This is a genomic window from Rhodococcus sp. NPDC060090 (genome assembly GCF_042729855.1).
Lineage (GTDB): Bacteria > Actinomycetota > Actinomycetes > Mycobacteriales > Mycobacteriaceae > Rhodococcus.
Genome location: NZ_JBHWXB010000019.1, coordinates 57019 through 102924 on the forward strand (window position 1 = coordinate 57019; position 45906 = coordinate 102924).

Genomic DNA, 45906 nt, shown 5'->3' on the forward strand with positions numbered 1-45906 from the left:
GGCCTGGCGACCGGATACCTCAACGATCCGGACCGTACCGCGAAGCGATTCGTCCACGCGCGAGGGCGTCGCTGGTACCGCACCGGAGATGTGGTCCGTTATGTCGAGAACGACATGGTCGAATTCCTCGGACGCGTGGACAGCCAGGTGAAGATCAACGGCTTCCGGATCGAACTGGGTGAGATCGAGGCGGTCCTGAACCAGGATCCGGACATCATCTCGGCCGCAGCGGCTCTCGATACCGCCGGAGTGCCGACCCTGGTTGCGGCCGCAGTCCTGGACGATAATGTCGACGCATCGGTCGAGACCGTGCTCCGACGACTGGAAAGTCGCCTCCCGGTCCATATGATTCCGGATCGGATAGTTGTCACCGACGCGTTGCCCGTGACGATCAACGGCAAGATCGACCGCGATGCAATCGTGGCCGGTGCACGCGAATTGTCGGATTCACAGCGCTACAGTGCTCATGTCTCGCCCCGGACCTCCCTGGAGGCGACCATCGCGGATGTGTGGAAGACGGTGCTGGGTGCCGACCGAGTCGGGGTGACCGACACTCTGTTCGCTCTCGGTGGAGACTCCGTGCTTGCCACCACGATCGTTGCGCGATTGCGGCAGCGCCTGAACACCGACGCCGTGACGGTGCGAATGGTATTCGCCGAACCCACTGTGGGCGGACTCGCCGCGCGCATCGAGGCGTTGGGGGAAACGCAGGAAAAATCGTCGACAACCTCCTCGCACGCACCCCTGATCACGCTCACCGACGCCGAACATGAGTCACTCTCCGCGAGCTTCGGCGGTATCGACGAAGTGTGGCCGCTGGCGCCGTTGCAACGCGGACTGCTCTACCAGGTCCGTCTCGATCCAGCTGCGACGCTGCTCTACACAGTGCAGAACGTCGCCGCACTCGACCGGCATCTGGATGAGGAACGGTTGCGCGAGGTCGTTGCCACCGTGGTCGAGGAAAACCCCACATTGCGTGCGGTATTCACATTCACCGACACCGGCGAACCCGTACAGGCCATCCTGCGGTCGGTCGAGGTACCGGTGCGAGTGGTCGACCTGTCCGAGCATCCGGATGCGGAGCAGCAGATGATGCTCGAACTCGCAGCCGACCGCGCGGCAGGTTACGACATCGAGAAGCCGCCCCTGTTCCGGGTAGTGGTCCTGAATCTGCCCGGGAACGAAGCTCGGATGGTGGTCAACTACTGGTTCGGTGCATTCGACGGTACGTCGTCGTGGCTGCTGGCCGACCGCATACTCGACCTGTACGACGACACCGGAGCACCTGCTCCTACGGCGAGCTACCGAGATCACCTTGCCTGGCTGGCGCAACGCGACCAGCAGGAGTCCGCCACCGTGTGGCGGGATCTGTTTGCGGACTTCGATTCTCCGACCCTTCTCACCGAACGAGAGGGTGACCAGGAGAGGTCGCCGATGCCGCAGCGTCTCGAGCGGCCGTTGTCCGGCACGACGTCTTCGCGTCTCGTCGATATTGCCCGCGAAGCTCAGGTCACTCCGTTCGCGTTGCTCGCAGCCACGTGGGGCGCAGTGTTGACGAGCGTCACCGGACGACAGGATGTCGTGTTCGGAACCGCGTTGTCCGGTCGCCCCATCGACGTTGCAGGTAGCGACCGGACCATCGGTGCGTTCATCGACACGGTGCCGGTCCGCGCATCGGCCCGAGGATCCGACACGGTGACGACACTCGCCGTGCGGATCCAGGGCCAGCGACTCGATCTGATACCCCACGATCACATCGGTCTCGGTGCGATACAGAAGTCCGTCGGCCTCGGCGCACTGTTCGACACCCTGCTCGTACTGCGCAACGCCGCGGTGCCCGACTCGGGGGCGGTGCCGAGGATGCAACATGTGTCGACCGTCGATGGTTCCGAGTTCCCGATCTCGGTCGCGATCGACCCTGGTGATCGCCTGAATCTGAGTATCACCTACCTGCCCAGTTCGGTCGACGAGTCCCGAGCACGCGATCTCCTGGGCAGGTTCTACGACGCTCTCGAGACGATCGCCTCGGACTCCGCTCGTCCGCTCGCCAGGTGGGCGAACGATGCTGTACCGAATCTTGCGGAGCTCACCGGGACACCGGATGTCACGATTGCCGAGATGCTCTCGGACCGAGCACGGGAGATACCGGATGCGACCGCGGTCGTGCTGGGTGCTGAGTCACTGACCTTCGGGGAACTCGATTCGCGCATCGACATGTTCGCCGCGGCGCTTGTACGCCGTGGAGTTGGGCCCGAGCGCATCGTCGCGCTGGCGCTGCCGCGCACGGTCGAGATGGTGGTGGCGTTGTTCGCGGTGTTGCGAGCCGGGGCAGCGTATCTGCCGCTCGAACTCGATCACCCCACGGACCGGCTCAATGTGATGCTTGCGGATGCAGGTCCCGACATTCTGGTGACGAATTCCATTGTGGCCCAGCGCCCGTTCGTCACCGATGCAGAAGTGTTGATCGTCGACGACCCCGACACGGTGACCGAACTCCGTTCCGGTCGGCGATTCACGACAGCCGCCTCGCGATCGTTCGCGCCGGGTGTTCCGGGTCGCCTGAACCACCCGGCGTACGTCATCTACACGTCAGGCTCGACGGGGACACCGAAGGGTGTGGTGACGCCCTATCTGGGGCTGACCAATATGCTGCTCAACCACCGCAGCAAGATCTTCGGTCCGACGATCGCCGCTGCCGGCGACAGGGTTCTCCGTATTGCGCACACGGTCTCGTTCTCCTTCGATATGTCGTGGGAAGAACTGCTGTGGCTGGTGGAAGGTCACGAGGTGCACATCTGCGACGAAGAACTTCGTCGCGATGCGCCGGGACTGGCCGCGTACTGCGCTGAGCACGCGATCGACGTTGTCAATGTCACGCCGACGTACGCTCAATTGCTGCTCGACCAGGGCATTCTCGACGGTGAGTCCCGCATGCCACTCGTGCTTCTCGGCGGTGAGGCGGTCCCGGACACACTGTGGTCCCGGCTGCGCGCCGAACCTGACGTCGAGGGTTACAACCTCTACGGACCCACTGAGTACACGATCAATGCTCTCGGTGGTGGCGCCTGCGACAGTGCGACAGCAACGATCGGCTCACCAGTGTCCGAGACACGCGCGCACGTCCTCGACGGGTGGTTGCGTCCCGTGCCGACCGGCACGATCGGGGAGCTGTATCTCGCCGGATCCGGACTTGCCAGAGGCTATCTCGGACGATCGGGGCTGACTGCCGGGCACTTCGTGGCCGACCCGTGGACGTCCGGTGGCCGGATGTATCGGACGGGCGACCTCGTGAAAGTGCGTCCTGACGGTTTGTTCGATTACTGCGGGCGGGCCGATGAGCAGGTGAAGATCCGCGGCTATCGCGTCGAACTCGGCGAAGTGGAGGCGGAGGTCACGGCATGCCCCGGAGTTGCGGCCGCAGTGGTCCGCGCAGTCACCCCACCGGGAACGAACAGTCGTCAGCTCGCCGCGTACGTGGTCTCGCCAGGCGTCGATGGGGAGGATCTGTTCACTTCGATCCGTGACCATCTCGCGACGCGCCTGCCGGACTACATGGTGCCTACCCGCTTCATCCTCATCGACCGCATCCCGATGACGGTCAACGGCAAGCTCGACACACGAGCGCTGCCGATACCCGATTCCGGAGCTGCGGGCTATCAGGCGCCTCGTACCCCGGTCGAGATCGTGTTGTGCGAGATCGTCACTCGTATCCTCGGCGTCGAACGAGTGGGTATCGACGACGACTTCTTCGGGCTGGGTGGCGACAGCATTTCATCGCTTGCGGTGGCTTCGGCCGCGAAGGCCGCGGGGATCGGGCTCACACCGCGGTCGATCATGCGGAAGCGAACGGTGCGACTGTTCGGTAGCGGGGCCGGCTTCGATGACGCTCCGCAGACCGAGCTCGTTCCCGCGACCGTGACGGATCTCAGCTCGGATGAACTCGACGAGTTCGAGAGCAGCCTGTGAACACCACATCGGGACAGTCCAAGATCCTCGAGGTCATTCCGACCACGGCGCTTCAGACCGGGATGTACCTGCAGTCCTCCTTGGTGTCGCCGGCGCAGGACCCGTATCTTTCGCAGACCGTCGTGACGTTCCGGGCGCCGATCGACGTCCCGGTTCTCACGTCGAGTGTCACTGCGATCCTCGACCGCTATCCACACCTGAAAGCTGTGCTCCGGCAACGGGCGAACGGCTCGCTCGTGTGGGTTGTGCCCCGCGCAACGGAACCGGAGATCGAGTTCGCTGATTCCGGCGCCGACGCGGAGGAGATCCGGATGCGCGACCGTGCCGCCGGATTCGAACTGTTGCGCCGCCCGCTGATCCGGTTCACGATCGTCGGTCGACGGTTGTCGGTCACGTACCACCACAGCTTGATGGACGGCTGGTCGGAAGCAGTGTTCGTGCGTGAACTCGTGCAGATCTACGACGCTGGGGGTACTGCTGGCGGTCTTCCACCCGCAGCCTCGTTCGGCAACTACCTCGGTTGGGTGGCTGCGCAAGATGTCGAGGCCGCGCGTGCGCAGTGGGCCGCCCATCTCGAGGGCCTCGCCGCGCCGACGCTGGTAGCGTCCGGGCCCAGTGAAAGTGGCGGTGCCCCGCTCCGTCTCGATGCCGAGATCCCGGACGATCTGAGTGACCGGGTCATGCGGTGCGCGAAGGGTGCCGGGGTGACCGTCAACGTCGTCATTCAACTCGCCTGGGCGCTCGTCCTGTCGGGTATGACATCACAGCGTGATGTCGTATTCGGGATGGCGGCGTCCGTCCGGCCGTACGATCTCCCCGACGCCGAGTCGATGGTCGGTCTACTTCTCAATACCGTTCCGGTGCGGGTGACAACCGACCCCACGGTCACCGTTCACGACCTGCTCGAGCAGATCCAGTCCAGTCATCTCGACCTCGAGGAACATCGACATCTGGGAATGGCCGAGATCTCGCGGACCACGCCGTATCGGACGCTGTTCGATACTGCGGTCGTCTACCAGAACTATCCCAGCGCTGTCCCTGACGGCGACGCGAGCGTCGACGAGGTTACGGTGCTCGGCGCGCCGATGAGCTTTCCCCTTGCGCTGGTTGCGGGACCGGATCCTCGGTTGTGGGCATTCGTCGTGTATCGGCCTGGAGCAATCGGCACCCAGGTCGCAGCCGTCGCCGTCGCGCGATTCGTCGAACTTCTCGATGCCTTGACCCTCGATCCGGATGCACCGGTGGCACGGGTGCTCACCTTCTCCGAGTCGACCGGTGACCGTCTCGGTGCGGGACCCGACATGATCGTCAGTGCCCTCGAACGTCAACTCGCCGATCGGTTCACCGAGTCCGCCGACGATCCTGCGATCGTGTGCGGATCCGGCACTGTCACCTACGCCGAGCTCGCGAGCCGCGTCGCGGGCCTGTCCGCACATCTGCGACGAGTCGGCGCAGGACCTGAAATGCGTGTGGCTGTGGCAGTTCCGCGTGGAGTGGACATGGTTGTCGCACTGCTCGCGGTGCTCGACGTCGGCGCAACGGTGGTGCCGATCGATATCCGGTACCCCCGCGACCGCATTTCTTTCCTACTGTCCGATTCGGATCCACAGGGGGTGATCGTGCACCCGGAGACTGCCGCGGTGCTGGACCGACTCGCACCCGGAGCTGCACGCATCACCATTACGGAAGTCGAAAACAATTGCCAGGAGCAGCCGTTCATGACTGCTCGGCACGGCGCCCTCACGGCCTACCTCATCTACACCTCGGGGTCGACGGGAACGCCGAAGGGGGTCCTGGGTACCCGTGACGGGTTGGCGAACCGGTTGCACTGGGCTGTGCATCGATGGGGCGATCCCCGCGTGAGGATTGCGAAGAGCTCGCTCAGCTTCATCGACGGGACCACCGAACTGCTGACCGGACTGCTGGCCGGTCAACAAGTGATCGTCGCCGACGACGACGAGTTCACCGACGCGCATGCTCTCGCCCGCCTGACCGCCGCTCATCGTGCCGACCAGATCACCGCAGTCGGATCACTCGCGGCCGCACTGTGCGACGTGGCCGCGAGTGACGTATCCGCGGTGGCACACTGGATTGTCAGCGGCGAGTTGCTGACCAGCAGCATCGTGGAGTCGATTGCGCAGGCCTGCCCCGCTGCCCGCCTGACCAACTCGTACGGATCGTCGGAGGTGGTCGGTGACGTCGCTACGTACGATGTCGCCGACCGCGCCGACAGTCCGGTTCCGGCGAGCGTCGTGGGCCGGGCGGTCCCCAACAGTTCTCTGCGGATTCTCGACGAGTTCCTCGTTCCCGTTGCACCGGGCGTAGTCGGGGAGGTCTACGTCGCCGGAGTTCAGTTGGCTCGCGGATATCACGGTGCGTCGTCCGCGACGGCCGCACGATTCGTGGCCGATCCGGAAAACTCCGGCGGTGAACGGATGTATCGAACCGGTGACCGCGGCCGCCAGGTGGACGGCGGTCTTCTCGACGTGATCGGACGTACCGACCGGCAGGTCAAGATCCGTGGATTTCGCATCGAGCTCGCCGAGGTCGAGGCGGCCGTTGCGGCGACCGGACTCGTGGACGATGTGGCTGTGATCGCTGTGCCGGACGATGCCGAACGCACACGGCTGACCGGGTTCGTGGTACCGCTCGCCGGCTACAGCGGAGACTCGATCGGAGTCGAGATCGCTTCCCGGCTGAGCCGGCAGTTGCCCGACTACATGATCCCGGCCGCCTGGTCGGCGCTTCCCGTTCTCCCTGTGACGCCGAACGGCAAGTTGGATCGACTCGCTCTCGGCCGGATCAGAATCCCGGTGAACATGTCGAGAGGCGTCGCGCCGCGGACCGAGACCGAACGTGTCGTGGCGTCGGTGATGGCCGACCTCGCGGGAGTCGACCCCGCTGACGTCGCCGTCGATGACGATTTCTTCGCACTCGGTGGGGACAGCATCGCGGCGATCTCGTTCGTGCACCTCGCGGCTCGACAGGGCGTCGTGTTCACCACCGTGGACGTCTTCGCCGCACGCACTGTCGAGGCCATCGCAGCGCGGGCCGACGCCGCTGCGGATGACTCTGCGGCGGACGGTGTCGTCGTTCCTGTGGACCGTGGTGTAGCTCCACTCATGGACGTCGACGAGACCGAGCGTCGGGAGCTGAGTGCCGCGGATATCGATGTGGACGACGTTCGTCCGGCAACCTCGCTCCAGCAGGGCATCGTGTTCCAGTCCGTGACTGCGGCCGTGGGCACCGACGAGATCTATGTCATCACCACGAATTTCGAGGTGACGGGCGAGCTCGACGACTCTCGATTCGAAGCAGCGTTGTGCGGGTTGCTCGTCCGGCACCCGAGCTTGACGTCGAGGTTCGTGACGCTGCAGTCGGGCCGTACGGTTGCCGTGCTGCAGCACCATCGAGACATCGAGGTTCGGCGAGTGTTCGTCGACTCTCTCGACGGACCCCATGCCCGTGCACTGGCCGCCGAGGACCGACGCACCTTCGATGTCGGAAATTCCCTCTTGATCCGGGCGACCGTACTCGACGAATCGCCGACTCGGCATCGGGTGATCCTCACCCTGCACCACCTACTGGTGGACGGTTGGTCGATGGGTATCGTCGGCACGGAGCTCTTCCGCTTGTATCGGGGTGAAACACTCGGGCCGCCTGCCTCGTTCGACAACTATCTGCGGTGGTTGTCCAGTCACGACAACGTCCGGTCCGAGACGGTGTGGAGGACGGTGCTCGGCGCCCGGTCCACAGCACAGAACCGACCCGTGCGACCATGCCTGGTTTCCGATTCGTCGGGTCGAACATCGCGTGTCGATGCCGAGGAGATCGTCGTGGACCTCACCGCGGCGGGAACTGATGCGTTGAAGGGCGCCGCAGCCGAATTCGGCGCGACTCTGAGCGAAGTGGTGCACGCCGCGTGGGCGGTGGTGCTGGCCGGAGTGACCGGACAGAGTGACGTGGTGTTCGGGTCCACTGTGTCCGGGCGCCCATCCGGTCTGGACCGCTCGGCCGATATGGTCGGACTTTTCGTCAACACGATCCCTGTGCGCGTCGACGTCCCCCCGCATGCGACGGTCGCCGAGGTTCTGGGCCTACTCCGTCAACAGACCGTGGACGTTCTCGACTACCATCACGTGGGCCTCGCCGACGTCCAGCGGATTGCCGGTGTCGGCCAATTGTTCGACACCCTCGTGGTGTTCGAGAACTTTGCTCCTGCGGATACATCCGGCATCAACTCCGCGGACTTCTCGGTCCATGTCGGTGACTTCCACACGATGACGCACTACCCGATCGCCGTGACGGTCTTTCCAGGTGATCGGCTCCGGATCGTCGTCGAGTACCGACCGGATCTGATCGATGCCGGGAGCGCCGAGACGATGAGCGCGTCTCTGCACGCGATCCTCGGTTCGATCGGTACGCCTGGTTCAGGCCGTGTGGCAGGGCTGTCCTTGGTGGATGGCGCTGCACGGCAGCGCATCCTGACAGAGTTCGTCGGTGAGGAATCGCAGTGTCCCGGTGGGACCCTGGTAGAGGTCCTGGACGCGCAGTGCGCGAACACCCCTGATGCAGTTGCGGTCACAGGACCCGACACCACACTGACCTTTGCGGAACTCAGTGCCCGGGCCAACCGCATTGCCCGCGCGTTGATTCGATCGGGCGTTGGTGCGGAAGACGTGGTCATCGTTCCCGCGACACGTTCGGCGTGCACCCTCGCGTCGATCGTCGCTGTGATGAGATCCGGTGCCGCGTACCTACCTATCGAGCCTGATGCGCCCGCCGAGCGGACCCAGCGCATCGTCGACAATGCTCGGCCGGTGGCGATCGTGGCCGGGCCGGCGGATCGGACGGTGGACAACCCCCTGTTCAACGGCGCGGTGGAACTCGGGCAGTGTCGGATCATCGACTCCTCTACGTTGGCCGATTCCGATGACGATCGTCGAGGTATCACCGATGACGAACGTCGTGATCGCGTGCACCCGGATGCGCCGGTATATCTGATCTACACGTCGGGAACGACCGGTGTACCGAAGGGCGTAGTTGTCACTCATCGGGGGCTGGCGAATCTGTATTACGGGCATCGCGCTCGCGTGCACGACCCGGCAGTGGCCCGAGCAGGCCGCGCACAACTCGACGTCGGGCATGCATGGTCGTTGGCGTTCGACGCATCGTGGCAACCGCAGTTGTGGATGTTCGGTGGTCACGCGGTACACGTCTTCGATCGTGAGTGCGTCAGTGACCCGAACACGCTGCTCAGCGAGCTGAGGCGGGTCTCGGCGGACTTCGTCGAGGTGGTGCCCTCGCTTCTCGAACACCTGATCCGCGCCGGGCTCGGGAGCGAGATCGGCACACTCGGCGTTGGTGGCGAAGCGGTGTCGCGTGAGCTCTGGGACCATGTGAGATCACTGAATTCGGTGGTGTTGCACAACTTCTACGGTCCCACCGAAGCCACTGTCGACGCGGTCCACGTCTCGACAGAGGAAACGAGCGAGCCCCACATCGGTCGGCCTGTGGCGGGACTGCGAGCGTATGTCCTCGACGATGCACTGCGCCCGGTCCCCATCGGGGTGGTGGGCGAGCTGTACATCGGCGGGCCGGGTGTGGCACGTGGCTACCGCGGTGCACCCGCACTGACGGCTCGGCACTTTCTTGCGGACTCGTTTGCTGCCGACGGCACTCGCATGTACCGCACCGGTGACCTGGTGTCGTGGACGCAGGAGGGGCTCCTCGACTACCGGGGCCGAGCGGACCATCAGGTCAAGATCCGCGGGCACCGCGTGGAGCTGGGCGAGCTCGAGCACTGTGTGCGCACGCTCGACGGAGTGGCCGATGCACGCGTAGTTACAGGTCGTGGGCCGACGGGCGCGGATCGTTTGTGCGCACATGTCATTCCTGAGCCGGGGCGCACACTCGATATTGCGGACCTGCGTTCGGGTATAGCAGAGCGATTGCCTGCCTACATGGTCCCTACCGCATACTCGATTCTCGACCGCTTCCCGCTCCTGTCCAATGGCAAGCTCGACCTCGCCGCGCTCCCGGAGGGCCAGGCTCCCCTCCTGGCGCCGAGTCCACCGGAAAATGATCTCGAACGCCGTCTGTGCGCCGAGATCGCGGATCTCCTCCACGTCTCCGACATCGGAACGGACGACGATTTCTTCGATCTCGGAGGCGACAGCATCATGTCGATGGAGCTGGCCGCGCGACTTCGTTCCAAGGGTATCGATGTATCTCCTCGCGATGTCCTGACCCGGCGCACCGTCCGCGCGCTCGCGGCCGAGGTGGCCGATCCCACCGATGGCCCGACCGAGTCGCCTCACTCGGCGGTTTCTCCGTTCGGAGAGGTCCCTCCCACACCGATCGTGACGTGGCTCGCGGAGCTCGACGGTGCGATCGAACAGATTTCGCAGGCTGTGCTGTTGCGTGTTCCCGCGGATCTGACCGAGGGTGCGATCGCCTCGATGGTCGATGCAGCGGCACGTCGCCATCCGGTACTTCGGGCGCGATTCGACGCGACCCGGCTGATCGTGCCGGAACCGGCCGACATCCCCTGCGAGTGGATCTCGACGCAGGACATCGCAGGTCTCGCGGACGATGCCGTCCGGACGGTTGTGCATACCGTGTCCCGGGCCGCGAAGGCGCGTTTGAGCCCCGCCGACGGCCGCATGATGGATCTGGTCTGGTTCCGCAGAGGGTACGGCGAACCGGGCGAACTGTTGATTACGCTGCATCACCTCGTAGTGGATGGTGTGTCGTGGCGAGTGCTGTTGCCGGACCTCGTTTCAGGTCGCGCGGACAACTCGTCGGACGCCGTTGCGCCGGAATCCAATTCGTTCAGGCGATGGGCGCACGCAGTGTACGAGCACGCTCACTCGGACGCGATCCTGGCGGACCTGGACCACTGGGTGTCGGTCGCCGCGCCTGGCGCGCAGATTCCTATGATCCGTGCGCTCGATCCTGCGATCGATGTCGGTGCCACCATGGATCGGTCCTCGTTCACTCTGTCCGAGAGTGAGACGGCGGCTCTGCTCGCCGGCGCGACCATGGTCGGTGGATCCATCGACGACATTCTGCTGGGCACATTCACTGTCGCCCTCACCTCCTGGGTGGGTGCAGGTTCCGCAGGTGACGAGCTGGAGTTCGTCCTGGACGTGGAAGGACATGGCCGCGATGAGGTCGGCACCAGCGGTGTCGACGGGGTAGGTGTCGTGGGCTGGCTGACCGACGTGCACCCGATCCGGGTCGCGACCAGGGCCGCACAGTTCGACGCTGTGGTGTCGGGCTCGGTGGATGCGGTCCGCGATCTGGTCGCGGGAGCCCGGCGCAGCAGGTCCGCGGTGCCGGGCGACGGGGCGTCGTACGGGTCGTTGCGTTACCTGAATCCTCGTGGACGTGAAGTGCTCGGAGGGTTGGGTTCTGCTTCGGTCGAATTCAACTATCTCGGACGGTTCGATCTGGGCGGTGACGACAATGACGGCGGCCGATTCGGTGCGAGCCCGTTCCGGGACAGTATGGACGACGGACTCGGTGCAACGGTGCCGTGTGCGTATCCGCTGGTGGTCGACAGTTTCGTGCACGATCATCGGCCCGTTACCGGCGACCCGATCTCCGTTCTGGGCGTGACGGTCTCGTGGCCGCGGGGGGTCGTGTCGGAGGTGTCGGGGTTGACGGATGCGTGGGTGACCGCACTGCAGTCGGTAGCTGCGATTGTGAAGGGGGCTCGGGTTTCCCAGACCTCCAAGTGAGGCAAGGATTACCTGTGTTAGCTGTGTTACCTTGTACGCGCCGTCGCTCACGCGTGGTGCGCGAGCACGTCGAATAGTCGAGAGGCATTGGAATGAAGAGCGTTTTGGGCCGAGGTTTGTCCGAAGGGCGGGGATCCTCCAGTCGGGGTCGTGCGCGCAGCGTCGTGGCTGCATTGGCTGCATGCGGTCTCGTGATCGGTCTCGCAGGCTGTAGCAGTTCGGACGACGGGGCGGACACTGCAAGTGCACCCGCCGAGTCGAATGGGGCGTTCCCCGTCCAGATCACGTCTCCTCTCGGTGTCGCGGACATCGAAGCGGCGCCCCAGCGGGTGGCGACGTGGGGCTGGTCGAATCAGGATGCCATTCTGGCGCTCGGGGTCGTCCCGGTCGCGATGCCCACCTTCGAGGGGCCCCAGTACGGGTCCGACGACGCAGGCGTCCTGAAATGGGATGCGGACGCGCTCGAAGAACTCGGCGCCGACACTCCGATTCTCTTGTCGGGCGACGGGACCGGCGAAGCGCCGATCGAACAGTTCGCGGCGGCCGACCCGGACCTGATCTTTGCCCCTTACTCGGGTCTCACCCAGCAAGAATTCGACGCGTTGTCCGAAATTGCTCCCGTCGTCGCCTACCCGGAAGATCCGTGGACTGCGTCGTGGGAAGAGCAGCTGTCCATCGCCGGCCAGGCGCTCGGAAAGCAGGCCGAGGCGACCGCGATCCTCGACTCCGTCAACACTGAGATCGCTGATGCTGCAGCGAAGTACCCGGCATTGGCCGGTAAGACGGTCACGATCGCGCTCCCGACCGGCCCGGACACTTTTGCGGTGAGCAAGTCCGCTGATGTCCGCGTCGAGTTCCTCGAGCAGCTGGGTCTGGTGAACGAGCCGACGATCCAGGAAGCCGATCCGGACAGTGATCCGACGGCAGTGTATTTCGAGTTGAGCTATGAGAAGGCTGCGCTGATCCAGTCGGATGTCTTGTTCGTGGTCGCTTACGATAAGGAATCGCTGAATTCCTTCCTCGCTTCACCCGTTGTGGCAACGCTGCCGGTTGTCAGTGAGGGGCGCACGGCCTCCACCAAGGACTTCTCCGTCGACAAGAACTTCGCGTTCGGTGGACTGACGGTCCTGACCATCCCGTACATCCTCGATGATGTTGCGTCGGTGCTGAACAGCGCTGCTGAGAACGTCAACGGATAAGGATCTCGAGTCACAGAAGGTAGAGAACGATGAGCGGCCGCGGTCTGCTTGTGGATCTGTCGCCATTGCGCGAGAGCCCACCATTTCGGAGTATCGTCATCGCGCGCACGATCGCTGTGTTCGGGATCGGCATGCTCATCGTTGCGGTACCGGTGCAGATCTTCGATCTGACCGGGTCGACCGCGCACGTCGGATTTGCCTCCACCTCGACCGGTATTGCCACACTGTTCGGTTTGCTCGCCGGCGGGGTGCTGGCCGATCGGTTCGACAGGCGACGATTGATCGTCTGGACACGTGCGATATGCGGACTGACGTTTGTCGGGCTCGCTCTCAACGCTGCATCCGCGGACCCGAGTGTGTGGGCGATCTATGTGCTCGGGGCCATCGACGGCGCGATCGGAGCCGTGAGTATTACTGCGCTGCTCGCGGTCACGCCGGCGCTGATCCCGAAGAACTCCTTCGCGGCAGCCGGTGCCATCAATGCACTCACCGTCCAACTCGGAATGATGGCGTCGCCCGCTCTCGGCGGAGTGCTGATCGCGTCGGCAGGCGTGACCTGGAACTACTGGGCGGCCGCCGCGGGCACCCTCCTCACCGTTCCACTACTGATGACACTGCCCGCACTGAAACCTGATGAGGCCGAGACGGAGTCGCCGTGGGCGTCGCTCGCGGGTGGTTTCCGGTTTGCACTGGGCCACACCACGGTGCGTTCCGTCCTGATCGTGGGGACCATCGCGTTGCTCGGCGGAGGCGTAGGGGTCCTCATCCCGGCATTCGTCGAACAGCGATTCGGTGGCGACCCGCGTGCCGCCGGGCTGCTCTATTCGGCTACCGCCGTCGGTGCTGCGTTGGGATCGGTCGGTAGCGGCTGGATCAAGGGGATGCGTCGCAAGGGATACACACTGACCGTCGCACTCACCATCAGCTTCATCGCACTTGCCGGAGTCGGGTTCGCGCCCGCTGTGTGGATAGCCCTGGTGTTACTGGCCGTGGCAGGGGCGTTCAGCGCGACCCAGGAGATCGTGGCGTACACGCTCATCCAGACCAACACGCCCGATCGTCTGTTGGGCCGGACGAACAGCCTCTGGAGTGCGCAGAACGTCTTCGGGCTCGCAGTCGGGTCCGCAGTGGCCGGGATCATCGGTTCGTTCTTCGTCGCCTCGACAGCCTTGATCGTCTATGGGGCGATCATGGTGACGCTGTCCCTGCTCGCATTGCTCACCCTCCGCTCGTTGCGCGACTACGTCGATCACACTGTCCATGCCGTAGAGGTGGACACAACGACACAGTTCGTCGGCGCCGAACCGGACGAATCCGAGGAACTACGATGATCACAGAACCTTCCGTGCAACCCGACGTCGTCCGCTTCGCGGCGGACCGTGCGCAACGGTACATCGACGCCGGGCTGTGGAAGGGCTTGTCGCTCGCAACGTGTTTCGACTCGTGGGCCGGTGCCTACGGTCCCCGCCGTGCGGTGATCGACGCCGACGGTGAGCTCACGTACAGCCAGCTCGCGAGTCGGGTACGGGCGACAGCGGCGGGGTTCGCGGACCGGGGCATCGAGCCGGGAGATCGGGTCGTGGTTCATCTGCCCAATACCGTCGGCTTTGTCGTGGTGTTGTTCGCGTTGTTCGAGTGTGGCGCTGTACCGGTGCTGACCTTGCCCGCGCACCGCACCCGCGAGATCGTTCATCTGGCCACACTGTCCGAGGCCACGGCATATGTGACCGTCGACGTCGACGGCGGTTTCGACTATCGCGATCTTGCTCGCGAGGTGCTGTCGTCCGTACCCAGCATTTCGACAGTTGTCATCGACGGAAGTCCCGCCGAATTCACGGCGCTCGACGACGTTCGGTCGGCAGAGCGAGCCTTCGATCGCGTCGATTCACGCGAAGTCGCGGTGCTGCTGGTATCGGGTGGCACGACAGGCCTTCCGAAACTGATCCCGCGTACGCACGACGACTACGAGTACAACGCCAGGGCAAGCGCAGAGGTGTGCGCACTCGACGCGGACGACGTATACCTCGGTGTCCTACCTGCGGCACACAACTTTCCCTTGGCATGTCCTGGAATTCTCGGTGCGTTGGGGACAGGCGCCACTGTGGTCCTGACCCGTGATTCGAGTCCCGACCACACATTCGGTCTGATCGAGAAGCATGGTGTCACGGTCACAGCCCTGGTACCCGCGCTCACCCAGTTGTGGTGTGAAGCAACCGAATGGGAAGTCGCGGATCTGTCGACCCTGCGGTTGCTGCAGGTCGGGGGAGCGAAACTCTCATCGGAAGTCGCCAAACTCGTGCAACCGTCTCTCGGGTGCACACTGCAGCAGGTATTCGGTATGGCCGAGGGTTTGCTGAACTACACACGACTCGATGATCCTGAGGATCTGCTCATCACCACCCAAGGTCGTCCGCTGTCGGACTTCGATGAAGTCCGCGTCGTCGACGAGACCGGTCACGACGTCGCTGCAGGCGAAACCGGTGAGCTTCTGACCCGAGGGCCGTACACCATCAACGGCTACTATCGGGCCGCAGAACAGAATCGCACCGCCTTCACCTCGGACGGGTTCTATCGCAGCGGCGACCAGGTCCGAAGGCTCGACTCCGGCCATCTGATCGTGACCGGCCGGCTCAAGGACGTCATCGTCCGCGGTGGTGAGAACGTCGCCGCGGATGCCCTCGAAGACCTGTTGTCGACACACCCGAATGTGTCCGGAGTTGCTGTGGTCGGAGTCCCGGATCGTGATCTGGGCGAGAGTGTCTGTGCTGTGGTCGTGCCTCGCGGAACTCCACCTGGACTCCCGGAGTTACGCTCATTTCTGATCAGCGCGGGAACCGCACGTAATGCATTGCCGGACCGCATCGAGCTTCGCTCGTCGTTCCCGATGACAGCAGTCGGTAAGGTCGACAAGAAGAGTTTGATCGCTGACATCGGGAGCCGATCGTGATGTCCTCCACTACCGCCGGACTCGAGGACTTCGTCGGGTCGGCCCGGTCGGCCGAGCGGGAAATGCTCGACCGTGATCTGGTCCGGGTCATCGCATTGGTCGAAACGGGACTGTTCGATGACTATGTGGTCTACGAGAACCGCGGCAAGTGGGTGTTTGCCACGGGAATCACTGGTTCGGTCGCATTGACCAGTGAGAGCGTGACTACAACGTGGGAAGGTCAGGTCAGTGTGTCGACGTGGTCGGGATCGCCGGCCACTGCCCTTCAGCGTGCGTGCGAGGCATTCTCGACCACGAGGTGGAATGCCTTCGGCTGGGTCGGTTTCGAATTCGCCGCCTACACGCATGGCGTGCGGACAGGACGATTCGACGGTGATACCACCCTTGCCTACCTGTTCGTGCCTCGTATCGAAATCACGTGGGGACACTCCGATGGCAACGACGTGGTCGTCACCGGCGGCACGGCCACCGAGCGGGCTGCGATATTCGACGCGCTGCGGACGGACAGCGTAGACGATGTGCCCTCATTCGGTGACCTGGACATCTTTGAAGACAGTGAGCGATACCGTGCTCGCACGGCAGAGGCAATCGATGAGATCTGCCGTGGCGAGTACGCGAAAGTGATTCTCTCCCGGACTATTCCGATCCCCTTCGAGGTCGATTTGCCTCGCACCTACCGTCTGGGTCGATTGGCCAATACGCCGGCCCGATCGTTCCTGCTCGACGCAGGAGGTATCGAGGCCGCTGGATTCAGCCCCGAACTGGTGGTGTCCGTCGACGATCGCCGGATGGTCTCCGCCGAACCACTCGCCGGAACAAGAGCTTTCGGTGTAGGAGCCGAAGAGGATTCCGCCGCACGGAACGACCTCGAGAAAGATCCCAAGGAAATCGCCGAACACGCCGTCTCGGTTCGCGCCGCATTTCACGAGGTGGCGTCCGTGTCGGAAGACGACTCGGCCATGGTGACAGATTTCATGAGCGTCCGTGAGCGAGGCAGCGTGCAGCATTTGGCATCGACGGTGCGTGGTCGACTGCGCGCCGGGATGTCGCCATGGGATGCGTTCGCAGCGGTGTTTCCGGCCGTCACTGCGTCGGGTATCCCCAAGCGCGAGTCGATCGATGCGATCGTGCGGCTCGAAGATTCCGAGCGTGCATTGTATTCCGGAGCAGTAGTGCGTACCTCGTCCGATGGCACCCTCGAAGCCGCGTTGGTGCTGCGGGCGGTGTACCAGCAACAGGGTCATGCGTGGTTGCGCGCCGGGGCCGGGATCGTTGCTCAGTCCACACCGGACCGCGAGTTCGATGAGACGTGTGAGAAGCTCACCAGCGTCGCGCCGTATCTTGTTTGCCGTTCGGATCCTCGCGACACCTGTGCTCGCGACTCGGAGAGGTGAGAATCAGCTGTGGCCAGATCTTATCGGAAGCAACTGGTTCATCCTGAAGTGATCCGACGGGCCACTGTTCTCGGCACTTCGGACATCACCGCAGGGATGCGCCGCATCGTCCTCGGTGGACCCGAGCTGTCGGCCTTCACGCGGGACGGCTTCGATTTCCCACCGCTTCGCAGCCCGGGATTCGACGACTTCGTGCGCTTGTTCTTCCCCACCGAGTCCGGCGAGGTGGTGTTGCCGCGTCAGCGTGAGCGGTCGGTGGAGTGGTCGCGCGACCCGAAGCCTGTCACGCGCAACTACACCGTGCGTAGGCACGACCCCGATAGCGGCGAACTTGCCATCGATTTCGTCACCCACGAGACGGGTATCGCTTCCTCGTGGGGCCGCCGGTGTCGTCCTGGTGACACGATCGACCTTCTCGGTCCGGTGCGCTCCGGTGAAGCTCCACACGACGTTGATTGGGTACTCGTCGTCGGTGACGAGACGGCCTTGCCTGCGATCGCGCGCTGGCTCGAAGAAATGCCTGCGGGCCTCGATGCTCGAGTGGTGGTGGAAGTAGCCTCCGCGGACTACAGCCTCGACCTGCCCAGTGCTGCAACGGTCTCGTTGACTCGCGTGAACCGGGGGGATCGATCGGCAGGCGACGCTACGGCGCTCGAGTCGGCGGTCAGGTCGGTGCCGTGGCGCGACGGAAAGGTATTCGCCTGGGTAGCAGGCGAATCGACATCCCTCAAGGGGATTCGTCGATACCTGCGCAACGAACGTTCCATGCCGGCGGAGATGGTCGAGATAACAGGCTATTGGCGGCGCAGTGAGGTCGTCACTCTGGCAGACGATCCGGAGGTTCCAGACCTGGCGGTTGCCCCACCGGAGCCGTTCGAGAAGTTGGCCGAGCGCGCGGAGATCGTCTCGCCGTTCGCGATCCGTGCCGCAAACACACTCCGTATTCCGCATCATGTGGCTGAGGGCGCACGTGATCTCGACGAGTTGGCCGCACGGACAGGGACCGATCCGCGGGCCCTCGCGAAGTTCGTTCGATACCTGGGCACCGTTGAGGTCCTGGCTCGCGCCCGTGACGGGTCGTTGACTCTCGGTGAAGTAGGGGAGGCGATGCTGGCAGACGAGTGGGTGTCGAACTGGCTCGACTTCGACGGAATCGAAGCGCGTGTGGAGTTGTCCATCACCGGGCTCGTAGGCACTCTGCGGTCCGGATCGGCGGCAGTCAGCGCGATCACCGGGCACACGCTCGACGAAGACCTCGAGGCACACGCGAAGCTGGCCGACAAGCATCACGGTCACATCGCAGATGAAGCGGCATTCCTCGGATCTGCGCTGGCCGCTGAGTATCCGTTCACCGGATTGTCGCGAATCCTCGTGTCGGGCACAGGTTCGGGTGTGGTGCTCGGATCGGTCCTCGGATCGCAGACGGAACTCACGGCGACGATCGTCGATATGCCGAGTGAACTCGACCGCATTCGTGGCGATATCGACCCCGCGGTATCGGGGAGAGTATCTCTCTTGCCGCAGAGCATCCTCAGCCCTGTGACGACCGGAGCGTTCGACGCGTACTTGCTCCTCGAGGCAACCGGCCGACTTCAGGACTGCGACCTGGCGATGTTGTTGCGCAACGCGATCGACTCGGTCGCACCAGGTGGCAAGCTCGTGGTGGTGGAACGATTGCTCGATGAGGGCTCCGACGGTGCGCCACTGACCGAGGACGCTGCTGAGTTCGACCTGCTGATGCTCTGCATGCACGGAACGGGTGTGCGCACCTTGCACGAATTCACCGCCGTCGCAGCAGATGCAGGTCTCGGCGTCACCGAGTCACGATTGGTCGGTTGGGGGATCGCTGTTCTGGATCTGCAGCGCCGGCCGAGCTCTGTGTCGTCGTAGTCTCCACCGTGACCGGAGATGTCCGAGTACAGCAACGCCGTCACCGACGCGGCGGCACGAAGTGAGACCTGCAGGAAACTGATTGCGTACGTCTGTCTTGGAGAAAGGCCTATCGATGGCAGGGACCGTCCGTGAGCTCGAGGTATTTCCGATCTGTATCCGAGAGGTGGACGTCCTCCGAGTCGAGGACGTCACCCCCGGCATGCGCCGGGTGACGGTCGGCGGTCCGTCGATGGACGGTCATGTTCGAGACGGTGTTCAGTTGCCTGCGGTGCGGACCAGCGGTTTCGACGACGACGTCAAGCTGTTGCCGGTCGACCCCCGGACCGGAGAACTGCCGTTCGAGGTGCCACGGAACTCCGAGAGCGGAGCCGTCGAGTGGCCGTCGGGATCGTTCCAGTACGCCCGGACCTACACGGTGCGTTCCTTCGACGAGGACACCCGCGAGATGGCAATCGATTTCGCGATGCACGAGGGTGGGTTGGCCGCCGACTGGGCGAATCGCGTGCAGCCGGGGGAGAAGGTCCTCATGGCAGGGCCGAAGCACTCGGCGGGTCTTCCCGCAGGCGTCGACTGGATGCTGATCGCCGGTGACGAGACGGCGCTGCCCGCGATTGCGCACTGCCTCGAGCAGCTCCCGTCCGATCTGCCCGCGACGGTGGTGATCGAGGTGGCCGAACCGTCGCATCGGCAGGAGCTGAAATGTGAGGCGCCCTTGGACGTGACGTGGCTGTTCCGCTCCGAGAACGACGGTGAGTCGCGGTTGGTCGAGACGGTGAAGACAGCGCAGTGGCGGCCCGGGCAGCCGTACCTGTGGGTCGCGGGCGAGACGCTGACGATCAAGCCGCTGCGGCGCTGGGCGAAGCTGGACAAGGAGATCGCCAAGCAGTTCGTGGAGATCGCCGGCTACTGGCGTCACCGTGAGGTCACGCAGGCAGACCCGGGATCACCGGTCGATGCTGCGGATGTCGAGATCGACCCCAACGAGCAACTGCACGAGATGTCGGAATTGCTGCCACCGTTGGTGATCAGGACGGCGGTCACCGTCGGGTTGTTCGAGGCGATCGAAGGCGGCGCCGACACGGCGGAAGCTGTCGCCGCCGAGTGCGGGACCCATCCCGGTGCGACGGCGAAACTGCTGCGTCATCTCGTGCTGATGGACCTGGTCTCGGTGGACGAGGGGCACTTCGCGCTCACCGAGATGGGATCGCTCCTGGCCGATCAGGACGCGTTCGCCAGTCAGGCCCTGCACTTCGAGAAGATTCATACCCGCCTCGACATGGCGTTCCTCGGGTTGCTCGAGTCGGTTCGGACCGGGGCAGCCGCGGCAGGTCACAGCTTCGCCGACAAACAGAAGGATCCCGGGTTCGTGGACGGCTTCCACGAGGAGGTCGCGTCCGGATCCGTCTACCGCGCGCCGGCCCTACCCGATGCGGTCGATCTCGACGGCGTACGTACCGTCGCGATCTACGGAGAGGGCGCAGGCGTATACGCCGACCACCTCGCCCGGGTCCTGCCGGAACTCGAGATCTCCCTGGTGGGACTGCCAGCGCAGAACACCAGGAATCTGGGCGATGTAGCGGAGTCGCGCCGGGGTGCCGTCAAACGTATCGACGGCAGCGAGTTCACTGCCCTCTCAGCGCCCGTCGACCTGGCCGTTGCGGTCGAGATGGTCGACTGCCATCCCGACGCCGACGCGCGAATGCTGATCGCGGCGCTCGGTGCGTCCGCGCGCCGGGTCGTGCTGGTGACCGATCTGCTCGATCCGAACTCCACGGACGACCACGACACCGAGGCAGACCTCCTGAAACTGTGCCTCCACGGAGCGGGGCAGCGCACCGAGGCCGAGCTGTCCGCTCTGATATCGGAATCAGGCTGTGGAACAACGCGATTCGGAACGATCGGCTGGGGCTCGACGGTCGTGGAGTTCAGCGGCACACGCTGACGCGTCACGTCCGTCGGGCGTAGCGCACCTGCGGCCTGCCGGCCCGGCCGTACTCGGTGAGCCGCACGAGCGCGCCGTCGTCGGCAAGACGTTCGAGATAGCGCCACGCCGTCACCCGCGACACCCCGATCCCCGCACCCACCTGTGCGGCGGTGCACGGCTCGTCGGCTTCACGGAGGAAGCCGACGATCCGGTCGAGTGTCGCGGGTGCGATGCCTTTCGGGCTCGACGCGCGTGAGTCCGATGTCCGCAGGGCAGCCATCGCGCGGTCGATTTCGTGCTGGCCGGCGGCTTTCCCCGCGCCGTCGAGTGCCTCGCGGTAGGACACGTAATGTTCGAGCTTGTCGCGCAGGGCAGCGAACGTGAAGGGTTTGAGCAGATACAGCACGATTCCGCGGGCGACAGCGGTGCGTACCACCTCGAGTTCGCGCGCCGAGGTCACGGCGATGATGTCGGGACTCGGGTGGAACACGCTGAGAGCGGCCGCGATATCGAGTCCGCTGGTATCGGGTAGCCCGATATCGAGGAGCACCAGCTCGACCGGATTGCCGGCGTGGGCTGCGGTGGCCACGGCGCGCAGTGCATCCTGTCCGGTATGAGCCACCCCGGCGACAGTGAAACCTGGTATACGAGCGAGGTATTCGCGATGCGCCTGCGCGATCAGAGGTTCGTCCTCGACGATCAGCACGCGAATCATGCGCCTTCTCCGGGCTCGGCGCGACCGAGCGGAATCTCTACGACCACCATCGAGCCGAGAGACGGCTCGGTGCGCAGGGCTCCCCGGTACCTGCCCACGAGTCCGTTGACGAGCGCCAGACCGAGACCGTGGTGATCCGATTTCGTGGAATAACCGCGTGTGGTCGCTCGGGCCAGTGTCTCCGCGGACATGCCCGGTCCGCTGTCGGCGACTTCGATGATCATGGTGCTTTCATCCTGCCGTATCCCCACCTCGACCCACTGTTCCTCCGACGTGCGCGCGGCATCGATCGCGTTGTCGACGAGGTTGCCCACGAGCGTCACCAGGTCGCGAGTGCTCATCGGTGGGGTGGACTCGAGCGCCGTGTCCTCGGTGATCGTCAGCTCGACGCCGCGGTCGGAAGCGTCCGCGGTCTTGCCGAGCAGCAGCGCAACGAGCGCCGGTTCGCGCACGGACGAGGTGAGACGATCGATGAGTGCCTGCGACATCGCGAGCTCGTCGGTCGCGAATGCGACCGCTTCGGTGGTTCTGCCGAGTTCGACCATCGTGATGATCGTGTGCAGACGGTTGGCGGATTCGTGGGCCTGCGCGCGCAGCGATTCGGCGAGACTTTTCACCGCGTCGAGTTCACCGAGCACCCCTCGCAATTCCGTGTGGTCCCGCAGTGTCACGACCGTCCCGAGCGTTCGCCCGTCCCACCGCACCGCATCACTGTTGACCAGGAGCACGCGGTCCACGGTCACATGGATTTCGTCCCGCACGTCGCGGCGGGTCACCGCGTCGCGGAGCGTGGCAGGCAACGCGTCGAACGGGACCGGACCCGCACGCTGCAGATCGAGTAGTCGCCGCGCCTCGTCGTTGACGACCTCGATCCGCGGTGTGGGTGACTCGGTGTCGAGCACGAGGAGCCCTTCGCCGATCGAATGCAGCACCGCGTCGTGATGCTCGTAGAGAGTGCGGAGCTGCCGCGCGTCGAGGCCCAGCGTCTGCCGCCGGAACCGCCGTGCGATGAGGTACGCCCCGGCTGCCGACACTGCAACTCCGGCCGCGACCACCCCGAGGATCGTGGGTAACCCCGTGACGAATTCTTGCCAGATGCGTGTGCGTGTCACCCCGACGGACACGAAGCCGACGAGGTCGTCCGCCTCGTCGTACACGGGTGCGACAGCCCGGATCGATGGTCCGAGCGAGCCCGTGTACGTCTCGGTGAACGTCTCACCGGCACGGGCCGGCTCTGTGTGACCTGTGTACGGTCGCCTGATCTCCTCGCGGGTGGGATGGGTCAACCGGATCTCGTCCCTGCCCATCACCACTACGAAATCGACCCCGGTCGACGTGCGCACCTTCTCGGCCCGCACCTGTAGGTCACCGTCGGCGTCGCTCGCGGCGATCCCCTGAGCGACCTCGGGAAACTGCGCGAAGGTGTCGGCGATCTCCGTCACTTCGCGTGCGGTCGCGTCGTCGGCCTCGCGGCGTTCGTCGAGTACGAACAGGATTCCCGCTACGACGGCCATCACCGTGAACACCACCAGCTGCAGGATCAGCAGCTGCCGCGCGACGCTCAGCGGACGTGCGCGATCTCGTACCGACCGCATCTCGACCTCCCGCCGCGCGAATTCTCCGAGTGTTCACGCGCACGTTCCCCGTGAACACAATGCACGCAATCTTCTGCTGACACCGCCGTTCACTCCACCATGTTCCTAGTGCGCGTGACCTCGGTCACCCGACCCGATGCCGGTGGAACCTCGATTCGAGCAGGTTCGTCGCCGACGCTGCACCACAACGTGAAGGGCACACATGAGTATCACCACGCGCGGGGCGAAACGCCGCGATCGCACCCACTGGTTGTACATCGGCGTCATCGTCGCGGTGGTCGCGGGTGTGGCCGTCGGATGGCTGGCACCCGAGGCGGGCAAGTCGCTCGGCGTACTCGGCACGATGTTCGTCGATCTCATCAAGATGATGATCAGCCCGGTGATCTTCTGCACCATCGTGCTCGGCATCGGATCAGTGCGTGCTGCTGCCAGCGTCGGACGCATCGGCGGTCTCGCCCTCGTCTACTTCATCGGGATGTCGACGGTCGCTCTCGCGATCGGTCTCGGCGTCGGCAACCTTCTCGATCCGGGTTCCGGTCTGACGCTGGACCCGGAGACCACAGGCTCGGGTGCCGCACTCGCCGAGCAGGCGCACGCCGCAGGCGGCACCGCCGATTTCATCTCCTCGATCATCCCCACATCGCTGCTGTCCGCTCTCACCGCGGGCAGCGTGCTGCAGACCTTGTTCGTGGCGTTGCTCGTCGGATTCGCGATCCAGGGCATCGGGAAGTCCGGTGAGCCGATTCTGCGCGGTATCGCGCATGTCCAGAAGCTCGTCTTCAAGATCCTCACCATGATCTTGTGGCTCGCCCCGATCGGCGCGTTCGGTGCGATCGCCAATGTCGTCGGTCAGACGGGACTGAGCGCTGTGGTGCAGTTGGGCGCCCTGATGCTCGCCTTCTACCTCACGTGCCTGGTGTTCGTGTTCGGCGTGCTCGGCTCGCTGCTCAAGGCCGTGGCAGGAGTGTCGGTGTTAAAACTCGTCCGCTATCTCGCCCGCGAATACCTGCTGATCTTCGCGACGTCGTCGTCGGAATCGGCATTGCCGCGACTGATCGCCAAGATGGAGCACCTCGGGGTCGAGCGCACCACCGTCGGTGTCGTGGTGCCCACGGGCTACTCGTTCAACCTCGACGGAACCGCGATCTACCTGACGATGGCCGCGCTGTTCGTCGCCGACGCCATGGGCAGCCCGCTCACTCTGTCGGAGCAGTTGTCGCTGCTGCTGTTCATGGTGATCGCATCGAAGGGCGCGGCCGGGGTCACCGGCGCGGGCCTGGCGACGCTCGCGGGTGGCCTCCAGAGTCACCGCCCGGATCTACTCGACGGTGTCGGGCTGATCGTGGGTGTCGACCGATTCATGTCGGAGGCGCGCGCGGTCACCAACTTCTCCGGCAACGCCGTCGCGACGCTGTTGATCGGCACGTGGACCCGCTCGGTCGACCGCGAGCGCGTCGACGAGGTGCTGTCGGGCCGGCTGCCGTTCGACGAGAACTCGCTCGGCGACGACCACGGCATGCCTGAACCGGCAGCCGAGCCGTCACGGCTGGAGAAGGTGTCGGTCTAGTACAACCGACCCGAAGGTCCGGCCGGTTCCCCGTTCCCCGGGTGGGAGGGGAACCGGCCGGACGCTGCCGTTCCGGGGTGGTGAGGGCAGGCACGCTAGCTTGGTCGTATGACCACGCCTCTGCAGAACATCGCTATCAACACCCTCTCGGGTGAGCCCACCAGCCTCGGCGCGTACGACGGCCACGCGCTGCTCGTCGTCAATGTTGCTTCCAAGTGCGGGCTGACACCGCAGTACACCGTGCTCGAGCAGCTCGCGAAGGATTACGCGGACCGGGGCCTGTTCGTCATCGGCGTCCCGTGCAACCAGTTCATGGGTCAGGAACCCGGCACCGCCGAGGAGATCCAGGAGTTCTGCTCCACCACCTACGGCGTCACGTTCCCGCTGCTCGAGAAGATCGAGGTCAACGGTGAGAACCGGCATCCGCTGTACGCCGAGCTCACGAAGCAGGCCGACGCCAGCGGTGAAGCCGGCGACATCCAGTGGAACTTCGAGAAGTTCCTGATCGCGCCCGACGGCACCGTCGTGAACCGCTTCCGTCCCCGCACCGAGCCCGACGCACCCGAAGTGATCGACGCGCTCGAAGAGATCCTTCCGGCCTGATTCCGATCGACCCTGATCCCGATCGACACAGCACGAGAACAGAGCACCAGAGACATGTTTTCCACCGACGCGCGCGACGCGCTGTACGACATCATCCGCATGCGCCGAGACGTGCGCGCCGAGTTCAGCGGGGACGTGCTCTCCGAAGACGTGCTGTGGCGCGTCCTCGGGGCCGCACACCACGCACCGAGCGTCGGCAACACTCAGCCCTGGGACTTCGTGGTTGTGCAGGACGCGCAGCGCCTCGAACAGTTCGCCGCGCATGTGGCCGGATGCCGCCGGGCTTTCGCCGACTCGTTGCCGGAGGACCGTAAGGGCACCTTCGACCCGATCAAGGTCGAGGGCATCGTCGAATCGGGCACGGGCATCGTCGTCACCTACGACCCGGAGCGCGGCGGCAAGCACATCCTCGGCCGCCACACGATCGACGAATCCGGCTTGTTCTCCGCGGTGCTGGCGATCCAGAATCTCTGGCTCGCCGCGACCGCGGAGGGACTCGGCGTGGGCTGGGTGTCGTTCTACGAAGAGCCCTTCCTCGCCGATTTCGTCGGAATCTCCGATCCGGTGCGGCCCATCGCGTGGTTGTGCGTCGGGCCGGTGACCGCGTTGCAGGAGGTTCCCGACCTCGAACGGTTCGGATGGCGCACCGGACGCCCGCTCACCGACGCCGTGCACCGCGACACGTTTGCAGGCATCGCTCTCGAACAGGACACCGCCGACGCCTGACATCCGGATGTGCAACGCTTCATGCACAACGGCCGCCGACATTTCCATGTCGGCGGCCGTTGCGTATCCGGATCTGTCAGAGTGCGGTCGCGACCTTCCACGCCGTGTGGATGGCGCCTTCGATGTAGTCGACGCTGCCTGCGTCGCCGACGATCCGCACGTCGAGGCCGGAGTCCGCGAGCTGATCGGCCAGCGGCGCCGCAGCAGAGACACCGGACGCGACGATCACCATGCGCGCCGGCGCAGACATGCTCTTGCCGTCGACGGTGAACTCCACGGTCTTCGGCGTGATGCGGTGCACGGTCGCGTTGCGGTGCACCTCGAGGCCGACCTCGCGCGCGTGCTTGACGGCGGTCCACCGGCGCGGCATCGCCATCGGAACACCGAGCTGCTGACCCTCTGCGAGCAGCGTGACGCGGCTTCCGCGTTCGGCCATGAACTCCGCGAGTTCGAGCCCGACGAGAGAGCCGCCGATCACCACGACGTCCTTCGCCATCGGAAGGAACTTCAGGTACTTGCGGCTGAGGACGCGGATCTTCTCGGGGCTCGTGGTGATGCGGGCGAGCTTGCCGAGCCGGCCGGCCACGCGCAGGAAGAGTGACTGGTCCGATACGTCGCCGGTGCCCGTCATCAGCGCGCGCATACTGTCGCCGGTGTGCACGTGGGGGAGGGTGCCACCGGGGATCGCCGGTCGTTCACGCACCGCGCCGGTGGCCACGACCACGACGTCCGGGTTCAACTCACGCACCGACGCTGCTGTCGCCTCGGTGTTCAGACGCACGTCGATGCCGAGCCTGGCGATCTCCTGGGTCTGCCACTTCAGCATGCGTTCGTTGTCGGGGGTGGTCAGGCTGGAGAACCACATCGTTCCACCGAGCCGGTCGGCCTTCTCGAGGACCGTGACCCGGTGACCGCGCTCGGTCGCGACTCGCGCCGTCTCCAGGCCGCCCGGCCCGGCTCCGATGACCACCACGTGCTTGCTCGTCGCGCCTCGCACGAACGGCACGAGGGCTTCGTTGCCCAACGCGGGGTTGACCGCACAGATCGGGGTGGCATCCCAGAAGTTCTCCTGGACGCACACGTAGCAGTTGATGCACGGGCGGACCTGCTCGGTGCGTCCCGACTCGAGCTTGTTCACCAGGTCGGCATCGGCCAGCAACTGGCGACCCATCGCCACGAAGTCGGTGCGGCCCTCGGCGATCATCTTCTCGCCGACCTCGGGCAGCATGCGTCCCACCGTGATGATCGGGACGGACACCGCACGCTTGATGGCCGACGCGTTGTCCGTGTAGAAGCCGATCTTGTCGGGAAGCGGGCCGTCGGTGAAGTTCGCGAAGGCGTTGAGCGCGGTACCGGTGACGTGGATGGCGTCGGCTCCGGCCTGCTCGAACATGACGGCCGCGGCCGTGGACTCCTCGATGGTGAGACCGTTCGACTCGCCGTATTCCTGCCCGGCGAGGCGCACGATGACGGCGAGACTGTCGCCGACCTCGGCCTTGACCGCGCGGATCACCTCGACCGTCAAACGTGCCCGATTCTCCAGCGACCCGCCGTACTCGTCGGTGCGCTGGTTCGAGTACCGGCTCAGGAAGGCGCCGAGAACGTAGTTGTGGGCGGCGTGGATCTCGACCGCATCGCAACCTGCGGCCTTCACACGACCTGCGGCCTCGGCGAACATCCGGACCAGCCACGCGAGGTCCTCCGTGTCGGCCTCGTTGTAGGTGGTCTGTTTGCCTGCCGTGATGCCGGCCATCCGCTTCAGTTCGGCGGGGGTGTTGTCGGCGAACGCGCTCATGTCGCTCGGCGGCGTGGGGATGCTCGGAACCAGCTGCGGCCGACCCTCGAGCGTGTCGATGCGCGCGACCTTGCCGTGGTGCACCATCTGCACACACAGTTTGCTTCCCGCGTCGTGCACGGCGTCCGCGAGCGCTTCGAGTCCCGGAATGAACCGGTCCTCGGACAGGCCGGGCTCCTTCGTGCTGGCGCACCCGGCCGGGTACGCGACCGCGCAGCACCCGGTGATGATCAGCCCGGTTCCACCCGCGGCGCGGGCGACGAAATGGTCGATGTCGCCCTTTTCGATCTCACCGTCCTCGCAGAGGTTCATATCCATCGCGGGCATCACGACCCGGTTGTCCAGGGCGAGGGGGCCGATGGTGCCGGGCGAGAGCAGGCTGGGGAACGTCGGATGCCGGTTCGTCACGCCCGAAAAGTAGACCCCTCGGACAGATGCGGGCTGCACCGGTCCCGGCCTTCGAGACCTCCCTCACTCACCTCCGCTGAAGTGACACAGGAACCGACGTGAACCCGCCCGCCGGATATGCGGCGTATGTCGGTGTCGCTCCCTGGACGGCATCGATGGATTCGGTGGCGGCGAGTAGCTCCTCGATCAGAACCGTCAATTCGAGCCGCGCCAGCGGTGCGCCCGGGCAGTAATGGATCCCGCGACCGTAGAGCAGGTTGTCGGCCGGAGTGCGGTCGAGACGGAACTCGTCGGGGTCACCGAAGACATCCTCGTCGCGGTTCGCCGAGGCCCACAGCACCATGACGCGTTCGTCAGCCGGGATCGTCCGGCCCGCGATCGTCACCTCCCGTGTAGTGCGACGGCGGTTTGCGATCAGCGGTGCCTGCATGCGCAGGATCTCGTCGCACGCGGCACCGATGCGATCGGGCTCCGCGCGGAGATGACGTTGAATATCCGGATTCGACGCCAGGAACGACACGAGGATGCCGACACACGACGCGATCGTGCTCAGTTCCCCGACCGTCCAGTTACGGATGAGCGAGACCAGTTCGGCATCGGACAACGGTCGTCCGTCGACCTGCTCGGCGAGGAGATCGGTCGTGACGTCGCGGGGAGCGTTCCGTCCGGCGGTGCGTCGCTCGCCGAGCTGCTCACGGATGTACCCGTCGAACTCGAGGGCGATCGCCGACATGGCCGCGCGGTCGAGTGCGCGCGTCGCCTCCCGGTTCTTGCGGGTCCAGTCCCGTAGAGGTTCGTGGAGACGGTCGGGCCAACCCATGAAGCTGCATTGGATGTGGTTCGCGAACGGTTCGGCGAGCGCCGCGACGATCTCGACCTCACCGCCGCCGAGCGCGTCGACCAGGTTCCGCGACACCTCCCGGCACGCGGGTTCGAACGCCGCCATTCTCTCGGGCGTGAAATACCGGTCGTTGATTGCTCGGAACGGGGTGTGCTCGGGCGGATCCATGCCGTTGGGAACCGACAAGTGCGACGACACGGCGTTGCTGAACGTGTCGGGGTCGTCGAGAATCCGCACGGTGTCGGAGTGCCGGAACACCGTCCAGTTGCGATACGCACTGTGCGCCACGGGGCACCGGCCGCGCATCTCGTCGTACGCCGCGACCTGGTTCGCCTGTACTGCGTCGGATCGCGGATCCCAGTCCACTCGAGGTTCGTCGGTCATGAGCTCGAGTATGCCGACCTCGGAGTGCATGTTGTGCCGATTTTCAAGCCCCCGACGGTTTCCGTTCACCCCTGTGGTGCATCGTGAAAGACATGAGCGGACAGCTGATCGTGTCGGTGTCGGGGATCCGGGACGCCACGCGCGATGTCATCGACGGTTTCGCGCGGGAGATGGACACACGCGGAGTGCCGCTGTCGTTGTTCGTGGCACCGAGACTCAAGGACCACTACCGCCTGATCAACGATCCGGAGACCCAGGAGTGGCTACTCGAACGCCGTGAAGGTGGCGACGCGATCGTGCTGCACGGATACGACCAGGCCGCCACCAAGCGACGTCGCGCCGAGTTCGCGTCACTACCCGAACACGAGGCCCGTCTGCGTCTGCTCGCAGCCGATCGTGTGCTCGAGGAGACAGGGCTGCGCACCCGCCTGTTCGCACCGCCGCGCTGGCTCGCGTCGTCCGGTGCGCTCGCCGCGCTCCCGCAGACCGGTTTCCGTCTGATGGCCGACGTCGCGGGTATTCGCGATCTGGAACGCGACACCGTCGTCAAGTCCCGCGTGTACGGGATCGGCGACGGCGCGAAGACCGAACCGTGGTGGTGTCGCGCGATGGTGATCGGAGCGGGACGCGTCGCCCGGCGCGGCGAACTGCTGCGCGTCGCGATCTCCGGTGCGCACCTCGCGAAGCCGGGGCCGCGACAGGCGATGCTCGACGCGGTCGACATCGCACTGCATCACGGTGCCGAGCCTGCCGTCTACCGTTGGCAGCGCACCGTATTCGACCGCAGCGCTGCCTGAGCTCTGCTGTGCGACATCATCGGACTCGCCTCCCGCTGGGCACTACCGGTCGGTAGGCTTTCCGTCCATGGATGCAGACGTGATCGTGGTGGGCGCGGGTCTCGCAGGGTTGGTCGCTACGGGGGAGTTGATCGACGCGGGCCGCAAGGTGCTGCTCGTCGATCAGGAGAATTCGAACAATCTCGGCGGGCAGGCCTTCTGGTCGTTCGGCGGGTTGTTCTTCATCGACAGCCCCGATCAGCGTCGCCTCGGGATCAAGGACTCGTACGAATTGGCCCTCCAGGATTGGATGGGTACCGCCGGGTTCGACCGTGACGACGAGGACCGCTGGCCCCGCCGCTGGGCGCAGGCCTACGTCGAGTTCGCGGCGGGGGAGAAGTACGCCTGGCTCCGGGAGCGGGGCCTGAAGATCTTCCCGATGGTCAATTGGGCCGAACGCGGCGGTTACGACGCCGGCGGCCACGGCAATTCCGTTCCGCGCTTCCACATCACGTGGGGGACCGGTCCGGCACTCGTCGAGATCTTCGCGCGCAAGGTGCGCGACGGTGTCGACCGCGGACTGGTCACGCTGAAGCACCGGCATCAGGTGGACGAGCTGGTGGTGACGGGTGGCGCGGTCACCGGTGTGCGCGGCACGGTCCTCGAACCGACCACGGTCGCGCGCGGAGTGAAGTCGTCGCGCACCGCGGTCGGCGACTTCGAGTTCTCGGCGGGATCCGTGATCGTCACCTCCGGCGGCATCGGGGGCAACTACGACCTCGTGAAGAAGAACTGGCCGAAGCGGCTGGGGGAGCCGCCGAAGCACATGCTCACCGGGGTGCCCGCGCACGTCGACGGCAGAATGCTCGAGATCACCGAGAACGCAGGCGGCAACGTCGTCAACCGCGACCGCATGTGGCACTACACCGAGGGCATCACCAACTACGACCCCGTATGGCCGAACCACGGCATCCGCATCCTGCCCGGACCGTCCTCGCTGTGGCTCGACGCAACCGGCAAACGGCTCCCGGTGCCGCTGTTCCCCGGGTTCGACACCCTCGGCACGCTCGAGTACATCGTGAAAACCGGCCACGACCACACGTGGTTCGTGCTCGACCAGAAGATCATCGAGAAAGAGTTCGGGCTCTCCGGTTCGGAGCAGAACCCCGACCTGACCGGGCGCGATATCGGCCTGCTTCTGCAACGCATCAAGTCCGGTGCCCCCGGACCGGTGGAGGCGTTCAAGGAGCGTGGCGTCGACTTCGTGGTGCGCGACAATCTTGCCGACCTCGTCGCAGGCATGAACGAACTCAGCCCCGATGCGCCACTGGACTACGCGACGGTGCGGTCGACGATCGAGGCCCGCGACCGCGAGATCGCCAACAAGTATACGAAGGACCTGCAGGTCGCGGCGTTGCGTGCGGCCCGAGCCTACAAACCGGACCGGATCGCGCGGATCGCGTCGCCGCACCGCATCCTCGACCCCAAGGCCGGGCCGCTCATCGCCGTCAAACTGCACCTGCTCACCCGCAAGACGCTCGGCGGGCTCGAGACCGACCTGTCGTCGCGGGTGCGCAAAGCCGACGGGTCGGTGTTCGACGGTCTGTTCGCCGCGGGTGAGGTCGCGGGCTTCGGTGGCGGCGGCGTCCACGGCTACCGGGCACTCGAAGGTACATTCCTCGGCGGCTGCATCTTCTCGGGCCGGGCGGCGGGTCGCGCCGCCCGGTGATCAGACCGCCCGGTGATCAGACCTCTTGGTCGTCCTCGTGCTTCAGCACCCGGAACTCGGTGCCCTCGGGTGCCATCTCGGAGTACCGTCCGTAGAAGATCCCGTTGGCCTGGTCGGTGATGATGCCCTGGTGGATCGGCACCGCCACCCGGGGGTTGATCGCCCGCAGATAGTCGACGGACTCCCAGATCTTCAGCCAGGGAGCAGCGGACGGCAGCGCGAGCACATCGACCTTCTCGTGCGGGATGTAGAGCGAATCGCCCGGATGAAGTAGGCGTGCCGGGTTCTCGTCGTCGCCGACGAGGTAGGCGGTGTTGTCGATCACCGGCAGCTCGGGGTGGATCACCGCGTGGCGTCCACCGGTGCCGCGGACGGTGAGGTTGCCGACGGCGAACGTGTCGCCGGGACGCACCGCCGACCAGTCGCCGTCGAGCATCGATGCCGACTGCGGGTCCGAGAACAGTGCGGCGCCCGGGTTGGCCTCGAGCAGCGCGGGGAGTCGTGCCGGGTCGGCGTGGTCGGGGTGCTGGTGGGTGACGAGGACGGCGTCGAGCCCGGTGATCCCTTCGAAGCCGTGCGAGAAGTTGCCCGGGTCGAACAGGATCGTGGTGTCGTTGTGTTCGAGCAGGATGCAGGAGTGTCCGAAGTGCGTGAGTCGCATGGGTCCGAGTATGCCGGGCTCGACCGCTGCGCGTGGGCCGGTAAACTGCAGCGTGTCCGGTATCCGTCTCCGGACACCAGCACTACTACCGAGGAGCAGCACGTGGCGCGTGTCGTCGTCGAAGTCATGCCCAAGGCCGAGATTCTCGACCCCCAGGGCCAGGCCATTGTCGGGGCGCTGTCGCGGCTGGGCTTCGCGGGCGTGACCGATGTCCGTCAGGGAAAGCGGTTCGAGCTGGAGATCGACGGCAGCGTCGAGGATGCCGAGCTCGAGAAGATCGCCGAGGGTCTCCTCGCGAACACCGTGATCGAGGACTGGACGGTCCGTCGAATCGACGGTGAGGCATGAGCGCCCGCATCGGAGTCATCACGTTCCCGGGAACGCTCGACGACGTCGATGCATCCCGCGCCGTGAAGCTCGCCGGTGGTGAGGCCGTGAGCTTGTGGCACGGCGACGCCGACCTGAAGAACGTCGACGCGGTCATTGTGCCCGGCGGATTCTCCTACGGCGACTACCTGCGCTGCGGCGCCATCGCCCGGTTCGCTCCGGTGATGGGCAAGGTCGTCGAAGCCGCGCAGGGCGGCATGCCCGTCCTCGGCATCTGCAACGGCTTCCAGGTGCTGTGCGAGGCCGGTCTGCTGCCGGGTGCACTCACCCGGAACGCCGGTCTGCACTTCATCTGCCGCGACCAGTGGTTGAAGGTAGAGGCCGGTAACACCGCGTGGACGTCGCGATACGAGTCGGGCGCCGAGATCCTCGTGCCGCTCAAGTCGGGCGAGGGTCGCTACCAGGCGTCCGAGCAGATCCTCGACGAGCTCGAAGGCGAAGGGCGCGTCGTGTTCCGCTACTCGGGCGACAATCCGAACGGTTCGCAGCGCGGCATCGCCGGTATCTCCTCGGCGAACGGCCGCGTCGTGGGTCTCATGCCGCACCCCGAGCATGCCACCGAAGCGCTCACCGGTCCGAGTGACGACGGGCTCGGCATGTTCTACAGCGTTCTCGATGCCGTTGTGAACGCCTGATTTCCTGTTCTTCCGAAGTCCCCGCCGTCCACCAGGACGGCGGGGACTTTGCGTTCGGAAACGAAACGAGGGACCCCGTCGCCGTCCCGATCGGCTATGAGGTCCCTCGTCCGTATGCACCCGGAATTCAACCCCCCGATCGATTCCCGAGCCGGCGCCTCCGTCATCCCCCTCCGGCGGCGCCGAGCACAAGTGTGCCGGACTGGGCCGATCTTGTCGTGAGTAGGAATACGCAAAAGTTTGGGTATCCACAGTTCGGGTCGCGCGGACGTACGCTGTAGCGCATTGTCCCCGATCCCCTCACGAAGGACCGGTAAATGTCATCTCCCGGTACAGCTCACTCCACTCCTGCGACGTCAGGCGAAGCGCCTGTGCCCGAAGAATCTTCGGTGGAGCGCATGCTGCGCATCTTCGACGTGACGCCGACGGGGGAGAACAGCTTCACCGGGGAGAGCGACGGCGGAGGGCGACGTGTGGTCGATGGCACCCAGCTGCTCGCCCAGTCGATCGTTGCAGTGGCGAAACGATTTCCCGACAAGGAGATCCGATCAGCGCGGGCGATCTTCTCGCGCGCGGTCGATGCGGATGAGCCGGTCGATTTCGACATCGATGTCATTCACGCGGGACGCACCATGGTGAGTGCGAATGTGGCGGTCTGCCAGAACGGTCGACGCCACGCGATGGTATCGATTCTCGCGGACCTTCCGACCCCGGACGTCATCCGCCACCACGCGCCCCGACCCGAGGTCGCCCCGCCTGCCGAAGCCCATCGGAACGACATGCCCATGACCGGACGGGAGTTGCGGATCGTCGACGTCGTCGACGTCCGCAGCCCCGAAGAGGTCGGGCCACCCGAACTCTATGCATGGCTGCATTACGACCCGATCCCGACGCGTACCGACCTGGCCAAGGCGCTCGTTGCACACTTCACCGGGCACCTGTCGGTCTCCGCGACCATGCGGGCACACGACGGGGTGGGAACGAGTCAGGCTCATCGGACGATCTCGACCGGGATCATGACGGTTGCGGTCGCGTTCCACGACCCCGTCCGATGGGACGGATGGCTGCTCTACTCGCACGAGAGCACCCAGGTGGGTGGAGGGATGTCCTACGTGCGGGGCCAGGTACACACCGAAAGTGGGGAACTACTCGCGTCGTTCACCCAGGAAGCGATGATCCGGCCGCTGCAGGCCGACCATTCCGCGATACCTGCAAGCGCGCGGTTGTGAGACCTCAGGAATACCGAACAGGAGAGTGCCGATGAGTGTGCACGACGCCGAGACGCGCCCGCAGAGCACCACGGGCTTCGCGGCCAGGCCCGATTATCGGGTCGATATCCACGCACGCCGCAACGTGGTGCGTGCGACCTTGGACGGAGTACGCCTCGCCGAGACCACGGGTTCGTTGCTCGTCGACGAGCAGGACCACGGTCTGGTGTTCTATTTTCCGCGCGCGGACGTCGTGGTGGACCTGACACGGGCCGAGGAAGCCGGGTCGCGGTGTCCGTTCAAGGGTGAGGCCACGTACTGGCGTTTCGACGGTGACGGCGAGCAGTCGCTGTGCTGGAGCTACGAGGAGCCGATGCAGCAGGTAGCCCGGCTTCGCGGCTATGTGGCGTTCTACCAGGACATCGTCACGGTGAGTGTGGGGCAGGCCCACCCGGCGGTGTCGGGGCGCTGAGCGCAGCGGTGTCGGGGAGCTGAGCGCAGCGGCGAGTGCGAAGATGCTGTGCATGCCTTCGATCACGCATGCCGATGCCCAGGGTCTGTGTAATTTCGTCGACCTGTCGCCCTCACCGTTCCACGTGTGCGCGACTGTTGCGGCAACGCTGACCGACAACGGGTTCACCGAACTCGACGAAACCACCGGCTGGCCGGTCGAACCGGGCCGGTACTACGTGATCCGGGGCGGCTCGCTCATCGCGTGGAGCACCGAGGGCGACGACACGAGCCCCGCCCGGCCCTTCCGAATCGTCGGGGGACACACCGACAGCCCGAATCTGCGGGTCAAACAGCATCCGGATCTCGCGTCGGCGGGGTGGCAGCTCGTCGGCCTCGAACCGTACGGCGGGGCGTGGCTCAATTCGTGGCTCGACCGGGACCTCGGGGTGTCCGGACGGTTCACGGTCCGCTCCGGGCACACCACCGAGGACGTGCTCGTGCGCGTCGACAAGCCCGTGCTGCGTGTACCGCAGCTCGCCATCCACCTGTCGGAGGACAGGAAGGGAGTGCAACTCGATCCGCAGCGCCACGTCAACGGTGTGTGGGGGATCGGCAACGAACCACGATCGTTCATCGCATATCTCGCGGAGCAGAGCGGCGTCGATGCCTCCGCGGTCCTCGGCTGGGAACTCATGACGCACGACCTGGCACCGAGTTCGCTCGTCGGCGCAGACGGAGATCTGGTCAGCGCACCGCGACTGGACAACCAGGCCACGTGTTACGCGGGCCAGCAGGCGCTGCTCGCCGCCACCCGGCACGTGGCCGAGCATGCCGGGCCGATACCCGTGCTGGCCCTGTTCGACCACGAGGAGGTCGGCAGCATGTCCGATCGCGGGGCCTTCTCCGATCTGCTGAATACCGTCCTCGAGCGCATCGTGCTGGTGCGCGGCGGCGGTCGCGACGAGTTTCTGCGTGCTCTGGCGGGGTCGATCGTCGCGTCGGGCGACATGGCACACGCGACGCATCCGAACTATCCGGACCGGCACGAACCCGCCCACCGGATCGCGGTGGGCGGCGGACCGGTGCTCAAGGTCAACCAGAATTTGCGGTATGCAACCGACGCGGAGGGGGCCGGTGCATTCTCGCTCGCGTGCGAGCAGGCCGGTGTCCCCCTGCAGCGGTACGTCCACCGGGCGGATCTGCCGTGTGGTTCGACGATCGGCCCGATCACCGCGTCTCGGACGGGCATGACCACCGTCGACGTCGGTGCGCCGCAGCTCGCGATGCACTCGGCGCGAGAGTTGATGGGTGCGGCGGATGTGACCACGTATGCGGATGCGCTTGCCACATTTCTGACACCGCGCTTGTCTCGTTCTTGATACTGCGCTTGTCTCGTTCTTGATACCGGGCTTGCTTCATTCCTGAGACCGGCGCGCCGACCGATGCCAGACTGAGGGCGTCCAGTCCGGCTCGCGATCGGGGGTGTCGAGGTGAATGGCCCGTCCTTCCCCGACCACCTGCTCGGCCTCGACGAGTGGGTGGATCTTCCCGAGTACGACCGCTTCCACGTGGAGCTCTGTGAGGGGGTGCTGGCCGTGTCGCCGCGACCCGGGCCGGCGCACGACCACGCGGCGCTCGCGCTCGCGCTGCAACTCGACGAGCAGCTCCCCGACAACCTGTGCGTGCTCGGCGGGGTGGAGGTTCTGGTGCTGACGGACCCGCTCACGGTGCGCGTCCCCGACGCCATCGTGGTCGACCGGGCACTCGTCGACGCGGATCCCGATCGAGCTCCGTCCTCCGAGGTGCGGTTGGTACTCGAGGTCACCGTCGACGGCACCGCCCGCGCCGACCGGGTCACGAAATTTTCGGAGTATGCCGAGGCCGGCATTCCGCAGTACTGGATCGTCGATCTCACCGGTCCGCCGGTGATCGCGGTGTTCACCCTGGACTCCGGCTGGTATCGGTACGACGGTGAGCACAGCGGTGCTCCGACGCTGACAGCGGTCGGGAACGAGGTGACCGTGGACCTGGGCGGACTCGTCGTCCCCGGGGCTTCCGCGCCCGTCGAAGACCCTGCCTCTGCGCCCGTCGAACGCCGTGCGACCGCACCCGTCGAACACCGTGCGACTGCGCCCGCCGGCCAGGGCAGCGACGCGGTTGCCGACACCGCCGCGGCACCGGAAACGCCGGAGAGACCGACCCCCCGATAGACTGGCTCCCGGCAGTGCCCGCCCGGCCTGCTGTTTTCGATCCTGCTGTTTCTCGATCCCAGAGTGAAGGGACCCGACGCCCAGTGTCATCGCACGTGGATACCGTCACCCACGCCGCCGAAACCCCCGATGTCGCTCAGCCCTATCGGGAGCTGGGGCTGAAGGAAGACGAGTACACCCGCATCACGGAGATCCTGGGGCGGCGCCCCACGGACGCCGAGCTGGCGATGTACTCGGTGATGTGGTCCGAGCACTGCTCGTACAAGTCGTCGAAGGTGCACCTGAAGTATTTCGGTGAAACCACCACCGACGAGATGCGTTCGTCGATGCTTGCGGGCATCGGCGAGAACGCAGGCGTCGTCGACATCGGCGACGGCTGGGCCGTCACCTTCAAGGTCGAATCCCACAACCACCCCTCCTACGTCGAGCCCTATCAGGGTGCTGCGACGGGTGTCGGCGGCATCGTCCGCGACATCATGGCGATGGGTGCTCGCCCGATCGCGGTGATGGACCAGTTGCGGTTCGGCGCGGTCGACCACCCCGACACCCGGCGCGTCGTCGACGGTGTCGTTCGCGGTGTCGGTGGTTATGGAAACTCCCTCGGCCTGCCCAACGTGGGCGGCGAGACCGTGTTCGACGCCTCCTACCAGGGAAATCCGCTCGTCAACGCGCTGTGTGCCGGCGCGATGCGCGTCGAAGATCTGCATCTCGCGTTCGCGTCGGGTACCGGTAACCGGATCATCCTGTTCGGTGCCCGCACCGGACTCGACGGCATCGGTGGCGTGTCTGTTCTCGCGTCCGAGACGTTCGACGACAGCGAGGGCGGTGGCCGCCCGAAGAAGCTGCCGAGTGTGCAGGTCGGAGACCCGTTCACCGAGAAGGTACTCATCGAGTGCTGCCTCGACCTGTACCGCGAGAAGCTCGTCGTCGGCATCCAGGATCTCGGCGGCGCCGGGCTGTCCTGCGCGACGTCGGAGCTCGCCGCGGCAGGCGACGGCGGCATGCACATCTACCTCGAGCGTGTCCCGACACGCGCGACGGGCATGACCCCGGCCGAGGTTCTCTCGTCGGAGTCGCAGGAACGCATGTGTGCGGTGGTGGCGCCCGAGAACGTCGACGCGTTCATGGCCGTGTGCAAGAAGTGGGATGTGCTCGCCACCGACATCGGTGCGGTCACCGACGGGGAACGTCTGGTCATCACGTGGCACGGCGAGACCGTCGTCGACGTGCCGCCGCGCACGGTCGCGCACGAGGGCCCGGTCTACGAGCGTCCCGTGCAGCGTCCCGACACGCAGGACGCGCTGATCGCCGATACCACTGCAAAACTGAAGCGCCCGGAGACCGACGACGAGCTGAAGGCCACGTTGCTGAAGCTTCTCGCGTCGCCTGCGTTGTGCAGCCGCAAGTGGATCACCGAGCAGTACGACCGCTATGTGCGTGGCAACACCGTGCTGGCCGAGCACGCCGATGCCGGTGTGGTCCGTGTCGACGAGGAGACCGGTCGCGGTATCGCGCTGGCCACCGATGCGTCGGGCCGCTACACGCAGCTCGATCCGTACGCGGGTGCGCAGCTCGCGCTCGCCGAGGCGTACCGCAACGTCGCTACCACCGGTGCCACCCCGAAGGCCGTGTCCAACTGCCTGAACTTCGGGTCGCCGGAGGATCCCGGTGTGATGTGGCAGTTCCAGCAGGCCGTGCGCGGTCTCGCCGACGGCTGCGCGCAGCTGGGCATCCCGGTCACGGGCGGCAACGTCAGCTTCTACAACCAGACCGGTTCCACGCCCATCCTTCCGACGCCCGTCGTCGCGGTCCTCGGTGTGATCGACGACGTGCACCGTCGTATCCCCACCGGCCTGGGCCTCGAGCCCGGCGAGACGCTGATCCTGCTGGGGGAGACCCACGACGAGTTCGACGGATCCATCTGGGCGCAGGTCGAACACGACCACCTCGGCGGTGTGCCGCCGAAGGTCGACCTCGAGCGGGAACGCCTGCTGTCGGAGATTCTCCTCGCCGCGTCGCGCGACGGGCTGGTCTCCGCGGCCCACGACCTGTCCGAGGGTGGGTTGGCCCAGGCGGTTGTCGAAGCCTCGCTCGCCGGCGAGACGGGTTGCCGGATCCTGCTGCCCGAGGGCGCAGATCCGTTCGTCACGCTGTTCTCCGAGTCCACGGGTCGTGTTCTCGTCGCGGTCCCGCGTACCGAGGAATCCCGGTTCACGGGTATGTGCTCGGCACGGAACATGCCGTGGGTCCGGATCGGTGTCGTCGACGAAGGATCCGACTCGATCGAGGTTCAGGGACACTTCTCGGTGCCCATGAGCGATCTCCGCGAGGTTTACGAAGGCACCTTGCCGGCGCTGTTCGGGTAACCGTATGGCGGCTACCCAGGTCGACAGGCTGGCAGCGATAGAAGCCCGTCAAGGGCAGATCATCGCCGCAGTCACCGATTTCGGTGAACGCCACCCCCTCACCGCTCGGGTGTGGGGGTGGCTCAGCCTCGATACGACCGGGGTGGCCTTCGCCGCTCTGTTCTTCTGCTGGTCTCTGTCGCCGTCGCTGCTGCCGCGCGACTGGCTGTTCCAAGGAATCATCGGCGGGATCAACGCCGCGATCGGGTATGGGCTGGGCTGCGTCGTGGGCTGGGCCGTCACCCGATTCGTGCTCCGGGGCCAGTCATGGTGGCCGCTACCGCTGCCCGTCGAACGCGCGATCATGGTGGCGGTGCCCGTCGCCGGTATCCTCGCATCGCTGGTCGCGCTCGTGCTCGCCGCCGGCCAGCAACGACAGCTGGCCTCCCTCATGAACGCAGAGGGCACCACCACCTCCGGCTACCTGCGGACGTGCCTGCTCGCCCTCGCCGTTGCCGCGCTGCTGATCTCGTTGTGGCGCGGACTGCGCGACATCGGCCGCTGGATCTCCGGGCACCTCGTCCGCCGCACACGCATGCCGGTGGGTCTGGCCCGCACTCTCGCGGTGATGCTCGTCGTCCTCGCGACCTTCATGCTCATCGACGGTGTGCTCCTGCGTGTGGCCTACGCGATCACGAACTCGGCGTTCAGCCTCCAGGACGACACCACCCGACCTGGGGCGATACAACCGCTCGACCCCTCGAAATCCGGAAGCCCCGAATCGTTCGCTCCGTGGGAGACGCTCGGATTCGAGGGCCGGAACTTCGTGTCGCGGGGGCTGGACGCCGACGAACTCACTGCTATCAACGGTGAGCCCGCGCAGGAGCCCATTCGCGTCTATGTCGGGCTCGACACCGCCGAAACACCCGAGGAACGTGTGGATCTCGTCGTCGACGAGCTCGAGCGGACCGGTGCGTTCGACCGTTCCGTGCTGGTGCTCATTCCCACGACGGGGACCGGCTGGGTCAATCCCACGGCGGCGCAGTCGATGGAACTCGTGCACAACGGCGATGTCGCGATGGTCGCGTGGCAGTACTCGTTCCTGCCGAGCTGGATCTCGTTCCTTGCAGACAAGGAAAAAGCTGCTGCCGCAGGGAAGATGCTGATCGACCGCGTGCACCAGCGCTGGCTCGAGCTCCCCGAGGCCGATCGTCCCGAACTGTTCGTCTACGGCGAGAGCCTCGGAACCCAGTCGGGTGAGGGCGCTTTCGACAACCTCGCCGATATCCGCGAGACCGTCGACGGTGTGCTGTGGACTGGTCCGCCGAATTCGAATCGGCTGTGGGGTCAACTCGTCGAACGCCGCGACCCGGGCAGTACCGAGGTCGATCCGGTCTATGCCGACGGACTCGTCGTCCGGTTCGCGGACAGCCGCGAAGACATCTACGTTCCCGACACCCCGTGGTTGTCGCCGCGCGTGCTGTACATCCAGCATGCGTCGGACCCGGTGGTGTGGTGGTCACCCGACCTGCTGTTCACGCGACCCGACTGGCTCTCGGAGCCGCCCGGACCCGACCGGCTGCCGCAGATGCGCTGGTTCCCGTTCGTCACGTTCTGGCAGGTCTCGGCCGATCTGACGAACGCGGCGGGGGTGCCGGACGGGCACGGACACAACTACGGCACCACTGTGCTCGACGGATGGGTCGCGGTGACGCAACCCGAGGGATGGACCGACACCGACACCGAACGGATCCGGATAGCGTTGGAGGCGCTGCGCAACACGCAGGGGCCGGAGAAATGAGCGTCGCGATGTGGCGCGGGCCGGTCGCTGCCGTTGCTGTGGTGGCGCTCGGGGCGGTCCTGCCCGCAGCCCCCGTCGGGCCGCGGGGCCGCGCGCTGCTCGCGCTCGGTGCGGGAGTCGGCGCGGTGGCGTTGACCCGCGCGTCGGGTCTCGATCGTCATGCTCTCGGTCTCGATGTGTCGCGGCTGCGGGCAGGCCTGCGGTGGGGAGCCGCCGCGGCAGGAGCCATCGGGGCCGGCTACGTCGTCGCGCTGTCCGTTCCGGCGCTGCGTGCCCACTTCGTCGACGACGAACGGGGCAGGCGCGAGGACTTCTACGAATGGATCGGCCTGCACATTCCGGTCGGCACAGTCCTCGCCGAAGAATTGCTCTTCCGGGGTGCGCTGACGGCCCTCGTCGGACCGGTACCTCAGGCCGTGGCGTTCGGGCTGTGGCACGTGCGCCCCGCCATCGCCGTCGGAGACGGCGTCGCGACGACGGTGGTCGTCACGGGCCTGTCGGGCTTGGCTCTCGCGTGGTTGCGAAGGGGGAGCGGCAGCGTTCTCGCGCCGGCACTGGCTCATCTTGCGATCAACGTCGGGGGAGCGGTCGCGGTGCGGGTCGCGACGGTCGGGACCGGTACCGGCCGGTACCGCCCAGCGAATTAAGCTGGACGGCCATGGCCCCCCGCAAGACCGTTAATCCCGCCGATCTCCGTGAGGCACTCCTGCGCGTCGGGCCGTGGGTGTCGGGCAGTAGCGACGAGAAGCCACCGAGGGCGGACCTCGCTGCGGCGGTGCGGCTCAGTGCGCGCACCCTCGAGCAGATCGCGCCTGGTTCGAGTGTCGAGGTGCGGGTGCCTCCGTTCGTGGCGGTGCAGTGCATCGAAGGCCCGCGGCATACGCGTGGGACGCCCCCCAATGTCGTGGAGACGGACCCCCGCACGTGGCTGCGTCTCGTCGTGGGACTCGAGGTGTTCGACGACGCGGTGGGCACGGGAGGGGTGGATGCGTCGGGTGCGCGGGCAGGGGAGATCGCGCACTGGCTACCGCTGCTACGGCTCTGATCGGCGGGCTCGTTCGGGTGTGTGGTCGGGGACGTCCCGGACGACACGTAGAATGGAGCTGCCCCGATTTTGTCCAGCCCCAGGGAGCACCCCGGTGACCAGTGCCGATCTGTCGGTTCACACACGCAATCTTCTCACCCCGGACGAACCCGAGAACGAGCCGCGCGAAGAGTGCGGCGTCTTCGGTGTCTGGGCTCCCGGCGAGGACGTGGCGAAACTCACGTACTACGGGTTGTACGCGCTTCAGCACCGCGGCCAGGAGGCCGCGGGCATCGCCGTCTCCGACGGTGCGCAGGTCCTCGTGTTCAAGGATCTGGGCCTGGTGAGCCAGGTCTTCGACGAGCAGACCCTCGCCGCGATGCCCGGCCACATCGCCGTCGGCCACTGCCGTTACTCGACCACCGGGTCGACGACGTGGGAAAACGCGCAGCCGATCTTCCGCACCACCGCGGCAGGCACGGGCGTGGCCCTCGGCCACAACGGAAACCTCGTCAACACCGCCGAGCTTGCACAGAAGGGCCGCGAGCTGGGGGTGTTCGACTCCGTCCGCTCCGGAGCCGCGACCTCGGATTCCGACCTCGTCGGTGCGCTGCTGGCCCATGCGGCGGCCGACAGCACGATCGAGGAAGCAGCGCTGAAGTTGCTGCCGAGCCTTCGTGGCGCATTCTGCCTGACCTTCATGGACGAGCACACCCTCTACGCGGCGCGCGACCCCTGGGGTATCCGGCCGCTGTGCCTGGGCCGCCTCGATCGTGGCTGGGTCGTCGCGAGCGAGACTGCAGCGCTCGACATCGTCGGTGCTTCGTTCGTTCGCGACATCGAGCCCGGTGAGCTGCTGGCGATCGACGCGGATGGTGTCCGTTCGTCTCGTTTCGCAGCGCCCGAACCGAAGGGCTGCGTCTTCGAATACGTGTATCTGGCGCGCCCGGACTCGACGATCAGCGGTCGCTCGGTGCACGCGACCCGCGTCGAGATCGGCCGGCGACTCGCCAAGGAACATCCCGTCGACGGCGACCTCGTGATTCCGGTCCCCGAATCCGGTACTCCCGCCGCGGTGGGCTACGCCCAGGGCTCGGGTCTGCCGTACGGACAGGGTCTGATGAAGAACGCCTACGTGGGCCGTACCTTCATCCAGCCGAGCCAGACGATCCGTCAGCTGGGTATCCGGCTCAAGCTGAACCCGCTGCGCGAGGTCATCCGAGGCAAGCGGCTCGTCGTCGTGGACGATTCGATCGTGCGTGGTAACACGCAACGCGCGCTGATCCGCATGCTGCGGGAGGCCGGGGCGCTCGAGATCCACGTCCGGATCGCGTCGGCACCGGTGAAGTGGCCGTGTTTCTACGGCATCGACTTCGCGTCGCCCGCCGAGCTCATCGCGAACGGTGGCGGCCACCGCGACACGAAGGTCGACGAGCACGACTACGACGAGATGGTCGAGATGGTGCGCCGGTCGATCGGCGCGGATTCGCTCGGCTACATCTCGATCGACGGAATGGTCGGCGCGACCGAGCAGCCCTCCTCGCGACTGTGCGCAGCGTGTTTCGACGGTCATTACCCGATCGCGTTGCCCACTGGGCACGCGATCGGCAAGGGTGTCCTCGAGGGGATCGTCGATACGGAATCTGATACGCCGACGGTCTTGGACAACGCCAACGCGGACGTTCTGAGTCGCCCGTAAACCCCGTTCCGGTACCGTGAGTGCGCGGTCGGCTCAGTCGGGCCCGCTTTCGCATGCGTTCTGACGGACGCCGGCCACCCTGCATTTCGGTCACGAACGTGCCGTCACGCAACTGACAACCTTATTCACAACTCGAGGCTGGAGCCGACAACCCATGACCGAGGAGACAACCCCCGGAGCTTCCTACGCAGCGGCAGGCGTGGACATCGAGGCAGGCGACAAGGCCGTCGAACTGTTCGCCCCGCACGCGAAGAGGGCCACACGACCGGAGGTGCTCGGAGGTCTCGGGGGCTTCGCGGGCCTGTTCGCACTCAAGGGCGACTACAAGGAACCCCTCCTCGCCGCGTCCACCGACGGCGTCGGCACGAAGCTCGCGGTGGCGCAGGCATTGGACAAGCACGACACCGTCGGTCTCGACCTGGTGGCCATGGTCGTCGACGACCTGGTGGTGTGCGGTGCCGAGCCGCTGTTCCTGCAGGACTACATTGCCGTCGGGCGCGTCGTGCCCGAGCGTGTCGCCGAGATCGTCGCGGGTATCGCCGAGGGCTGTGTCCAGGCCGGCTGCGCCCTCCTCGGTGGCGAGACCGCAGAACACCCCGGTGTGATGGCCGACGGCGACTACGACCTGTCGGCGACGGGCATCGGTGTGGTGGAGGCCGACAAGCTCCTGGGACCCGACCGCGTCCGCCCGGGCGACGTCGTGATCGCGATGCGGTCGTCGGGTCTGCATTCCAACGGATACTCCCTGGCGCGCAAGGTGCTGCTCGAGATCGGCAAGATGAGCCTGACGGCGCACGTCGACGAGTTCAGCCGCTCGCTCGGTGAGGAACTGCTCGAGCCGACGCGGATCTACGCGAAGGACTGCCTGGCTCTCGCCGCCGAGACGGAGGTGCGCACCTTCTGTCACGTCACCGGTGGTGGACTCGCGGGGAACCTGGCACGCGTGATGCCGAAGGGCCTCGTTGCGGAGCTCGACCGCACCACCTGGAGCCCGGCGCCCGTGTTCGGGATGATCGCTCAGCGTGGCCGGGTCGAGCGCGTGGAGATGGAGAAGACCTTCAACATGGGCGTCGGCATGGTCGCGATCGTCGCGCCGGAGGACGTCGACCGTGCCCTTGCGGTGCTCACGGCTCGGCACATCGAGAGCTGGACCCTGGGAACGGTCCGCAAGGCGCAGGACGCCGACGGTGACCGTGCGCTGCTCGTGGGAGATCACCCCCGCTTCTGACGGACGGAACAACACGAACAAAGGGTCGGGGATCCACGCTGGAGCGTC

General features: G+C 65.8%; 30 protein-coding genes (1 of these 30 only partly in view). 25 read left to right on the plus strand and 5 right to left on the minus strand.

Annotation, left to right across the window (positions count from 1 at the left end):
* The 8 genes from ACFWCF_RS22615 to ACFWCF_RS22650 all read left to right on the plus strand — a co-directional run.
* Positions 1-3966, plus strand: the 3' portion of a protein-coding gene (locus tag ACFWCF_RS22615) for an amino acid adenylation domain-containing protein (protein ID WP_378566311.1). Its footprint begins 2637 nt before the window's first position; only the last 3966 of its 6603 coding nucleotides appear in the window; the start codon falls outside the window, past its left edge; it ends in the stop codon at positions 3964-3966.
* Positions 3963-11711, plus strand: coding sequence for an amino acid adenylation domain-containing protein (locus ACFWCF_RS22620; RefSeq protein WP_378566314.1), 7749 nt, complete (start codon positions 3963-3965; stop codon positions 11709-11711). Before ACFWCF_RS22615 ends, ACFWCF_RS22620 begins: the two co-directional genes overlap by 4 nt.
* Before the next feature lie 164 nt (positions 11712-11875).
* Positions 11876-12910 (plus strand): iron-siderophore ABC transporter substrate-binding protein, encoded by a 1035-nt coding sequence (locus ACFWCF_RS22625; RefSeq protein WP_378490909.1) that lies wholly within the window; start codon positions 11876-11878, stop codon positions 12908-12910.
* 29 nt (positions 12911-12939) lie between these two features.
* Positions 12940-14241 (plus strand): enterobactin transporter EntS, encoded by a 1302-nt coding sequence (gene entS, locus ACFWCF_RS22630; protein ID WP_378566317.1) that lies wholly within the window; start codon positions 12940-12942, stop codon positions 14239-14241.
* Positions 14238-15857, plus strand: a complete 1620-nt coding sequence (locus tag ACFWCF_RS22635) for a (2,3-dihydroxybenzoyl)adenylate synthase (protein ID WP_378566320.1) — start codon at positions 14238-14240, stop codon at positions 15855-15857. The genes entS and ACFWCF_RS22635 overlap by 4 nt, the downstream gene beginning before the upstream one ends.
* Entirely contained in the window at positions 15857-17251 is a 1395-nt protein-coding gene (locus ACFWCF_RS22640) for a salicylate synthase (protein ID WP_378566382.1), read from the plus strand. Before ACFWCF_RS22635 ends, ACFWCF_RS22640 begins: the two co-directional genes overlap by 1 nt.
* Before the next feature lie 9 nt (positions 17252-17260).
* Entirely contained in the window at positions 17261-19141 is a 1881-nt protein-coding gene (locus tag ACFWCF_RS22645; protein ID WP_378566323.1) for an SIP domain-containing protein, read from the plus strand.
* Between the two features lie 115 nt (positions 19142-19256).
* Positions 19257-21086: an SIP domain-containing protein gene (locus ACFWCF_RS22650; RefSeq protein WP_378566326.1), complete on the plus strand. Its 1830-nt coding sequence runs from the start codon at positions 19257-19259 to the stop codon at positions 21084-21086.
* A 4-nt stretch (positions 21087-21090) separates the two neighbouring features.
* Here ACFWCF_RS22650 and ACFWCF_RS22655 read toward each other — a convergent pair whose 3' ends face one another.
* Together ACFWCF_RS22655 and ACFWCF_RS22660 are read right to left on the minus strand one after the other, a co-directional pair.
* On the minus strand, positions 21091-21783 hold the full coding sequence (locus tag ACFWCF_RS22655) for a response regulator (RefSeq protein ID WP_378566329.1): 693 nt from the start codon (positions 21781-21783) through the stop codon (positions 21091-21093).
* A complete protein-coding gene (locus ACFWCF_RS22660; RefSeq protein WP_378566332.1) occupies positions 21780-23378 on the minus strand; it encodes an ATP-binding protein in 1599 nt (532 codons plus the stop codon). Before ACFWCF_RS22660 ends, ACFWCF_RS22655 begins: the two co-directional genes overlap by 4 nt.
* Positions 23379-23580: 202 nt before the next feature.
* Between ACFWCF_RS22660 and ACFWCF_RS22665 the strand changes: the two genes are divergently transcribed.
* The 3 genes from ACFWCF_RS22665 to bluB all read left to right on the plus strand — a co-directional run bounded on the left by ACFWCF_RS22665 (position 23581) and on the right by bluB (position 26274).
* The gene (locus ACFWCF_RS22665; protein WP_378566334.1) at positions 23581-24945 is read left to right on the plus strand and encodes a cation:dicarboxylate symporter family transporter; all 1365 of its coding nucleotides are present in this window, start codon (positions 23581-23583) and stop codon (positions 24943-24945) included.
* Between the two features lie 108 nt (positions 24946-25053).
* On the plus strand, positions 25054-25548 hold the full coding sequence (locus tag ACFWCF_RS22670; RefSeq protein WP_378490918.1) for a glutathione peroxidase: 495 nt from the start codon (positions 25054-25056) through the stop codon (positions 25546-25548).
* 54 nt (positions 25549-25602) lie between these two features.
* A complete protein-coding gene (gene bluB / locus ACFWCF_RS22675) occupies positions 25603-26274 on the plus strand; it encodes a 5,6-dimethylbenzimidazole synthase (RefSeq protein ID WP_378566337.1) in 672 nt (223 codons plus the stop codon).
* Between the two features lie 76 nt (positions 26275-26350).
* Here the strand turns inward: bluB and ACFWCF_RS22680 are convergent, their stop codons facing one another.
* Together ACFWCF_RS22680 and ACFWCF_RS22685 are read right to left on the minus strand one after the other, a co-directional pair.
* A complete protein-coding gene (locus tag ACFWCF_RS22680) occupies positions 26351-28477 on the minus strand; it encodes an FAD-dependent oxidoreductase (protein ID WP_378566340.1) in 2127 nt (708 codons plus the stop codon).
* A gap of 67 nt (positions 28478-28544) precedes the next feature.
* On the minus strand, positions 28545-29702 hold the full coding sequence (locus ACFWCF_RS22685) for a cytochrome P450 (protein WP_378566343.1): 1158 nt from the start codon (positions 29700-29702) through the stop codon (positions 28545-28547).
* 92 nt (positions 29703-29794) lie between these two features.
* On the opposite strand from ACFWCF_RS22685, the gene ACFWCF_RS22690 reads away from it, so the two are divergent.
* Positions 29795-30499, plus strand: coding sequence for a DUF2334 domain-containing protein (locus ACFWCF_RS22690; protein ID WP_378490922.1), 705 nt, complete (start codon positions 29795-29797; stop codon positions 30497-30499).
* 67 nt (positions 30500-30566) lie between these two features.
* The gene (locus ACFWCF_RS22695; protein WP_378566346.1) at positions 30567-32207 is read left to right on the plus strand and encodes an FAD-binding dehydrogenase; all 1641 of its coding nucleotides are present in this window, start codon (positions 30567-30569) and stop codon (positions 32205-32207) included.
* 16 nt (positions 32208-32223) lie between these two features.
* On the opposite strand, the gene ACFWCF_RS22700 is transcribed toward ACFWCF_RS22695, so the two are convergent.
* The gene (locus ACFWCF_RS22700; protein WP_378566349.1) at positions 32224-32868 is read right to left on the minus strand and encodes an MBL fold metallo-hydrolase; all 645 of its coding nucleotides are present in this window, start codon (positions 32866-32868) and stop codon (positions 32224-32226) included.
* A gap of 102 nt (positions 32869-32970) precedes the next feature.
* On the opposite strand from ACFWCF_RS22700, the gene purS reads away from it, so the two are divergent.
* The 12 genes from purS to purM all read left to right on the plus strand — a co-directional run bounded on the left by purS (position 32971) and on the right by purM (position 45858).
* Positions 32971-33216 (plus strand): phosphoribosylformylglycinamidine synthase subunit PurS, encoded by a 246-nt coding sequence (gene purS, locus ACFWCF_RS22705; protein WP_378490940.1) that lies wholly within the window; start codon positions 32971-32973, stop codon positions 33214-33216.
* Positions 33213-33890 (plus strand): phosphoribosylformylglycinamidine synthase subunit PurQ, encoded by a 678-nt coding sequence (gene purQ / locus ACFWCF_RS22710; RefSeq protein WP_378566352.1) that lies wholly within the window; start codon positions 33213-33215, stop codon positions 33888-33890. Before purS ends, purQ begins: the two co-directional genes overlap by 4 nt.
* Before the next feature lie 398 nt (positions 33891-34288).
* Positions 34289-35119: an acyl-CoA thioesterase gene (locus tag ACFWCF_RS22715; protein WP_378566385.1), complete on the plus strand. Its 831-nt coding sequence runs from the start codon at positions 34289-34291 to the stop codon at positions 35117-35119.
* Between the two features lie 31 nt (positions 35120-35150).
* A complete protein-coding gene (locus tag ACFWCF_RS22720; RefSeq protein WP_378566355.1) occupies positions 35151-35570 on the plus strand; it encodes a DUF427 domain-containing protein in 420 nt (139 codons plus the stop codon).
* 52 nt (positions 35571-35622) lie between these two features.
* The gene (locus ACFWCF_RS22725; protein ID WP_378566358.1) at positions 35623-36930 is read left to right on the plus strand and encodes a M18 family aminopeptidase; all 1308 of its coding nucleotides are present in this window, start codon (positions 35623-35625) and stop codon (positions 36928-36930) included.
* 111 nt (positions 36931-37041) lie between these two features.
* Positions 37042-37761, plus strand: coding sequence for a Uma2 family endonuclease (locus tag ACFWCF_RS22730; protein WP_378566361.1), 720 nt, complete (start codon positions 37042-37044; stop codon positions 37759-37761).
* Positions 37762-37844: 83 nt separating this feature from the next.
* Complete coding sequence (purL, locus tag ACFWCF_RS22735; protein ID WP_378490929.1) at positions 37845-40127, plus strand: phosphoribosylformylglycinamidine synthase subunit PurL; 2283 nt, start codon at positions 37845-37847, stop codon at positions 40125-40127.
* 4 nt (positions 40128-40131) lie between these two features.
* A complete protein-coding gene (locus ACFWCF_RS22740) occupies positions 40132-41907 on the plus strand; it encodes an alpha/beta hydrolase (protein ID WP_378566365.1) in 1776 nt (591 codons plus the stop codon).
* On the plus strand, positions 41904-42554 hold the full coding sequence (locus ACFWCF_RS22745) for a CPBP family intramembrane glutamic endopeptidase (protein WP_378566367.1): 651 nt from the start codon (positions 41904-41906) through the stop codon (positions 42552-42554). Before ACFWCF_RS22740 ends, ACFWCF_RS22745 begins: the two co-directional genes overlap by 4 nt.
* 11 nt (positions 42555-42565) lie before the next feature.
* The gene (locus ACFWCF_RS22750) at positions 42566-42952 is read left to right on the plus strand and encodes a sterol carrier family protein (RefSeq protein ID WP_378566370.1); all 387 of its coding nucleotides are present in this window, start codon (positions 42566-42568) and stop codon (positions 42950-42952) included.
* A 94-nt stretch (positions 42953-43046) separates the two neighbouring features.
* Complete coding sequence (purF, locus tag ACFWCF_RS22755; protein ID WP_378566373.1) at positions 43047-44630, plus strand: amidophosphoribosyltransferase; 1584 nt, start codon at positions 43047-43049, stop codon at positions 44628-44630.
* A 154-nt stretch (positions 44631-44784) separates the two neighbouring features.
* Positions 44785-45858 (plus strand): phosphoribosylformylglycinamidine cyclo-ligase, encoded by a 1074-nt coding sequence (gene purM / locus ACFWCF_RS22760; RefSeq protein ID WP_378490934.1) that lies wholly within the window; start codon positions 44785-44787, stop codon positions 45856-45858.
* Positions 45859-45906: the final 48 nt, after the last annotated feature.

Coding starts and splice junctions, on each gene's coding strand:
- ACFWCF_RS22655 (WP_378566329.1), bottom strand. CDS start 21,783: ATGATTCGCGTGCTGATCGTCGAGGACGAACCTCTGATCGCGCAGGCG.
- ACFWCF_RS22685 (WP_378566343.1), bottom strand. CDS start 29,702: ATGACCGACGAACCTCGAGTGGACTGGGATCCGCGATCCGACGCAGTA.
- ACFWCF_RS22665 (WP_378566334.1), top strand. CDS start 23,581: ATGAGTATCACCACGCGCGGGGCGAAACGCCGCGATCGCACCCACTGG.
- entS (WP_378566317.1), top strand. CDS start 12,940: ATGAGCGGCCGCGGTCTGCTTGTGGATCTGTCGCCATTGCGCGAGAGC.
- ACFWCF_RS22640 (WP_378566382.1), top strand. CDS start 15,857: ATGTCCTCCACTACCGCCGGACTCGAGGACTTCGTCGGGTCGGCCCGG.
- ACFWCF_RS22700 (WP_378566349.1), bottom strand. CDS start 32,868: ATGCGACTCACGCACTTCGGACACTCCTGCATCCTGCTCGAACACAAC.
- ACFWCF_RS22635 (WP_378566320.1), top strand. CDS start 14,238: ATGATCACAGAACCTTCCGTGCAACCCGACGTCGTCCGCTTCGCGGCG.
- purQ (WP_378566352.1), top strand. CDS start 33,213: ATGAGCGCCCGCATCGGAGTCATCACGTTCCCGGGAACGCTCGACGAC.
- ACFWCF_RS22745 (WP_378566367.1), top strand. CDS start 41,904: ATGAGCGTCGCGATGTGGCGCGGGCCGGTCGCTGCCGTTGCTGTGGTG.
- ACFWCF_RS22690 (WP_378490922.1), top strand. CDS start 29,795: ATGAGCGGACAGCTGATCGTGTCGGTGTCGGGGATCCGGGACGCCACG.
- bluB (WP_378566337.1), top strand. CDS start 25,603: ATGTTTTCCACCGACGCGCGCGACGCGCTGTACGACATCATCCGCATG.
- ACFWCF_RS22660 (WP_378566332.1), bottom strand. CDS start 23,378: ATGCGGTCGGTACGAGATCGCGCACGTCCGCTGAGCGTCGCGCGGCAG.
- ACFWCF_RS22695 (WP_378566346.1), top strand. CDS start 30,567: ATGGATGCAGACGTGATCGTGGTGGGCGCGGGTCTCGCAGGGTTGGTC.
- ACFWCF_RS22650 (WP_378566326.1), top strand. CDS start 19,257: ATGGCAGGGACCGTCCGTGAGCTCGAGGTATTTCCGATCTGTATCCGA.
- ACFWCF_RS22715 (WP_378566385.1), top strand. CDS start 34,289: ATGCTGCGCATCTTCGACGTGACGCCGACGGGGGAGAACAGCTTCACC.
- ACFWCF_RS22725 (WP_378566358.1), top strand. CDS start 35,623: ATGCCTTCGATCACGCATGCCGATGCCCAGGGTCTGTGTAATTTCGTC.
- purM (WP_378490934.1), top strand. CDS start 44,785: ATGACCGAGGAGACAACCCCCGGAGCTTCCTACGCAGCGGCAGGCGTG.
- ACFWCF_RS22740 (WP_378566365.1), top strand. CDS start 40,132: ATGGCGGCTACCCAGGTCGACAGGCTGGCAGCGATAGAAGCCCGTCAA.
- ACFWCF_RS22720 (WP_378566355.1), top strand. CDS start 35,151: ATGAGTGTGCACGACGCCGAGACGCGCCCGCAGAGCACCACGGGCTTC.
- ACFWCF_RS22750 (WP_378566370.1), top strand. CDS start 42,566: ATGGCCCCCCGCAAGACCGTTAATCCCGCCGATCTCCGTGAGGCACTC.
- ACFWCF_RS22670 (WP_378490918.1), top strand. CDS start 25,054: ATGACCACGCCTCTGCAGAACATCGCTATCAACACCCTCTCGGGTGAG.